49 protein-coding genes (1 of these 49 running past the window's edge) are annotated in these 57,671 nt (G+C 70.0%); 39 read left to right on the top strand and 10 right to left on the bottom strand.

The window, feature by feature from the left end; genetic code table 11:
- On the bottom strand, window positions 1-991 hold the 5' portion of the coding sequence (locus ACIRA5_RS46970) for an ABC transporter substrate-binding protein (RefSeq protein ID WP_403702768.1). 632 nt of this gene lie to the left of the window's left edge; only the first 991 of its 1,623 coding nucleotides appear in the window; it begins with the start codon at window positions 989-991; its stop codon lies off the left edge, out of view.
- Window positions 988-2,634: a CocE/NonD family hydrolase gene (locus ACIRA5_RS46965; protein ID WP_403702765.1), complete on the bottom strand. Its 1,647-nt coding sequence runs from the start codon at window positions 2,632-2,634 to the stop codon at window positions 988-990. Before ACIRA5_RS46965 ends, ACIRA5_RS46970 begins: the two co-directional genes overlap by 4 nt.
- Window positions 2,635-2,859: 225 nt before the next feature.
- On the opposite strand from ACIRA5_RS46965, the gene ACIRA5_RS46960 reads away from it, so the two are divergent.
- From ACIRA5_RS46960 to ACIRA5_RS46855, 22 genes are all read left to right on the top strand, one after another.
- Window positions 2,860-3,558, top strand: coding sequence for a TetR/AcrR family transcriptional regulator (locus tag ACIRA5_RS46960; RefSeq protein ID WP_403702762.1), 699 nt, complete (start codon window positions 2,860-2,862; stop codon window positions 3,556-3,558).
- 1,382 nt (window positions 3,559-4,940) lie between these two features.
- Window positions 4,941-6,440 (top strand): sugar transferase, encoded by a 1,500-nt coding sequence (locus ACIRA5_RS46955; protein ID WP_403702759.1) that lies wholly within the window; start codon window positions 4,941-4,943, stop codon window positions 6,438-6,440.
- 70 nt (window positions 6,441-6,510) lie between these two features.
- The gene (locus ACIRA5_RS46950) at window positions 6,511-7,827 is read left to right on the top strand and encodes a nucleotide sugar dehydrogenase (protein WP_403702756.1); all 1,317 of its coding nucleotides are present in this window, start codon (window positions 6,511-6,513) and stop codon (window positions 7,825-7,827) included.
- On the top strand, window positions 7,817-9,082 hold the full coding sequence (locus tag ACIRA5_RS46945; protein WP_403702753.1) for a glycosyltransferase family 4 protein: 1,266 nt from the start codon (window positions 7,817-7,819) through the stop codon (window positions 9,080-9,082). Before ACIRA5_RS46950 ends, ACIRA5_RS46945 begins: the two co-directional genes overlap by 11 nt.
- Window positions 9,079-10,446 carry a Wzz/FepE/Etk N-terminal domain-containing protein gene (locus ACIRA5_RS46940; protein WP_403702750.1) on the top strand — a complete coding sequence of 456 codons (1,368 nt, stop codon included), beginning with the start codon at window positions 9,079-9,081 and terminating at the stop codon, window positions 10,444-10,446. The genes ACIRA5_RS46945 and ACIRA5_RS46940 overlap by 4 nt, the downstream gene beginning before the upstream one ends.
- Window positions 10,443-11,996 (top strand): Wzz/FepE/Etk N-terminal domain-containing protein, encoded by a 1,554-nt coding sequence (locus tag ACIRA5_RS46935; RefSeq protein ID WP_403702747.1) that lies wholly within the window; start codon window positions 10,443-10,445, stop codon window positions 11,994-11,996. Before ACIRA5_RS46940 ends, ACIRA5_RS46935 begins: the two co-directional genes overlap by 4 nt.
- 2 nt (window positions 11,997-11,998) lie before the next feature.
- The gene (gene asnB, locus ACIRA5_RS46930) at window positions 11,999-13,933 is read left to right on the top strand and encodes an asparagine synthase (glutamine-hydrolyzing) (protein WP_403702744.1); all 1,935 of its coding nucleotides are present in this window, start codon (window positions 11,999-12,001) and stop codon (window positions 13,931-13,933) included.
- 15 nt (window positions 13,934-13,948) lie between these two features.
- On the top strand, window positions 13,949-16,138 hold the full coding sequence (locus ACIRA5_RS46925) for a bi-domain-containing oxidoreductase (protein WP_403702741.1): 2,190 nt from the start codon (window positions 13,949-13,951) through the stop codon (window positions 16,136-16,138).
- Window positions 16,135-18,102, top strand: a complete 1,968-nt coding sequence (locus ACIRA5_RS46920; protein WP_403702738.1) for an alginate lyase family protein — start codon at window positions 16,135-16,137, stop codon at window positions 18,100-18,102. Before ACIRA5_RS46925 ends, ACIRA5_RS46920 begins: the two co-directional genes overlap by 4 nt.
- A complete protein-coding gene (locus ACIRA5_RS46915; RefSeq protein ID WP_403702925.1) occupies window positions 18,099-19,634 on the top strand; it encodes a right-handed parallel beta-helix repeat-containing protein in 1,536 nt (511 codons plus the stop codon). Before ACIRA5_RS46920 ends, ACIRA5_RS46915 begins: the two co-directional genes overlap by 4 nt.
- Window position 19,635: 1 nt before the next feature.
- Window positions 19,636-20,961: an O-antigen ligase domain-containing protein gene (locus tag ACIRA5_RS46910; RefSeq protein ID WP_403702735.1), complete on the top strand. Its 1,326-nt coding sequence runs from the start codon at window positions 19,636-19,638 to the stop codon at window positions 20,959-20,961.
- Window positions 20,962-20,963: 2 nt separating this feature from the next.
- A complete protein-coding gene (locus tag ACIRA5_RS46905; RefSeq protein WP_403702732.1) occupies window positions 20,964-22,205 on the top strand; it encodes a glycosyltransferase family 4 protein in 1,242 nt (413 codons plus the stop codon).
- Window positions 22,202-23,455, top strand: a complete 1,254-nt coding sequence (locus ACIRA5_RS46900) for a class I SAM-dependent methyltransferase (RefSeq protein WP_403702729.1) — start codon at window positions 22,202-22,204, stop codon at window positions 23,453-23,455. The genes ACIRA5_RS46905 and ACIRA5_RS46900 overlap by 4 nt, the downstream gene beginning before the upstream one ends.
- Window positions 23,452-24,246: a sugar phosphate nucleotidyltransferase gene (locus ACIRA5_RS46895; protein ID WP_403702726.1), complete on the top strand. Its 795-nt coding sequence runs from the start codon at window positions 23,452-23,454 to the stop codon at window positions 24,244-24,246. The genes ACIRA5_RS46900 and ACIRA5_RS46895 overlap by 4 nt, the downstream gene beginning before the upstream one ends.
- On the top strand, window positions 24,243-24,890 hold the full coding sequence (locus tag ACIRA5_RS46890) for a PIG-L deacetylase family protein (RefSeq protein WP_403702723.1): 648 nt from the start codon (window positions 24,243-24,245) through the stop codon (window positions 24,888-24,890). The genes ACIRA5_RS46895 and ACIRA5_RS46890 overlap by 4 nt, the downstream gene beginning before the upstream one ends.
- A 5-nt stretch (window positions 24,891-24,895) precedes the next feature.
- A complete protein-coding gene (locus tag ACIRA5_RS46885) occupies window positions 24,896-25,921 on the top strand; it encodes an NAD-dependent epimerase/dehydratase family protein (protein ID WP_403702922.1) in 1,026 nt (341 codons plus the stop codon).
- A complete protein-coding gene (locus ACIRA5_RS46880) occupies window positions 25,918-27,192 on the top strand; it encodes a DUF4910 domain-containing protein (RefSeq protein ID WP_403702720.1) in 1,275 nt (424 codons plus the stop codon). The genes ACIRA5_RS46885 and ACIRA5_RS46880 overlap by 4 nt, the downstream gene beginning before the upstream one ends.
- Window positions 27,189-28,496, top strand: coding sequence for a hypothetical protein (locus ACIRA5_RS46875; RefSeq protein WP_403702717.1), 1,308 nt, complete (start codon window positions 27,189-27,191; stop codon window positions 28,494-28,496). The genes ACIRA5_RS46880 and ACIRA5_RS46875 overlap by 4 nt, the downstream gene beginning before the upstream one ends.
- The gene (locus ACIRA5_RS46870; protein WP_403702712.1) at window positions 28,493-29,440 is read left to right on the top strand and encodes a glycosyltransferase family 2 protein; all 948 of its coding nucleotides are present in this window, start codon (window positions 28,493-28,495) and stop codon (window positions 29,438-29,440) included. The genes ACIRA5_RS46875 and ACIRA5_RS46870 overlap by 4 nt, the downstream gene beginning before the upstream one ends.
- A complete protein-coding gene (locus ACIRA5_RS46865) occupies window positions 29,437-30,675 on the top strand; it encodes a polysaccharide pyruvyl transferase family protein (RefSeq protein WP_403702709.1) in 1,239 nt (412 codons plus the stop codon). The genes ACIRA5_RS46870 and ACIRA5_RS46865 overlap by 4 nt, the downstream gene beginning before the upstream one ends.
- Window positions 30,672-31,223, top strand: a complete 552-nt coding sequence (gene rfbC, locus ACIRA5_RS46860) for a dTDP-4-dehydrorhamnose 3,5-epimerase (RefSeq protein ID WP_403702706.1) — start codon at window positions 30,672-30,674, stop codon at window positions 31,221-31,223. Before ACIRA5_RS46865 ends, rfbC begins: the two co-directional genes overlap by 4 nt.
- 6 nt (window positions 31,224-31,229) lie before the next feature.
- Window positions 31,230-32,555, top strand: coding sequence for a glutamate-1-semialdehyde 2,1-aminomutase (locus ACIRA5_RS46855; protein ID WP_403702703.1), 1,326 nt, complete (start codon window positions 31,230-31,232; stop codon window positions 32,553-32,555).
- Window positions 32,556-32,587: 32 nt separating this feature from the next.
- Here the strand turns inward: ACIRA5_RS46855 and ACIRA5_RS46850 are convergent, their stop codons facing one another.
- Window positions 32,588-33,295: a phosphatase PAP2 family protein gene (locus ACIRA5_RS46850; protein ID WP_403702700.1), complete on the bottom strand. Its 708-nt coding sequence runs from the start codon at window positions 33,293-33,295 to the stop codon at window positions 32,588-32,590.
- An 828-nt stretch (window positions 33,296-34,123) separates the two neighbouring features.
- A complete protein-coding gene (locus tag ACIRA5_RS46845) occupies window positions 34,124-34,588 on the bottom strand; it encodes an SRPBCC family protein (RefSeq protein WP_403702697.1) in 465 nt (154 codons plus the stop codon).
- 46 nt (window positions 34,589-34,634) lie between these two features.
- On the opposite strand from ACIRA5_RS46845, the gene ACIRA5_RS46840 reads away from it, so the two are divergent.
- Window positions 34,635-35,243 (top strand): TetR/AcrR family transcriptional regulator, encoded by a 609-nt coding sequence (locus ACIRA5_RS46840; protein WP_403702694.1) that lies wholly within the window; start codon window positions 34,635-34,637, stop codon window positions 35,241-35,243.
- A 34-nt stretch (window positions 35,244-35,277) separates the two neighbouring features.
- Here the strand turns inward: ACIRA5_RS46840 and ACIRA5_RS46835 are convergent, their stop codons facing one another.
- On the bottom strand, window positions 35,278-35,730 hold the full coding sequence (locus ACIRA5_RS46835; protein ID WP_403702691.1) for a nuclear transport factor 2 family protein: 453 nt from the start codon (window positions 35,728-35,730) through the stop codon (window positions 35,278-35,280).
- 1,245 nt (window positions 35,731-36,975) lie between these two features.
- Here ACIRA5_RS46835 and ACIRA5_RS46830 point away from each other — a divergent pair.
- On the top strand, window positions 36,976-37,440 hold the full coding sequence (locus tag ACIRA5_RS46830; RefSeq protein WP_403702688.1) for a hypothetical protein: 465 nt from the start codon (window positions 36,976-36,978) through the stop codon (window positions 37,438-37,440).
- A 628-nt stretch (window positions 37,441-38,068) separates the two neighbouring features.
- Here the strand turns inward: ACIRA5_RS46830 and ACIRA5_RS46825 are convergent.
- Window positions 38,069-38,314 carry a hypothetical protein gene (locus ACIRA5_RS46825; protein ID WP_403702685.1) on the bottom strand — a complete coding sequence of 82 codons (246 nt, stop codon included), beginning with the start codon at window positions 38,312-38,314 and terminating at the stop codon, window positions 38,069-38,071.
- A 179-nt stretch (window positions 38,315-38,493) separates the two neighbouring features.
- Between ACIRA5_RS46825 and ACIRA5_RS46820 the strand changes: the two genes are divergently transcribed.
- The 3 genes from ACIRA5_RS46820 (at window position 38,494) to ACIRA5_RS46810 (ending at window position 42,748) form a co-directional block, all read left to right on the top strand.
- Window positions 38,494-40,731 carry an MMPL family transporter gene (locus ACIRA5_RS46820; protein ID WP_403702682.1) on the top strand — a complete coding sequence of 746 codons (2,238 nt, stop codon included), beginning with the start codon at window positions 38,494-38,496 and terminating at the stop codon, window positions 40,729-40,731.
- Between the two features lie 113 nt (window positions 40,732-40,844).
- Complete coding sequence (locus ACIRA5_RS46815) at window positions 40,845-42,068, top strand: sensor histidine kinase (RefSeq protein ID WP_403702679.1); 1,224 nt, start codon at window positions 40,845-40,847, stop codon at window positions 42,066-42,068.
- A complete protein-coding gene (locus ACIRA5_RS46810) occupies window positions 42,065-42,748 on the top strand; it encodes a response regulator (RefSeq protein WP_403702676.1) in 684 nt (227 codons plus the stop codon). Before ACIRA5_RS46815 ends, ACIRA5_RS46810 begins: the two co-directional genes overlap by 4 nt.
- A 255-nt stretch (window positions 42,749-43,003) precedes the next feature.
- Here ACIRA5_RS46810 and ACIRA5_RS46805 read toward each other — a convergent pair whose 3' ends face one another.
- Window positions 43,004-43,909: a helix-turn-helix domain-containing protein gene (locus ACIRA5_RS46805; RefSeq protein WP_403702673.1), complete on the bottom strand. Its 906-nt coding sequence runs from the start codon at window positions 43,907-43,909 to the stop codon at window positions 43,004-43,006.
- A 117-nt stretch (window positions 43,910-44,026) separates the two neighbouring features.
- On the opposite strand from ACIRA5_RS46805, the gene ACIRA5_RS46800 reads away from it, so the two are divergent.
- The 6 genes from ACIRA5_RS46800 to ACIRA5_RS46775 all read left to right on the top strand — a co-directional run bounded on the left by ACIRA5_RS46800 (window position 44,027) and on the right by ACIRA5_RS46775 (window position 48,864).
- Complete coding sequence (locus tag ACIRA5_RS46800; protein WP_403702671.1) at window positions 44,027-44,698, top strand: DsbA family protein; 672 nt, start codon at window positions 44,027-44,029, stop codon at window positions 44,696-44,698.
- Window positions 44,699-44,770: 72 nt separating this feature from the next.
- Window positions 44,771-45,586, top strand: a complete 816-nt coding sequence (locus tag ACIRA5_RS46795) for an MBL fold metallo-hydrolase (RefSeq protein WP_403702668.1) — start codon at window positions 44,771-44,773, stop codon at window positions 45,584-45,586.
- A gap of 3 nt (window positions 45,587-45,589) precedes the next feature.
- A complete protein-coding gene (locus tag ACIRA5_RS46790) occupies window positions 45,590-46,414 on the top strand; it encodes an aquaporin (protein WP_403702666.1) in 825 nt (274 codons plus the stop codon).
- Between the two features lie 89 nt (window positions 46,415-46,503).
- Window positions 46,504-47,640, top strand: coding sequence for an alpha/beta hydrolase fold domain-containing protein (locus ACIRA5_RS46785; protein ID WP_403702664.1), 1,137 nt, complete (start codon window positions 46,504-46,506; stop codon window positions 47,638-47,640).
- A gap of 53 nt (window positions 47,641-47,693) precedes the next feature.
- On the top strand, window positions 47,694-48,569 hold the full coding sequence (locus ACIRA5_RS46780; protein WP_403702661.1) for an arginase family protein: 876 nt from the start codon (window positions 47,694-47,696) through the stop codon (window positions 48,567-48,569).
- 127 nt (window positions 48,570-48,696) lie between these two features.
- Window positions 48,697-48,864, top strand: coding sequence for a hypothetical protein (locus ACIRA5_RS46775; RefSeq protein ID WP_403702658.1), 168 nt, complete (start codon window positions 48,697-48,699; stop codon window positions 48,862-48,864).
- A 75-nt stretch (window positions 48,865-48,939) separates the two neighbouring features.
- Here ACIRA5_RS46775 and ACIRA5_RS46770 read toward each other — a convergent pair whose 3' ends face one another.
- Both ACIRA5_RS46770 and ACIRA5_RS46765 read right to left on the bottom strand, forming a co-directional pair.
- Window positions 48,940-49,275 (bottom strand): hypothetical protein, encoded by a 336-nt coding sequence (locus tag ACIRA5_RS46770; protein WP_403702655.1) that lies wholly within the window; start codon window positions 49,273-49,275, stop codon window positions 48,940-48,942.
- Between the two features lie 448 nt (window positions 49,276-49,723).
- Window positions 49,724-50,344 (bottom strand): TetR/AcrR family transcriptional regulator, encoded by a 621-nt coding sequence (locus ACIRA5_RS46765; RefSeq protein WP_403702652.1) that lies wholly within the window; start codon window positions 50,342-50,344, stop codon window positions 49,724-49,726.
- 435 nt (window positions 50,345-50,779) lie between these two features.
- On the opposite strand from ACIRA5_RS46765, the gene ACIRA5_RS46760 reads away from it, so the two are divergent.
- The 3 genes from ACIRA5_RS46760 (at window position 50,780) to ACIRA5_RS46750 (ending at window position 54,348) form a co-directional block, all read left to right on the top strand.
- On the top strand, window positions 50,780-52,216 hold the full coding sequence (locus ACIRA5_RS46760; RefSeq protein ID WP_403702649.1) for an aldehyde dehydrogenase: 1,437 nt from the start codon (window positions 50,780-50,782) through the stop codon (window positions 52,214-52,216).
- A 91-nt stretch (window positions 52,217-52,307) separates the two neighbouring features.
- On the top strand, window positions 52,308-53,909 hold the full coding sequence (locus tag ACIRA5_RS46755; RefSeq protein WP_403702646.1) for a GMC family oxidoreductase: 1,602 nt from the start codon (window positions 52,308-52,310) through the stop codon (window positions 53,907-53,909).
- Window positions 53,910-53,925: 16 nt separating this feature from the next.
- A complete protein-coding gene (locus ACIRA5_RS46750; RefSeq protein ID WP_403702643.1) occupies window positions 53,926-54,348 on the top strand; it encodes a hypothetical protein in 423 nt (140 codons plus the stop codon).
- A 445-nt stretch (window positions 54,349-54,793) separates the two neighbouring features.
- Here ACIRA5_RS46750 and ACIRA5_RS46745 read toward each other — a convergent pair whose 3' ends face one another.
- Window positions 54,794-55,342, bottom strand: a complete 549-nt coding sequence (locus ACIRA5_RS46745) for a DUF1062 domain-containing protein (RefSeq protein ID WP_403702641.1) — start codon at window positions 55,340-55,342, stop codon at window positions 54,794-54,796.
- A 520-nt stretch (window positions 55,343-55,862) separates the two neighbouring features.
- On the opposite strand from ACIRA5_RS46745, the gene ACIRA5_RS46740 reads away from it, so the two are divergent.
- The 3 genes from ACIRA5_RS46740 to ACIRA5_RS46730 all read left to right on the top strand — a co-directional run bounded on the left by ACIRA5_RS46740 (window position 55,863) and on the right by ACIRA5_RS46730 (window position 57,521).
- Complete coding sequence (locus ACIRA5_RS46740; protein ID WP_403702638.1) at window positions 55,863-56,114, top strand: YlcI/YnfO family protein; 252 nt, start codon at window positions 55,863-55,865, stop codon at window positions 56,112-56,114.
- Window positions 56,115-56,116: 2 nt separating this feature from the next.
- Entirely contained in the window at window positions 56,117-56,488 is a 372-nt protein-coding gene (locus ACIRA5_RS46735) for a toxin Doc (RefSeq protein ID WP_403702635.1), read from the top strand.
- A gap of 346 nt (window positions 56,489-56,834) precedes the next feature.
- On the top strand, window positions 56,835-57,521 hold the full coding sequence (locus ACIRA5_RS46730; protein ID WP_403702632.1) for a hypothetical protein: 687 nt from the start codon (window positions 56,835-56,837) through the stop codon (window positions 57,519-57,521).
- The last annotated feature ends 150 nt before the right edge of the window (window positions 57,522-57,671 follow it).

Here is a 57,671-nt window from a genome sequence, read left to right as displayed (position 1 = left end):
CGGTGGTGCTCGGTGTGGCGGCGCCCCGGAAGACGGTGTCGGCCAGCTGCGTGCGGTCGACGGCCAGGGAAAGCGCGCGGCGGATGTCCGGTTCCGCGGCGATCCCTGTGTCCTGGAGCGGGGCCATCTGTACGGACTTGAGGCTGGGGCCGAAGTACAGCTGTCCGGCGACGCTCCCCTTCAGGGTGGGCAGCGCGGCGTTGGGCACGTCGAAGGCGCCGTCGATGGCGCCGCTGGCCAGCGCCTGGGTGAGCGCGGTGGTGTCCGTGACGAAGAGCAGGGTGACCTTGCGCGCGTGCGCTCGGTAACGGGCGTCCCAGTAGTGCGAGTTGGCCTTCAGCTCGATGCTCACGCCCGACTTCCACGCGGCCAGTTCGAAAGGACCCGAGCACATCAGGCCGCCGGCTGCGGTGCCGAACTTCTTGCCGGCGTGCTCGGCGTACCGGGCCTGGACGACGGTGCCGGCGGTGGTGGCGAGTTCCTTCAGGAACAGTTCGTCGGGGCGGGTGAAGCGGACGGTGACGGTGTGGGGGTCGGTCGCCTCGATGGAACGGACGTTGACGAAGAAGGAGTTGGCGATCGCGTTCGGATCCAGTTGCCGCTTGAGGCTGTGGACCACGTCGGCGGAGGTGAGCGTGGTGCCGTCCCAGAACCGTACGCCGTCGCGCAGGTGCAGCACGAGCGTGCGCGGATCGGGCCGGTCCCACGAGCGGGCCAGCGCGGGCGACGTACTGAAGTCGGGGTTCAGGCGCAGGAGGCTGTCACACAGGTTGCTGACCACCAGATACGGCGACGAGTCGCCCGCCTGCTGGTAGTCGAGGGTGGTCGGCTCCCCGGCGGGCAGGTCCCACACCAGCGAGTCGAGCCGGCCCGTCGCCGCATCGGAGGTGTCGCGCAGGGCGGCGCTGCCGAGCTCGGCGCGCGGCAGACCGGTGCAGCCGGCCAGCACGAGAGCGGCCAGCGCGAGGAACAGAGGCCGAAGCCGGCTCACGACAGGCTCGCCGCGTCGACAACGGTCAGGGACAGGTGGGAGGCGTGCTCCCCGCCGGTGAGCAGGGTCTGCACGGTCGTCTTGCCGTCGACCGCGAGCCACGGGTTCTCCTGCGTGCCCGGGTGCGGCAGATAGGTGGGGAAGTCGCTGGAGGCGATGTGCAGACGAAGGGCGTGGCCGGAGCGGAGGCGATACCCGGCGTGGGTGAGGTCGAAGGTGACCGGCGCGGGCGGGCCGCCCGGGATCAGCCGCTGACCTCGTACCAGCACATGGGCACTGCCGTCGGGGGACACGTCCAGCAGCTTGAGGAAGACATGGGCGCTCGGCCCGTCGGTGCCGACCGTCAGCACGGCCCGGACCGGGCCGGCCAGGTCCAGGGGTTCACCGACCGGATCGGTGGTGAAGGTCGGCACGTCGCTACGGCGGTGCAGGGGTGACTCGTCGACGTGGAACCGGAGCGCGGAGAAGGAGTCCTCCAGGAGACTGGGCACGAGGTCCGACGGATCGTGCACCCAGGTGACGGCCTCTTCCTGGACCGGTGCCTGTGCCCGCAGGCTCTCCGCGCCCAGATGCAGACGCAGGGTGCGGGAACCGGGAGGCGGCCAGGTGTCCGCCGTACGGTCGCCGAGATGGCCGTGGTGCCAGCGCACCCGGGGCAGCCGCTGCGCGGTGCCCTCGCCCTTGACGAACACGTCGAAGAACGCGACGAGGGGGTCCAGATAGCGCGGCAGGAGCCGCTCCACCGCCGCGTCCACGTCCGCGTGGTCGAGCTCGGGCGGTACCGGGACGTCGTCCAGGTGGTAGTTCTCGTGATCGATCGAGTCGACGTGCAGGTACTGCAGCCGGGCCCAGCCCGGGCGGGAGGCGAGCTCGGCCCAGTCGTTGATGCTCGGCTGGAGGCAGTTGTCGAACCAGCCGGCCTGGTGCAGCACCGGCAGCGGACGGCCGTCGAAGGGGTGGCCGTGCGGGAACGCGGGCAGCGCCGCCACCTCGGGAAGGAAGCTGTCCCACATGGCCGGCCGGGTGCCGATGCCGTCGGCTATCTCCTTTAGTGCCTCGATGAGGGGGCGACGGGTGAGGTCGGGCTCGAACTCGTAGACCCACCTGTCGGTCCAGTAGGCGGCGAAGTAGAGGGCGCCGAACAGCTGGGTGACGCCGTCCCGTTGCCAGTAGTCGGGGCGGATGCCGTCCGCGCCGGTGACCCTCGGGGCAATGGCCTTGAGCGCCGGGTGCCCGGCGGAGGCGGCCGCCCACTGGGTGGCGCCGTAGTACGAGTCGCCGAACATCCCGACCCGGCCGTCGGACCACTTCTGGCGGACGATCCAGTCGATCGTGTCGTGGCCGTCGTCGGCCTCGTGGACGAAGGGCATCGTCTCGCCCTCGGAGCGGAACTTGCCCCGCACGTCCTGGACGACGACCGCGTAGCCGCGCGCGGTCAGGTAGGCGGCGATGCGGTCCATGAAGACATAGCGGCTGTTCTTGTCGTAGGGCAGCCGGACCAGGGCCACGGGGAGGCGGCCGTCGTGGTCGGGCGGCAGATAGAGGTCGGTTGCCAGGCGCACCCCGTCCCGCATGGCGACCATGACCTGGGTCGCGGTGCCGGGGACGGGGGCGGGTTCGGCGCGGTGCACGGGAAGAGGCATCTCACGGCTCCGGGAGGGAAGCGGGGGTGCGGTGCGGGATACACGGGTGCGTGCGGAGGGTGGCGCCGGAGGGGGTACGTGGCGTCGACGTGGCCCTGATTGAACAGCAATGTGAACACTGTTGTCTAGGTTGTTGTCCATGTCGTTGTCTGGACTGATCACAGGGTTGTTCCCTAGGATCATCCGCAGGTATGGCACGTATGTCGGACAGCGGGAGGGAAGGCCATGGGAGCGGCAGGAACCACCGGAGGGCGACGCCGGGGGAGCACGCTCACACGGGAGCAGATCATCGAGGCGGCCGTGGAGATCAGCACCGCCGAAGGCCCGGCAGGCGTCTCCTTCCGAGCCCTGGGCGCCCGCCTCGGCGTCGTCGCCACGGCGTTGTACCGGCACTTCCGCGACAAGGACGAGTTGATGCTCGCCCTCGCCGACCAGATCTTCGTGGAGATCGGCGAGCGGTTCGCCGCCACCGGGGACTGGGCGGCCGACCTGCGTCAACTCGCCCTTCTGGGACGGGATGTGGGCCGCCGGCACGCGGTCACCCTGGCGTGGCTCGGTTACCGCAACACGGGCGGCCCGGGCGACCAGGCCGTGGCCCTGGCCACCCTCCGGCTCCTTCTGGACGCCGGCCTGACGCAGGAACAGGCCCTCTTCCACTACGAGCTCTTCACGGACACCGTGATGGGCCTGCTCACCCTCGACGCCATGCGTGAATCCCTCGACGACGACGTCCGCCGGAAGGACGACGCGGCTCTCTCGGCCCTCTACGCGGACATCGCCCGCAATGAGCCCAGGGCCTCCCGCGTACCGGCCCTCGCCATCACCCTCGACGAGGACGCGCTCTTCGCCGCCCAGATCGACCTCCACATCCAGGCGGTCCGGGCGGCGGCGCACGGCGACGCCGACACCGCGCCCTCACCATGAGGTATGCCTTCGAGCCGGTGCCCGCGTGGATGACGAGTCGGTGCCCTCGGCCCAGCCGAACGCGCTGAGCGCCTCGAGCGGGGCAGCTCCTCAAGCCGGCGCCTGAGCGGCGCTGTGCCGTTGCCTGCGCCAGTGTGCGGAGCACCGGGGAGGAGAGCGGTGGGGGCAGGGTGCGCAGGGCGCGGACCAACGCCGCCGTGGGCCAGGGGAAGTACGCCTGCGCGGGTTCCCTCTCCAGGGCCCGTACGACGTACCCGGGCAGCGCGATCCTGGCTGCTCTGGAACGGCTTGGGCAGGCCGTCGCCGATGTCGTAGTTCAGCGCCAGGATCCGTGCGATGTCCGCGACGCTCACCTGGTCCATGGACTTGTCCGGTCCTTGCCCGGCGTTGAGCAGGGCCACATCGACGGAGCCGTACTCCGTGACGGAGGCCGTGACCATGTCGGCGGCCGCCCGCGGATCGAGGGCGTCGGCAGCGATGTCCAGGCAGGCGCTGCCCGCCGCTCGTATCTCCCTCGCCACGGCGGCCAGTTCGGGGGGTGTCGCGCCGTGCGGACCAGCCGGTTGCCACCGGGGGTGAGTCGGCGTGCCACCTCGGCGTCGATGCCCGAGGAGGCGTCGACGGCGACGGCGACGGCGACGGACCGGTCGAGGTCGGCCTCGGCGTCTGCCTGTGTGAGCGGAGCGGTGAAGATCCGTTCCCACGTGCCGTCGATCGCCCACACCCGCATCCAACGCCCCGTGCTCACCGACAAGTTCGGCCAATCATGCCCTGGGCGCGGCCCGGTCGGCAGCGCCAGGACGCCTCGGGATTGCCGGTGCCGGCAGCCCGAAGAACTCCCGTCATCACAGGTCGCAGGCGCGTCTTCGTCATCAAGGCACCCGTGGGCGGTCACCGGTCCGTGGATGCGGCTTCAAATCGTGAGCACAATTTCCACACACCCCTCTCTTCAGACGGGCCCCGATGGTCTAGATTGACCGTGCTTCACATGCTGGGACACGAGGCGACAAATGATGATCTATAGGTCAAGCGTTACGGATAGCCAGCAATTGCGTCTCTGGTGCCAGATGTGGAGGTGATCAACTCGTGGGCCCGCGAAGGGGCTTTGGGTGCGGGGAGCACCTGAGGTTTTGACGGGCTTCCGCGCACCTCGAGGGTCTGGCAGGGCACGCGAGTCTGCTGCCGCCAGGGTGGGTTGTTCAACTAGCGCTGAAATAGCCGGAATGTCATGCGCGAGGGGCGGGGGCCTCCCGGGGGAAGAGCAGCGCGGCGCGGGGGGCGGGGGCTTCCCGAGTGGAGCAACTGTTCGAGGGCTGGGGCCTTCTGGGGGGAAGGGCAGTGTTGGGCGATCACGTCGAACAACTGGGGACCGGGGGGGTTCTGTGCGGCAGGGGGGAATAGTCGGCCCTTTTCCGTCGGCGCGCGAGCGTCTGGCGGACGGGGCGATCGGCCAGCCGGCGATCGAATGGGAGCAGCGGTACAGACGTACCGTGATCATCAGCGACACCGTGGCGACCGCTTGCGTGGTGGCGTCGATCGGTGACTTCTTCGGGGCCCGGGACGCGGCCAACTGGCATGAGAAATGGGGCATCCTCGCCTTCGGCACCCAGGTGCTGGTGCTGGGCGCGCTGGCGGTGAGCCGCTCGTGGTCCCCGGCCGTACTCGGTCAAGGCGCCGAGGAATTCCGCCGGTTGGGACGTTCACTGTTCACCGCGACCGTCGTGCTGGCGCTCGGCGGGATCGCTCTGACCTCGCGCAACATCAAGCTCTGGATCTTCGTCGCGATCCCTGCGATCGCGCTCGTCACCATGACGGAGCGGTATGTGCTCCGCCTCTGGCTGCACAAGCAGCGCAACGAAGGACGCTGCCTGAGACCGGTGCTCGCCGCCGGGAGCCCGGCAACCGTGCGCGACCTGATCAACCGGACCCGCAAGTTCCCGCACCTCGGCTGGCGGGTGGAGGCCGTGTGCACGACGGACGGTCGCGGGGTCGACGGCGACCAAGGCGGCCTCGACGGCGACCAGTTGGACGGAGTGCCGGTCATAGGCCAGCTGGAGGACGTCGCCAAGCACGTCCGCCACGACGGCTACCGGGTCGTCGCGGTCACGCCCGACCCGCACTGGTCACCGGACCGCCTGCAGCGCCTGGCCTGGAACCTCGAGGGCAGCGACGCCGAGATGATCGTCGCCCCCGTGCTGATGGAGGTGGCCGGCCCGCGGCTGCACGTCGACGCGGTGCTCGGGATACCGCTGCTGCGGGTCAGCATGCCGACCTTCACCGGGGGCCGCCGGGCGATCAAGGGGGTCGTCGACCGGCTGGGTGCCGCGATCCTGCTGATCGGGTTCGCGCCGCTGATGATCCTCGTCGCGCTGTTCGTGCTGATGGACAGCCGGGGCGGAGTGTTCTACCGCCAGCGCCGGGTCGGCAAGGACGGCCACGAGTTCACCATGCTCAAGTTCCGCAGCATGGTCGCCGACGCCCACCGGGCACGCGCGGAGCTGGCCGACCGCAACGAGGGCGCGGGACTGCTGTTCAAGCTCCGCCGCGATCCGCGGGTGACCCGGGTCGGCACGGTGCTGCGCCGGTACTCGATCGACGAACTCCCGCAGCTCTTCAATGTGCTCGCCGGATCCATGTCGCTCGTCGGACCCCGGCCCCCGCTGCCGGAGGAGTCCGCCGCGTACGACCCGGACATCCGAAGACGGCTGCTGGTCAAGCCCGGGCTCACCGGCCTGTGGCAGATCAGCGGGCGCAGCGACCTGCCGTGGGAGGAGGCCGTCCGCCTCGACCTCCGGTACGTGGAGGACTGGTCGCTCGCCCTCGACACAGTGATCTTGTGGAAGACCTTGCGTGCCGTGATCCACGGGCAGGGGGCCTACTGATGCGCGGGGGTCGTCCGACCGGCGCGCGGACCGCAGGCCGCAGGGGCCTGCCTGGGGGGAGGGACCGGTCATGAGAGTCAGCGTTTTCGGGCTCGGCTACGTGGGCTGTGTGTCGGCCGCGTGCCTGGCCAGCATGGGCCACGAGGTCATCGGGGTGGACGTCAACCAGGTCAAGGTCGACCTGGTCAACGACGGCAAGGCCCCGGTGGTGGAGGAACGTATCGGCGAACTCATCGCCGAGGTCGTGCGGACCGGGGCGCTGCGCGCCACCCGCGACGTCCGCGAGGCGATCGCGGACAGCGAGGTGTCGCTGATCTGCGTGGGCACCCCGTCGGAGCCCAACGGCAGCCTGTGCACCACCTACTTGGAGCGGGTCACCGAGGAGATCGGCGCCGCGCTCGCCGAGCGGGGCGGACGGCAGACCGTCGTGTTCCGCAGCACCATGCTCCCGGGCACCTGCCTGGACCTGCTGGTGCCGATTCTGGAGAAGCACGTCGGCGGCACCGCCGGCGTGGACTTCGGGGTCGCGGTCAACCCGGAGTTCCTGCGCGAGGGCACCAGCGTGAAGGACTTCTTCGACCCGCCGAAGACCGTCGTCGGCGAACTCGACCTGGCCAGCGGCGACGCGGTGGCGGCGCTCTACGACGGCCTGCCCGGCGAGGTGTTCCGGGTGCCGATCCCGACCGCCGAGGCCATCAAGTACGCCGACAACGCGTTCCACGGCCTCAAGATCGGCTTCGCGAACGAGCTGGGCGCCGTGTGCCAGGCCCTCGGCGTGGACTCGCACCAGGTGATGGACGTCTTCCTCGCCGACCGCAAGCTGAACATCAGCCCCGCCTACCTGCGCCCCGGCTTCGCCTTCGGCGGCTCCTGCCTGCCCAAGGACCTGCGCAGCCTGGTCCACGCGGCACAGCGCGCCGACGTCTCGGTGCCGATCCTCTCCCACGTGCTGGCCTCCAACTCCGACCACCTCCAGCGCGCGGTGGACCTGGTCGAGCGCACCGGCAAGCGCAGAGTGGGAATGTTCGGACTCTCCTTCAAACCCGGCACCGACGATCTCCGCGAGAGCCCGCTCGTCGAACTCGCGGAGCGGCTCTTCGGCAAGGGCTACGACCTCAAGATCTACGACGCCAACGTGAGCCTCTCCCGGCTGCTGGGCGCGAACCGCGAGTACATCGAGAGCCGCCTGCCGCATCTCGCGCAGCTCCTCGCCGACTCCGTCGACGAGGTGATCGACCACGCCGAGGTGTGCCTGGTGGGCACCAAGGACCCGACCGTACTGTCGGCACTTCCCCACACGGGCGAACCGGCGATCATCGACCTCATCCGCCTTCCCGACGCCGACAAGCGCCGGACCGAACCGGGGTACACAGGCCTTGCTTGGTAACGAGACCAGTGGCGACGGCACGAACCGTCGCGCACTGATCCTGGTGGAGAACCTGTCGGTCCCCTTCGACCGGCGGGTGTGGCAGGAGTGCACCACGCTGCGCGACGCGGGCTGGGAGGTGCACGTCATCTGCCCCCGGGGGGAGAAGCGGGACACGGAGGCGGAGGCGGTGATCGACGGGGTGCGGATCCACCGCTACCCGTTGCGCGCCGCCACCGGAGGTCCCGCCGGCTATCTGCGGGAGTACGGATCGGCGCTGTGGCACACGCTCCGGCTGGCCCGCAAGGTCGGCCCGGTCGACGTGGTGCACGCCTGCAATCCGCCCGACCTGCTGTTCCTGCCGGCCCTGTGGATGAAGCGGCGCGGCGCGCGCTTCGTCTTCGACCAGCACGACCTGGTGCCCGAGCTGTACCTCTCCCGGTTCGACCGCGGCGAGGACCTGCTCTACCGCGCCGTGTGCGCGCTGGAGCGGCGGACCTACCGGGCCGCGGACATCGTGCTCGCCACCAACGAGAGCTACAAGGACGTCGCGCTGCGCCGCGGCGGCCGTAGGCCCGAGGACGTCTTCGTGGTGCGCAGCGCGCCCGCGACCGACCGGTTCCAACCGGTGCCGCCGGAGCCGGAGTTGAAGCGCGGCAAACCCCATCTGCTCTGCTACCTCGGCGTCATGGGCCCCCAGGACGGCGTCGACTACGCCCTGCGGGCCCTGGCGAAACTACGCGACGAGGTCGGTCGCACCGACTGGTACGCGGTCTTCGTCGGCGCCGGCGACGCGTTCGACGCGATGGTCGAACTGTCCCGGCAACTCGGTCTCTCCGACCAGGTGCAGTTCACCGGACGCATCCCGGACGCCGACCTGGTGCGCTACCTGTGCACCGCCGACGTGTGCCTTTCCCCCGACCCACACAATCCGCTCAACGACGTGTCGACCATGAACAAGGTCCTGGAGTACATGGCGATGGGGCGGCCGATCGTCTCGTTCGACCTCCGGGAGGCGCGCGTCTCCGCCGGTGACGCCGCCGTCTACGCGCCCGCCAACGACGAGGCCCAGTTCGCCAAGCTCGTCGCGCTGCTCCTCGACGACCCGCAGAAGCGGGCCCGGATGGGGAAGACCGGCCAGGAGCGGATCAGCGGGCCGCTGTCCTGGGAGAACTCGCAAGCGTCACTGCTCGCCGCCTATGCCGCCGCCTGCCGGGACCAAGCCCCGGTGTCCGCGGGTGGGCCGGTCCGTACGGGGAAGAGGCCGCACCATTGAATGACGACACGATCCGCCTGGTCACGATCGGACGGATTCTCCGTCGGCGGTGGCGGCTGTTGGCCGTCCTCGCCGTAGCGGGCGCGCTCTTCGGCTACGGCACCTCGGTGCTGCTGCTTCCGCCGCGCTACACGGCAGAGGCGTCGGTGCTGCTGCCGGGCCAGTGGGAAGAGCGCGAACTGCTGACCCAGGTGGACATCGCCACCAGTTCGGCGGTGGTCGACCGCGCGGCCGCCGCCCTGAAGTGGGGCGTCGACGGCGCCGCGCTGCAGAAGGACGTGACCGCCAAGGCGGACGACGGGAACATCATCAAGGTCTCCGGTACGGCCGACACCCCGGAGCGCGCGCAGCGGCTCTCCGACCAGCTGGCCCAGCAGTTCGTCACCTTCGCCACCCGTATCGCGGGCGGCAGCACCGACCCCGCGGCGGACACGGCGACGGAGGCGCTGCGCAAGCAGGTGGCCGAGACCAACCGCCGTATCACCGACCTGGCCGACTCGGCGGATCCGGGGCAGACCGTGGAGGGCGTGCAGGCCCGCACCGAGCTGGAGGGGCTGCGCACCGGGCTGCAGGACGCCATGAAGAAGCTGGAGGAGGCCAACCCGGCGAGCGCCAAGGCCAGCATGGTCGTCATGGGGCCGGCCCCCCGGCCGACCGGTGCGGCGGCGCCGACGAGGATGCAGCTCATCGTCGCAGGGGCGCTGCTGTTCTTCGTGCTCGCGGTCGTCGGCCATCTCGCCGCCGCCCGGGTGAGCCGCCGGCTGCGCACCGAACCGGAGATCGCCGCGGCGCTCGGCTCGCCGTTCCTCGGCACCGTCGACGTGCCCGGCGAACGGCACGGCCACCGGCCCGAGAGGGACGGCTCGCGGGGACGGCTCCGCCGCCTTCTCGGCATCGACGTCCGGTGGGACGTACCAGCCCCGCAGCGGTCCGGCGACGAGGCCGAGCGGCGGATCCGCTACCGGCGGGTGTGCGCCCGCCTCCGGGACCAACTGCCCGCCCCCCGGCGGCTGCTGGTCGTCGTACCGGAAGGCGACGAGGTCGCCCGGCTGGCCGCAGGACAGCTCGTCGCCGAGGCCACCGGTGACCCCCAGCTGCGGGTCGTGGAGGTCTCGGTGGACCGGCCGATCGTGCCGGACCGCGACACCGAGTCCGGTGCCCTCGCCGTCCTCAGCGCGGGGAACTGGACCGCCGCGGAACTCGCCGGCATCGCCGAGGCGTGCGCGGACGGCGGGCACGAGCTCGTCGGCGTCGTCGTCGCCGGCACGGTCCGCACCCGACCGACGGAAACCGCCGACCGACTTTCCGACGACGCCACTTTGACGTTCGCGGTACACGGCCACGCGACAGGAGATCCAGCGTGACGACGAGCACGACTTCGGAGTCGTCGGCCGCCACCCCGCTCCTCGACCTCCAGGCGCTGGTGGTCGCGGTGCGCAGACGCCGCCGCCTGTGGGGCGCCATGGCGCTCCTCGGGATGCTGGCCGGCGCGGCCGTGGCGGTCCTGATGCCGCCGGCCCCGGCCGCCGTGACCAAGGTTCTGGTCGCGCACCAGGAGGACCAGCCGAACGACACCGGAACGCTGATCCGCACCGACGCCCAGCTGCTGGCGACCTCGCGGATCGCTGGTCAGGCCCTGAAGATCCTCAAGTCCCCAGAAAACCCGGAGGACTTGAGGAAGGACTACCGGGGCACCGGACTGACCAACAACGTCCTCGAGATCGATGTGACGGGCAAGACCGACGCGGAGGCGGTGGCCCGGGCCAAGGCACTGGCCGAGGCGTTCGTCGCGGACCACGCCAAGCGCATCAACGACATCGCCAACGCCAACGCCCAGGGGCTGCTCGATCAGCAGGCCCGGATGCAGGCGGAGCTCGCCGACGTCAACAAGACGATTGGCGGCCGGTCGCCCGCCACCGACCCCAAGGACGCGGCGAACTTGGAGTCGCTCTTCGCCCGGCGGGCCGAACTCACCTCACAGATCTCCGACTTCGGCCAGCGCGCCGAGGAGGCCCGCGTCGGCGCGCCCCAACTCGTCGCCGGCACCCAGATCGTGGACGCCCCGCGCGCCGTGCAGCACTCCCTGCCCAAGGCCCTCGTCACCGACGGCGTGGTCGGCCTCGTCCTCGGGCTCTTCCTCGGGCTCGCGCTCGCCGCGGTCGGCGTGGTCGTCACGGACCGGCCCGTGCTGCGCCGGGACATCGCGGCGAACCTCGGCGCCTCGGTCATCGCCGAACTGCCCCGCCGCTCCGGCAGGTTGTGGCAGCGGCGGCGGACCCGGGTGGCACGCGAACGCCTCACCACCACGCTGGCCCGCACCTCGCGCGGCTCGGCGGAACCGCTGTCGCTGCTGGAACTGGGCTGCGCGCGCAGCACGGCCGTGATCGCCCTCGGTCTCGCCCGGGCACTGGGCGAGGACGGTCCGGTGACCGTCGTCGACGGCCTCCCCGGCACCCAGCTCTCGGGCCGCCGGCCGAAACCGGGAGACCCCACCGTGGTCGGCGGCGAGAAGGCCGCGACCGTGTCCCCGCAGGATCAGCGGATCGGCGTCGGCTCGGTGGCACCCGGCACGGCGTGGACCGACCTCCAGTACCTCGGCACCCGCACCGTGCTCGTCGTCCGCGCCGGGCACGGCAACGCCGCCTGGCTGCACACCGTGGCCCGGCAGCTCGCGGACCAGGGCATCCCGGTGATCGGTGTCGTGCTGATCGACCCCGATCCGCGCGACCGGACCGACGGCACCCTGTGGGACGGGTTGGCCAACGCGCTGCGCGGCCGAACCGAGCGGCCGACCTGGCAGAACGGTGGGGGTACCTCCCACGCCGTTCAGGCAGTGGGGGACGGCCGGCGGCTCACCGAACGCCAGCCGATACGGGCCGCACGGGTCCCGGACAACGACCAGGAGGTGCGGTAGACGTGTGTGGCATCGCGGGCACGTACCGATGGCCGGACGGAAAGGCCGTCACCGACCGGCTCACCGACACCCTCGCCCACCGCGGCCCCGACGGCTCGGGCCGCTACGGCCACCCCCTGGGCGACGGCGAGGTGCAGCTCGGGCACCGCAGGCTGGCCATCGTCGACCTGTCCGAGACCGGCGCCCAGCCGATGGTCTCGGACGGCCTCGCCCTGACGTACAACGGCGAGCTGTACAACGCGCCCGAACTCCGCGCCGAGTTGGAGGCCACCGGGGTCCGCTTCCGCGGCACCTCCGACACCGAGGTGCTGCTGGAGGCCTGGCGGCGCTGGGGCACCGACTGCCTGCCCAGGCTGCGCGGCATGTTCGCGTTCGGCATCTTCGACGAGCGCACCGGCGACCTGGTCCTCGTCCGCGACCAGCTCGGCATCAAGCCGCTGTTCCTGCTCCGGCGCGGCGAGGGCCTGATGTTCGCCTCCGAGCTCAAGGCGCTCGCCGCCGTGACCGGCAAGTCCCTGGAGGTGGACCAGGCGGCGCTCGTGGCCTCCCTCCTCTACTACTGGGTGCCGGACTCGCGCTGCGCGTTCCGCGAGGCGGAGAAGCTGCCGCCGGGCAGCTGGCTGCGCTGCCGGCCCGACGGCCGGGTGGAGCGCGGCAGCTTCTGGAACCTGAAGGACGTCGCCGCCGAGGGCCGGGACCGCGCCCTGGCCGGTGAACGGCCGGACCTCGCCGCCATCGTCGAGGAGTCGACCCGCCGCCACCTGATCTCCGACGTACCCGTGGCAACCTTCCTCTCCGGCGGCCTCGACTCCAGCTATCTGACCGCGCTGGCGGCCCGCCACCAGCCCGGGATCTCCGCCTACACGATCGGATTCCGCGCCGAGGACGCCAAGTTCGAGGCGATGCCGGACGACCTGCGCTACGCCCGGCAGGTCGCCGAGCGGTACGGCGTCGACCTGCACGAGATCGAGATCGCCCCGAACGTGCTCGACCTGCTGCCGCAGATGACGTACAGCCTGGACGAGCCGATCGGCGACCCCGCCGCGATCAACACCTACCTGATCTGCATGGCCGCCCAGGAGGCCGGGGTCAAGGTGATGCTCTCGGGGATGGGCGCGGACGAGCTGTTCGCGGGGTACCGCAAGCACTTCGCCAACCTGCTCGCGCTGCGCTACCAGCGCGTCCCCCGACCGTTGCGGCGCGGGGTGTCCGGGGTCGTGGACCGGCTGCCGGTCGCCTCGGCCCGCCGCGGCTACCGGTCGGTGCGTTTCGCGAAGCGGTTCCTCTCCTTCGCCGATCTGCCGGAGGAGACCGCGTTCCGGCGCAGCTACACCATGTACGACCAGGACGAGCTGCTCGCCCTGCTCAACCCGGACCTGGCCGGGACGGTCGACGACGTGGTCACCGAACACACGGACGTCTACCAGGACAACGACCTCGACGACTTCGTCAACCGCATGTGCCTGACCGACTCCCGCATGTTCCTGCCGGGCCTGAACCTCACGTACACGGACCGGTCGAGCATGGCCGCCTCCACCGAGGTCCGGACGCCGTACGTCGACATCGAGGTCGTCAAGGCGGCGTTCACCGTGCCCGGCAACCGCAAGATCGTCGGACGCCAGGGCAAGGCCGTCCTCAAGGAGGCGGCCACCTCGATCCTGCCCAAGGAGATCGTGTACCGGCCCAAGGGTCTGTTCAGCGCCCCGCTGCGGGCCTGGATGAGCCGGGACCTGGCACCGCTGGTGCGCGAGGTGGTCAACGACGGCGAGCTCGTCCGGTCCGGGCTGTTGCGCCGCGACGCGCTGGCCCGGATGGTCGCCGAGGACGCCGCCGGACAGGCGGACTACTCCAAGCATCTGTGGCACGTACTGACCCTCGAGTACTGGTATCGCGACGCGACCTCTGGCTCCGTCCAGAGCACTCGGTCGACGGCTTAGGAATCAGGAGTTCTGGTGAAGCAGGTTGTACAGAACTACAAGAGCGGCGAGCTGGCGGTGCTCGACGTTCCGGTACCGGGGTGCAAGCCGGGCGGTGTGCTGGTGCGCAGCGCCTACTCGCTGATATCCACCGGGACCGAGCTCATGAAGGTCTCCGAGGCCGGCATGTCGATGCTGGGCAAGGCCCGCTCCCGGCCGGACCAGGTGGCCAAGGTCATGCAGAGCGTGGCCACCAACGGGGTGCCCGCCACCTACCGCAAGGTGATGGGCAAGCTGGACTCCTACACCCCGCTCGGCTACTCGCTGTGCGGGGTCGTCGAGCAGGTCGGCGCGGGGATCGACGACGTGAAGGTCGGCGACCTCGTGGCTTGCGCGGGCAACGAACACGCGCTGCACGCCGAGTTGAACTGGGTGCCGAAGAACCTCTACGCCCCGGTCCCCGAAGGTCTCGCGCCGCGGCACGCCGCCTTCGGCACCGTCGGCTCGATCGCGATGCAGGGCGTCCGCCAGGGCGAGCCGCAGCTCGGCGAGGTCGCCCTGGTCATCGGCCTCGGCCTGATCGGACAGCTGGTGGTGCAGCTGCTCACCGCCGCCGGAGTCCGCGTCGTCGGCGCCGACCCCGACCCGGCGCGCTGCGAACTCGCCGAGCGCCTCGGCGCAGCGGCCTGCGGCGACCCCGCCTCCGCCGCCGTGGAAGCGGCCGTCGCCGAACTCACCGACGGCCACGGCGTGGACCAGGTCTTCCTGGCTGCCGGCGGCGGCAGCAACCAGCCCGTCGAGCTGGCCGCCCGGCTCGCACGGGACCGCGGCCGGGTCGTCGACATCGGCAAGTGCCGCCTGGACCTGCCGTGGAACGCGTACTACGAGAAGGAACTCGACGTCCGCTTCTCGCGCTCCTACGGCCCCGGTCGCTACGACCCGTCGTACGAGCTGGAGGGCCGCGACTACCCGATCGGCTACGTCCGCTGGACCGAGCGCCGCAACCTCGCCTGCTTCCTCGACCTCGTCGCCCGCGGCAGCGTCGACGTGGACCCCCTGGTCTCCCACATCGCCGACTTCGACGACGCCGTCGAGACCTACCGGCGCCTGAAGGACGGCGAGTTGAAGGCCGTTGCCGTGCTGTTCCGGTATCCCGAGCAGACGGAGGAGGCGGGGGAGGCGGAGGCCCCGTCCGTGGCCGTGCCTACGGTCCGCCGCAGCGAGGGAACGTCCACCCCGGCCCGGTCCGCCAAGACTCCGGTGCGCCTCGCGTTCGTCGGCGCGGGCAACTACGCGACGTCGATGCTGCTGCCGCACCTGGCCCGGCGCGAGGGCGTCGAGCTGTCGACCGTCGTCACCACGACCGCGCTCTCCGGGGCCAACGCGCAGCGGAAGTTCGGCTTCGCCAAGGCGACCACCGACCTCGATGCCGTCCTCGGCGACAAGTCCGTGGACGCCGTGTTCGTGGTCACCCGGCACAGCTCGCACGCCGAACTGACCCGGCAGGCGCTGCTGGCCGGCAAGACCGTGTTCGTGGAGAAGCCCCTGGCCCTCACCGAGGACGAGCTGGCCGGTGTCCTCGCGACGGTGGAGGAGTCCGGCAACGACCGCCTCCAAGTGGGCTTCAACCGCCGCTTCGCACCGCTGCTGACGGAGGCCAAGGACCGGTTCGGCGCCCGGACCGGTCCGGCGAACCTCCGCTACCTCGTCAACGCGGGCAAGCTCCAGCACGGCAGCTGGTACCTCCAACAGGCCGCCGAGGGCTCGCGGTTCGCCGGCGAGGGCGGCCACTTCATCGACACGGCGAGCTGGCTCCTCGACGCCGACCCGGTCTCCGTGTACGCGACGGCCGCGCCCGGCAACGAGGACCTCCAGGTCGTCCTGGGCTACCCGGACGGCTCCACCGCCACCATCAGCTACGTCACCACCGGCGCCTCCGGCTTCCCCAAGGAGACCCTGGACCTGGTCGGGGACGGCAAGGTGCTGAAGCTCGACGACTTCGTCCGTGCCTCGGTCCACGGCCCCAAGAAGTGGGTCAGTTCGCGGCTGCCCAAGGCCCGGGACAAGGGGCAGAACGCCGAACTCGCCGCCTTCATCAAGGCCGTTCGGACCGGCGGGCCGATGCCGGTGCCGCTGGAGTCGCTGGTCGCCACCACGGCGGCCACCCTCGCCGTGCACACCGGCCTGGCCGGCGGCGCGCCGGTGACCTTGGCGAGGACGCCATGACCATGAGCGTGGGCTGGTACCTGCGCCGGCTGTCCCGGATGGGCCCGCGCGAGATCGCGGGCCGGGCGGGCGACACCGTGCGCAGACGGCGCTGGCGATCGGCGCAGCCGGACTGCCCGAGCGTCACCGGCGCCCGGTTCACCGCCGCCCTGCCTGCGGGCACGATCGCCGAGGTGGCGCCAGACGCCGTGAAACGGCTCGTCGCCGAGGCGGACCGACTGATGGCCGGACACGCCGAGTTCTTCGGCGTGGACCGCGACGACCTCACCGACCCGGACTGGTCGTACGACCCGAAGACCGGGCGCCGGGCCCCGTCGGGCTACGCCTTCGACGTGCCGTACCGCGACGAGAACGTGGCCGGGGACATCAAGCAGATCTGGGAGCCGTCCCGGCACCAGTACCTGACCGTGCTCGCCGCCGCCTACGCGGTCACCGGGGACGAGCGGTACGCCGAGCGTGTCGCCGAGCATCTGCGGTCGTGGTGGGCGGCCAACCCGCCGCTGCAAGGCGTGCACTGGATCAGCGGCATCGAACTGGGCATCCGGCTGCTGTCCTGGGTGTGGATCCGCCGGCTGCTCGACGGCTGGCAGGGTGCGGCCGAACTGTTCGAGGAGAACTCGGTCGCGCTGAACCAGATCTGGCACCACCAGCGCTGGCTGGCCGCCTTCCCCAGCCGGGGCTCCTCGGCGAACAACCACGTCATCGCCGAGACCGCCGGGCAGTTCGCCGCGGCCTGTGCCTTCAACTGGTTCCCCTCGTCGGCGCGTTGGCGCTCCGACGCGCTGCGGTCGCTGGAGCGGCAACTGCGCGCCAACACCTTCGACTCCGGCCTCAACCGCGAGCTGGCCACCGAGTACCACGGACTCGTCCTGGAACTCGGCCTGGCCGCGGTGGCCGAGGCCGATGCCGCAGGCGTGCCGGTGCCCGAGTCGCTCCGGCTGGTGCTGCTGCGGATGACCGACGCGCTCGCGGCCGTCGTGGACAACCGGCTGCGCCCGCCCCGCCAGGGGGACGCGGACGACGGCTTCGGCCTGATCCTGGACGGCGCGGGCACCGACCGCTGGGGCTCGCTCCTTGCCACCGGCGACGCCGTGTTCGGCCGGCTCGACTGGTGGCCGGAGGTGACCGGCACCGATGTGCGCACCCCGCTGCTGGCCGCGCTCATCAGGCCGTACGCGAAGGACGCAACCGCCCGCCCGGCCACCAGGCCCGCGCACTTCGCCGACGCGGGGCTCACAGTCCTGCGCGGTCCGGAGGAGATCTGGTGCCGCTGCGACGGCGGTCCGCACGGCTTCCTGTCCATCGCCGCGCACGCCCACGCCGACGCGCTGTCCGTGGAGGTCCGGCACGACGGCATCGACGTGCTCGCCGACCCGGGGACGTACTGCTACCACGGGCAGCCCGAGTGGCGGCAGTACTTCCGCTCGACCCTCGGCCACAACACCCTCCAGCTGGACGGCGGTGACCAGTCCGTCTCCGGCGGCCCGTTCCTGTGGACCCGGCATGCGCGGACCCGCGTGCTGGACGTGGACAACTCCGGGGCGGGGGTGGCCCGTTGGGCCGCCGAGCACGACGGCTACCAGGGCTCGGTGCACCGCCGCCGGGTGGAACTCACGGCCGCAAGCCAGGAGTTGACGATCGTCGACGAGGTGCGCGGCCCGCGCCGGGACGTGCGGTTGGCGTTCCACCTCGGCCCGGCGATCGCCGCGGACCTGGTGGGGCACCGCGCGGTGCTCACCTGGATCCGGGACGGCGAGGGGCGTTCCGCCGTGCTCGACCTGCCGGAGCAGTTGTCCTGGCGGGCGCACCGCGGCGAGAGCGAACCGCCGCTGGGCTGGTACTCCGCCGGATTCGGGCGCAAGGAACCCACCACCACGCTGATCGGCACCGGATTCGCCGACGGCACGGACGGCTTCACCACCGTGCTCGGGTTCCGCGGGCAGGGGGGCGCGTGGGGAACATGAGACGGCACTGGGCGACGGCGGTCGCACTGCCGGCGCTGCTCCTGCTGACGGCGACCGGCTGCGACAGCACGTCGAGCGCCCCGGCCGCGACGAAGCCGGACGCCGCGCCGTCCACGGCCACGTCCGCCGCCCGGTCCGTGGCCCGGGTGTGCGCCAACCCCGCCGCCGGACCGGCGAAGGCGCCCGCGGGCGCGGTCACCGTGGACCCCAAGGTGGTCGGCGACCTGGCGGCGAAGACCAAGAAGAGCCCCCCGAACACCACGTTCTGGCTCAAGCCGGGCACGCACACGTTGGAACATGACCGCTACGCCCAGGTCATCCCGAAGAAGGGGGACCACTACATCGGCGCGCCGGGCGCCGTGCTCGACGGCCGGAAGGTCAACCAGTACGCCTTCACCGGCAACGCCGCCGACGTCACCATCCGCTATCTCACCGTGCGGGGATTCGTCGCACCGCAGGACGAGGGCGTCGTCAACCACGACTCGGCCGACGGATGGGTCGTCGAACACTCGACGATCAAGGACAACTCCGGCGCCGGACTGATGGCCGGCGCCCGCCAGCAGGTCCGCGCCGACTGCCTGCGCGACAACGGCCAGTACGGCATGAACGCCTACAAGGGCAACGGCCCCCTCACCGGCCTGGTGGTCGAGGGCAACGAGATCGTCGGAAACAACACCGGTGACTGGGAACGGAAGCAGAAGGGCTGCGGCTGCACCGGAGGCATCAAGTTCTGGGAGGTCAACGGCGCTGAGATCAGCGGCAATTGGGTGCACGACAACCGTGGCACCGGGCTGTGGGCGGACACCAACAACAACGACTTCCGTATCGAGAACAACGTGATCGAGGCCAACGACGGTGCCGCACTGATCTACGAGACGAGCTACAACGCGGTCATCCGCAACAACACCATCCGGCGCAACAACTGGGTCGAGGGCCGCAAGGCGGCCGACAGCGGCGACAACTTCCCGTACGCGACCGTCTACTTGTCCGAGTCCGGCGGCGAACCGCGGGTCAAGGCCCGCACCCACAAGATCGAGATCTACGGGAACGTGCTGGAGGACAACTGGTCCGGGATCACCCTGTGGGAGAACGCCGACCGGTTCTGCAACAGCCCGGCCAACACCTCCTCCGGTGACTGCACCCTGCTGGTGAAGAAGACGAGCAGTTGTGTGAGACCGGCGATCGCCAAGGCGCCGCTCTATTCGGACTGCCGGTGGAAGACCCAGTGGGTGGACATCCACGACAACCGCTTCGTGTTCGACGAGTCCGTCGTCAAGTGCACGGAGATGTGCGACCGCATGGCGGTGCTGTCCAACTACGGCACCTACCCGGACTGGTCGCCGTACCACGGCGAAGGGGTGGCCGACGCCATCACCGAGAAGCAGCACAACAGTTGGCACGACAACGTCTACGTCGGGCCGTGGAAGTTCGTCGCCGAGGACCAGAGCCGGGTGCTCGACTTCGGGCAGTGGCAGACGGCGCCGTACCAGCAGGACAAGGGCAGCACCCTCGACCTGCAGGCCGGTGGTTGAGATGAGCGAGAACTCGACACGTGGACCGGACACGGTCGAAACGCTGCCCGGCGCCGAACCCCGCCCGGCCGGCACACCGAAGATCGTCGGGATCGTCTGGGGGCTGCTGGTCCTCAACACGCTCGGCTCCGCCGGGGCGAAGACCATCGTCCCGCTGCCCCGCTCCCTCATCCAGATGGTCACCATGGGCTCGCTGGTCGCCGCGTTCGGCCTGGCGCTCGTGGTCAACCAGCGGGTGCGCGTCAGGTCCAGCGCCTACGTGCTGCTGCTGACCCTGCTGCTGGTGTCGAGCGTGATCTCCAGCGCGAGCCTGGAGTCCGGGATGGGCGCGCTGTTCCGCTGCTTCCGGCTGACCCTCTTCGTCGGCACCCTGTGGCTCCTCAGCCGCTGGTGGGACGGCAGCCTCACCTTCGTCCGCTACCACATCCGGGCCTACTTCGCGGTCCTCGGCTCGGTGGCCCTCGGCCTGGTCGTCTCCCCGGGCAAAGCACTGCCCGACCTCTACGGCGGACGCCTCGTCGGCGCGCTGTGGCCGCTCACCCCGCCGCAGATCGGCCAGTACGCGGCGGTGATCATCGGGCTCACCGCGCTGCTCGTCATCGGCAGACGGACCGACCGGACCAGCGCCGTGCTGGTCATCGTGCCGTCGCTGGTGCTGCTCGCGCTGACCCACACCCGGACGGCCACGCTCGGCCTGCTGCTCGGGCTGGCGCTGGCGATCGGCTCGCTCATCCTGACCAGTGGCGCGGCCCGCCGGTTCTTCAGCTGGTCGGTGCTGATCTCCGTGGTGGCCGCGGTCGGCTTCGCCTCCGCGCTGCAGACCTGGTTCCTGCGCGGCCAGAGCCAGGAGAACTTCTCCAGTCTCACCGGCCGGGCCAAGGTCTGGAACGCCCTGCTGTCCGCGCCCCGGTCGACCTCGGAGAAGCTGTTCGGCATGGGCCTCGGCGACAAGTCGTTCGGCGGGCTGCCGATCGACAACAGCTGGCTGGCCGTCTACAACGAGCAGGGCCTGATCGGTGTCACCCTCGTCGCGGTGATCATCGTCGTGCTGGGCGGCGTCGCGCTGCTGCGCCCGCCGTCCCTGCAGCGGGCCTGCGCGATCTTCCTGATCAGCTACTGCGCGATCGCCTCGTACACCGAGGCCGGCCTCGGCGACGCCTCGCCCTATCTGCTCCATCTGGCCCTGGCCGCCTCGCTGTTGGCGGCACCGGTCCAGGCCGCTCCGCTCTCGACGCAGCCCGGGAAGCCGCTCGCGAAGCGGCTCACGAAGCCCGAAGCCCCTCGACGGCACGTCCCGCGCTGGGCCCGTGGATCGGAGGTGAACTGAGCATGCACGTCCTCGTGGTGCACAACCGCTACAACTCGGCGCAGCCGAGCGGGGAGAACAACGTCGTCGACCAGGAGGTGGAGCTGTTGCGCGCGGCCGGCCACCGGGTCGAGCTGTTCGAGCGGCGCAGCGACGACATCGGCGCCCGCTCCCTCCTCGGCAAGGTCGCGGTACCGCTCCTGGTGCCGTGGAATCCGGGGGTGCGCAAGGAGTTGGCGGCCAAGCTGCGCGCCGAGCGGCCGGACGTGGTGCACGTCCACAACGTGTTCCCGCTACTGTCGCCCGCGGTCCTCGCCGCCTGCGCCGATGCCTCAGTGCCCGCCGTCGCCACGCTGCACAACTACACGCAGGTCTGCCCGCCCGGCACACTCCAGCGGGACGGCCGACCCTGCACCGAGTGCGTCGGCTCGACGCCGCTGCCCGCCGTCCGGCACGGCTGCTACCGCAACTCCAGCCTCGCGACCGTGCCGCTCGCGGTCAGCCTCTCGGTCAACCGGCGGCGCTGGTGGACCGGCGTGGAGCGCTTCCTCTGCATCTCCGCGGCCCAGCGAGATGTTCTGGTGAGCTCGGGCATGCCGGCCGAACGCCTCGCGGTGAAGCACAACTTCGTCCCCGAACCCGGCATCCGCCGGGAGGGCGGGGGCGAGCAACTGCTCTACCTCGGCCGCCTCGCCGAGGCCAAGGGCGTACGACTGCTCATGGCCGCGTGGGACGAGGTCGCGGCGGACGGCGGCGTGGGCGTCCCGCTCGCGATCGCCGGCACCGGGCCGCTGGAGAAAGAGGTGACCGCCTGGGCGGCCGGCCGGGACGACGTGCGCTACGTCGGCCTGCTGGACCCGGCGGAGTGCCGCAAGGCCATCGCGCGGTCCGTCGCCGTGATCGCGCCCTCGACCTGGCTGGAGGCGTTCGGCCTGGTGGTCGTGGAGGCGATGGCGGCCGGTGTGCCGACCGTCGCCGCAGGCCATGGCGCGTTCGTGGAACTCGTCGAGGACGGCGTCACCGGGCTGCTGCACCAGCCGGGTGACGCTGCCTCGCTGGCGTCCGGCATCCGCCGGATCGCGACCGACCCGGACCGCAACCGGGAGATGGGTGTGGCGGCCCGGCGCCGCTACGAGCAGGGATTCAGCCCGGCCGTCGGCCTGGAGCGCCTGCTGGAGGAGTACCGCACCGCGATCGCGGGACGGTCAGCACTGGCTCGTGGTGGGGACACCCACGCGGGCAGGGGGGATGGGGACAGCACATGACACGATGCCGACTCTGCGGCTCGGAAGCGATGGCGAGCGTCGTCGACCTGGGGGCGACACCGCCGTGTGAGAGCTTTCTCGCCGCGGACCAACTGGACCTGCCGGAACCGGCGTACCCGCTGCACCTGCGGGTCTGCACCGACTGCTGGCTGGCGCAGATACCGCCGCTGATCACGCCGGAGGAGACGTTCAAGGAGTACGCGTACTTCTCCTCCTTCTCGACCTCCTGGGTGGAGCACGCGCGCACCTTCGTCGACGGCGCGGTGGACCGCCTCGGCCTCGGCCCCGACTCCTTCGTGGTCGAGGTCGCGAGCAACGACGGCTACCTGCTGCGGCACGTGGTGGACCGGGGGATCCGCTGCCTGGGCATCGAGCCCTCGGTGAACGTCGGTGCCGCGGCGCGCGAGGCGGGTGTGCCCACGTTCACGGACTTCCTGAGCCCCGACACCGGCTCCGCCGTCCGCGCCGAGCACGGCCCGGCGAACCTGGTCGTGGCCAACAACGTGTACGCGCACATCCCCGACGTGGTCGGCTTCACCCAGGGCCTGCGCGCCCTGGTCGCCGACGACGGCTGGGTCTCCATCGAGGTGCAGCACCTGCTGACCCTGATCGAGGAGAACCAGTACGACACGATCTACCACGAGCACTTCCAGTACTACACGGTCGCCTCCGCGATCCGGGCCCTCGCCAGCGGCGGACTCACCCTCGTGGACGTCGAGTTGCTGCCCACGCACGGCGGCTCCATCCGGCTGTGGTCCCGCCCGGCCGAGATCGCGAGGGAGCCCTCGCAGCGGGTGGCCGACGTACTGGCGCGCGAAAAGGCCGCCGGGCTGCAGGAGTTGGCCGGGTACACCGAGTTCTCCGCCCGGGTCGCCAAGGTGCGCCGGGATCTGCTGCGGTTCCTCATCGACGCGGCCGAGCGGGGCGAGACGGTCGTCGGCTACGGCGCCCCGGGGAAGGGCAACACCCTGCTCAACCACTGCGGCATCCGGCCCGACCTGCTCGCGTACACGGTCGACCGCAACCCGTACAAGCACGGCCGGTTCACCCCCGGCACCCGCATCCCGATCCTGCCGCCCGAGCAGATAGCCACCGACAAACCGGACTACGTCCTCGTCCTCCCGTGGAACCTGCGGGCCGAACTGGCCGAGCAGCTGTCCTACGTGCACGAGTGGGGCGGCCGACTGGTCTTCCCGATCCCGGAACTGAGCATCGTCGAGGTCGCGCAGTCGAAAGAGGTCACAGCATGAAGGTCGTCCTGTTCTGCGGCGGTTACGGGATGCGCATGCGCAACGGAACCTCCGACGACGTCCCCAAGCCCATGGCGATGGTCGGGCCCAGACCCCTGATCTGGCACGTCATGCGCTACTACGCGCACTTCGGGCACAAGGAGTTCATCCTGTGCCTCGGCTATGGCGCCCACCACATCAAGGACTTCTTCCTCAACTACGAGGAGACGGTGTCCAACGACTTCGTGCTGCACGGCGGGCAGACCGAGCTGCTCTCCACCGACATCGCCGATTGGACGATCACTTTCGCCCAGACCGGCATCGAGTCGCCCATCGGTGAGCGGCTGCGCCGGGTGCGCCACCACCTGGACGGCGACGAGATGTTCCTCGCCAACTACGCCGACGTGCTGACCGACGCCCCGCTGCCGGAGATGATCGACCGGTTCGCCGCGCGCGACGCCGGGGCGTCGATGATGGTCGTACCGCCCCAATCCTCCTTCCACTGCGTGGAGTTGGGCGAGGACGGCCTGGTCGGAGGCATCACCGCGGTGAGCGACATGCCGCTGTGGGAGAACGGCGGCTACTTCGTGCTCCGCCAGGAGGTCTTCGACCACATACCGGAGAACGGCGACCTGGTCGCCGACGGCTGCTCCCAACTCGCCAAGCGGGGACGGCTGGTGGCACACCAGCACCGCGGCTTCTGGAAGCCGACCGACACCGTGAAGGAGCGGGCCGCGCTCGACGAGGCCTACGCGCGGGGCGACCGCCCGTGGGCCGTGTGGGAGCGGGACAGCGCGGGGGTGCGTGCGTGATCAGGCTCGGAGCCGGCCGGCTCGACCGGATCGTCGTCGTGGGTGCCCACTGCGACGACATCGGCATCGGTGCGGGTGGCACCCTGCTGACGCTGTGCCAGGCCAGACCGGGCATCCGCGTCGACGCGCTGGTGCTCTCCGGCGGCGGCAGCGAGCGCGAGCAGGAGGAACAGGCCGCGCTCACCGCCTTCTGCCCGGGGGCAGACCTGCGGCTGACCGTGCACAAACTGCCGGACGGCCGCCTGCCCGCGCACTGGGAGGAGGCCAAGGCCGCCGTCGAGGAACTCCGCGCACAGACCGAGCCGGAACTGGTCCTCGCGCCGCGCACCGACGACGCCCACCAGGACCACCGCGGCCTGGCGCAGTTGATGACCACGGCGTTCCGCGACCACCTCGTGCTCGGCTACGAGATCGTCAAGTGGGACGGCGACCTCGGCCGGCCGGCGGCCTACCAGCCGCTGGAGACCGAGACCGCCGAAGAGAAGGTAAGGCTGCTGCAGGAGCACTACCCCTCGCAGCGGCACCGCCCGTGGTACGACCGGGAGGCCTTCCTCGGCCTCGCCCGGATCCGCGGTATCGAATGCCACGCGCGCTACGCCGAGGCCTTCGCCGTCACCAAACTCACGCTCAACCTGGGGGGTTGAACACCTTGCGCGTACTACTGACCGGACACCAGGGATATCTGGGCACCGTGATGGCACCCGTCCTCACCGTCGCCGGACACGAGGTCGTCGGCCTCGACTCCGGCCTGTTCGCCGACTCCGTCCTCGGCCCGCGGCCCGCCGACCCGCCGGGCGTGCGGGTGGACCTGCGCGACCTCACCGCCGAGCACGTGGCCGGGTTCGACGCTGTCATCCACCTGGCCGCGCTCTCCAACGACCCGCTCGGCTCGCTGGCGCCGGAACTCACCTACGAGATCAACCACCACGCGTCCGTACGACTGGCAAAACTGGCCCGCGACGCCGGAGTTCGGCGCTTCCTGTACGCGTCGACCTGCTCCGTCTACGGCGCCTCCGGCGGCGACGACCTCGTGACCGAGGACGCCCCGCTGCGCCCGGTGACGCCGTACGCCGAGTCGAAGGTGCGGGTCGAGGACGACGTGCACGCGCTGGCCGACGACGACTTCACGCCGGTGTTCATGCGCAACGCCACCGCCTTCGGCTTCTCGCCCCGGCTGCGCGCCGACATCGTGCTGAACAACCTGGTGGGCCACGCGCTGCTCTCCGGCGAGGTGCTGGTCCTCTCCGACGGCACCCCCTGGCGCCCGCTGGTGCACGCCGCCGACATCGCCCGCGCCTTCACGGCCGCGCTCACCGCGCCGCGCGAGGCGGTCCACGACCGGGCCTTCAACATCGGCAGCGAGATCAACAACGTCACCGTCGCAGAGATCGCCGAGCAGGTCGCCGAGGCGGTGTCCGGCGCGAAGGTGGTGATCACCGGCGAGAACGGCGCCGACCCGCGCTCGTACCGGGTGGACTTCTCCCGCTTCCGCACCGCCATCCCCGACTTCGACTGCGAGTGGACGGTGAAGCAGGGCGCGCTCGAACTCGCCGACGCCTACCGGAAGTTCGACCTGACCCGGGAGGACTTCGAACAGCGCTTCACCCGTCTCGCCGTGCTCAAGGCGGCCTCCGACGCCGGCACCGTCGACGACACCCTGCGGTGGCGCCGATGACAGCGGTCGGCGAGGAGATGCACGCACTGGTGGAGCGGCTGTACCCGCTCTGCCGGAGCATCACCGGCGACGGGGTGCGCGCCACCCTGGACATCGTCGGCGAGTACGTCCCGTTGCAGGTGCACGAGGTGCCGACCGGGACGCAGGTGCTCGACTGGACGGTTCCGCAGGAGTGGAACATCCGGGACGCGTACATCGCCGACAGCTCGGGTCGGCGGGTCGTCGACTTCGCCGAGTCCAGCCTGCACGTGCTCGGCTACAGCGTGCCGGTGTCGCGGACCATGCCGCTCTCCGAGCTGCGCGCACACCTGCACACGCTGCCGGACCACCCGAACTGGGTGCCGTACCGCACGAGTTACTACAAGCCGGACTGGGGATTCTGCCTGGCCCAGGAGACTCTGGACGCGCTGCCCGACGGCGAGTACGAGGTGCGCGTCGACTCCACCCTGGCGGACGGCCACCTCACCTACGCCGAGCACGTGGTCCCCGGGCAGGTGGCCGACGAGGTCATCGTCTCCTGCCACGTCTGCCATCCGTCGCTGGCCAACGACAACCTGGCCGGCATCGCGGTCGCGACCTTCCTGGCCCGCGCGCTGGCGGAGCAAACGCCGTACTACACCTACCGGTTCATCTACGCCCCCGGCACCATCGGGGCGATCACCTGGCTGGCCCGCAACGCGGAGCGGATCGACCGGGTCAAGCACGGGCTCGTCCTTGCCTGCGCCGGAGACACGGGCCAACTGACTTACAAACAGAGCAGGCGCGGCAATGCGGAGATCGACCGCGTGCTGCAACACGTACTGACCGCGTCCGAACGACCGCACCACATCAACGAGTTCACGCCGTACGGCTACGACGAGCGGCAGTACTGCTCACCCGGGTTCAACCTCGGCGTGGGCTCGCTCAGCCGGACCCCGTACGCCGGGTACCCCGAGTACCACACCTCGGCGGACAACCCGGACTTCGTCTCCCCGGAGGCGATGGCCGACACCCTCGCCGTCTGCCGCGAGGCGTTCGCCGTTCTCGACCGCAACCGGCGGTACCTCAACCTCAGCCCTTACGGCGAACCGCAGTTGGGCCGACGCGGGTTGTACGACGCGCTCGGCGGCCGCAGCGACACCAAGCAGGCGCAGATGGCCATGCTGTGGGTGCTCAACCTCTCCGACGGCGAGCACAGTCTGCTGGACGTCGCCGAGCGGTCCGGGCTGCCGTTCGACAGCGTCGCCGGAGCGGCCGACGCCCTGCACGAGGCCGGACTGATCAAGACATGACACCGATGACCACCGACGGGGAGAATCCTCAGACGACGGCGAGACCCGCCCGGTCCGCCAAGCGGGCCCTCGTCGGCCGGCTCTCCTGGGGACTGGCCGACCAGGCGGCCTCCAGCATCAGCAACTTCGCGGTGGGCATCTACGTGGCCCGCTCCCTGGGGGTGACCGCGTTCGGCGTGTTCAGCCTCGCCTGGGTGACCTACGGCGTGGTGCTCAACGTCTCCCGCGGCCTGGCCACCGACCCGCTCGTGGTCCGCTTCAGCGGAGTGCCCCAGGCGTCGTGGCGCGGGGCGGTGGCCCGCTCGACGGGCACCGCGCTCGGCGTCGGCACGGCCCTCGGAGTGCTGTGCCTGGCGGCCGGACTCGGCCTCGGCGGCCGGGTCGGGCCCGCCTTCGCCGCCCTCGGCCTCATGATGCCGGGGCTGCTGCTCCAGGACGCCTGGCGGTTCTCGTTCTTCGCCGCCGGAGACGGGCGGAAGGCGTTCGTCAACGACATCGTGTGGGGCATCGCGCTCGTCCCGGCCATGGTGGTGGCGGCCCATGTCGACACCGTGGCCGCCTTCGTGCTCGCCTGGGGTGCGTCCGCCACGGTCGCGGCGGGATACGGCTGCGCCCAGTCCGGCATCCGGCCCCGGCCGGCCCAGGCCCGCGGCTGGCTGCGCGAACAGCGCGACCTCGGCTACCGGTACCTGGTCGAGAACGTCAGCCTCAGCGGCGCGAGCCAACTGCGGGCGTACGGCCTCGGCGTGATCGTCGGAGTGAGCGCGGTGGGCGCGGTGCGCGGCGCCGAACTCCTCCTCGGCCCCTTCCTCGCCGTACTCATGGGGCTCTCCCTGGTCACCGTCCCGGAGGCGGCCCGCGTGCTGCGGCAGGCCCCGCACCGACTGGGCAGGTTCTGCCTCTACCTCGGCGGGGGACAGGCCACCGGAGCCCTGCTCTGGGGCTCGGCGCTGCTGCTGATGCCGGGCAGGCTCGGAAAGCTGGCGCTCGGCGACGTCTGGCACTCCTCCTCGCACCTCATCGTGCAGATCACCCTCAGCGTCGCGGGGGCGGGCCTCGGCACCGGCGCGGCGGCCGGACTGCGCGCGCTCGGCGCGGCCCGGCGCAGCCTGCGCTGCCAACTGTTCGCCTCCGCCTGCTACGTCGGCGGCGGACTCGGCGGAGCGGCCCTCGGCGGTACGGCGGGCTCGGCCTGGGGCGTCGCCGCCGCGACCATCAGCGGCTCGGCCGTGTGGTGGCTGCAACTGCGCTCCGCCCTGCGCGAGCGCCACCGCGAACCCATCCCCGAAGTGAGGACCTCATGACCGACCGACCGAGGCTGAGCATCGGCCTGCCCGTGTACAACGGCGAGGAGTACCTGGCCGAGTCGTTCGACGCCCTCCTCGGCCAGACCTACGAGGACTTCGAACTGGTCGTCTCCGACAACGCCTCGACCGACGGCACCGAGACCATCTGCCGCAAGTACGCCGCGCAGGACTCCCGCATCCGGTACCACCGCCTGCCCCGCAACATCGGCGCCACTCCGAACCACAACCTCGTGTTCACCGAGTCCCGCGGCGAGTTGTTCAAGTGGGCCTCGCACGACGACCTCTACGGCCGCGACCTGCTGACGCGCTGCATAGAAGCACTGGACGAGCGGCCGGACGTCATCCTCGCGCACACCGACCAGGCGGTCATCGACGGCGAAGGCCAGGTGACGGTGCCCTACGACTACACGCTCGCCACCGGCTCGCCGCACGCCCCGGAGCGCTTCCGCAGTCTGCTGTTCGAACCGGGTGGCGACGACTTCTACGGAGTGATCCGGGCCGACGTGCTGCGTCGGGTGAAACCGATGGACAGCTACCACCACGCGGACCGCACGTACGTCGCCGAGATCACCCTGCACGGACGCTTCCACCAGGTGCCGGAACTGCTCTACTTCCGCCGCGACCACCCCACCCGCGCCGAACGGGCCAACCCCTCCAAGCGCGCCCGCTGCGTCAACCTCGACCCGCGCCGGGCGGGCGCGCTGCACCCGACGCCCCGGCTGCTCGCCGAGTACATCTGGGGCTTCGCCTCCGCGATCCGGCGGGCACCGCTGTCCCCGGCCGACCGGCGTGCCTGCTACCGCCACCTGGCCTCCTGGATGACCAGCCGGGTCCGCCCGGGTGCCGGCGAGCGCGTCGAGGACCGCGCCCCGGTCGACCCCGCCCAGCTCACGGTCTCCGTGGACGCCCTGGTCGCCGGCCGCGAGGGGAGGCACGCATGACGTCCGCGGACTCAACTCCCGTACGGGTCGGGGTGTTCGGCCTGCTCGGCTCCGGCAACCTCGGCAACGACGGGTCGCTCGAAGCCGTCCTCGGGTACCTGCGCGCCGAGCATCCGGAGGCGGCCGTGGACGCGCTGTGCGGCGGGCCCGAGGCCGTGACGGCCCGGTTCGGGATTCCCGCCACGCGCCTGCACTGGAACCGCGCGGAGTACCGGACCGCGTCACGTGTGGGCGCGATCGCGTCGAAGGGGCTCGGCAAACTCGTCGACGTCTTCCGCACCGCCGCCTGGGTGCGCCGGCACGACGTCGTGATCGTGCCCGGCATGGGTGTCCTGGAGGCCACCCTGCCGCTGCGGCCCTGGGGCTTCCCGTACTCCCTGTTCCTGCTCTCCGCGAGCGGCCGGTTGCTCGGCACCCGGGTCGCGCTGGTCAGCGTCGGCGCCGCCGAGATCCGCAACCGGCCCACCCGCGCCCTGGTGCGCTGGTCAGGCCGCCTGGCCGCCTACCGGTCCTACCGGGACGCTCAATCCCGGGACGCCATGCGGGCGATGGGCGTGGACACCGCGCGCGACGAGGTCTACCCGGACCTCGCCTTCTCCCTGTCTGCACCGCCCGCGAACGCGCCCTCGGACGCGCCGGGCACGGTCTGCGTCGGCGTCATGGACTTCCACGGCGGCAACGACGACCGCGCCCGGGCCGACGAGATCTACCAGCGGTATCTCGACGGCACGATCCGGTTCGTTCGCACGCTGGTCGAGGAGGGTCGGCCGGTCCGGCTGCTCACCGGCGACCAGTGCGACGCCTCCGTGGTCGCCGCGATCCTCGACGCGGTCGACTCACCACTGGTCACCGCCGCCGAACCGGCCTCCCTGGCCGACCTGATGACGGAGATGGCGGCCGCCGACACCGTGGTGGCGGTCCGGTACCACAACCTGATCTGCGCGCTGAAGACCGGCACACCGGTGCTCGCCCTCAGCTATGCGGCCAAGAGCGACGCGCTCATGGACCGGATGGGCCTCGGCGCGTACTGCCACCCGGCCCGCGAAGTCGACGCAGACCGGTTGCTGGAGCAATTCCGGGCGTTGGAGAAGCGATCGCCCGAGCTGCGACAGACGCTCGCCGAGCGGAACCAGGACGCCACCCGCCAACTCGACCGCCAGTTCGCCGCCTTGACCGCGGCCCTGTTCCCGGCGACCGACCGCACCCACGCCCACGCTCGGCAGGAGTCTCCATGAAAGCGACCGAAGTCCCGGAGATAGCAGGCGCGTTCCTGTTCGAGCCGACGCCGTACGCCGACGAACGCGGCTTCTTCTGCCGCACCTTCGACGCCGACGTGGTCCGCTCGGTGGGCCTCGACCCCCACGCCTTCGTCCAGGACAGCGTGTCCCGCTCGGTCCGGGGCGTGGTGCGCGGTCTGCACCTGCGATCCGGCGCCGGCGAGGCCAAGTTGGTGCGGTGCTCGTACGGGAAGATCTTCGACGTCGTCGTGGACCTGCGGCCGGATTCTCCGACTTACCGCCGTTGGGTTTCCTTTGAACTCACAGGAGAATCACAACCAACTCTTTACATTCCCGCGGGATGCGCGCACGGTTTTCAGGCAGTGACCGACACCGCCGACACCTCGTACCGCATCGACCGCCCGCACGATCCGGCCGAGGACGTGACCATCGCCCACGACGACCCGGAACTGGCCATTCCCTGGCCGCTGCCGGTTGCACTGATGTCCCAGCGGGACCGAGAGGCGCCGAGTCTCGCCGAGGTCCTGAAGCACAAAGAAAGCTGAGGTCCCGTGGACACCGAAGAGTTCCACCTGCCCCTGTCGCGGACAGCCAACGAGCGGCTGCACGCCATGATCCCCGGGGGCGCTCACACCTATGCCAAGGGCGACGACCAGTACCCGGAGAACCTGGCCCCGGTCATCAGCCATGGCAGCGGTGCCCACGTGTGGGACGTCGACGGCAATCGCTACATCGAGTACGGCTCGGGCCTGCGGTCGGTCAGCCTCGGCCACGCCCACCCGCGCGTGGTCGAGGCGGTGCGGCGGGAACTCGACCGCGGCAGCAACTTCGTCCGGCCGTCCATCGTGGAGGTCGAGGCCGCGGAACGCTTCCTGGCCACGGTGCCGACGGCCGAGATGGTGAAGTTCGCGAAGAACGGCTCCGACGCCACCACCGCGGCGATACGGCTCGCCCGCGCCGTCACCGGGCGCCCGCGGGTGGCCATCTGCGGGGACCACCCGTTCTTCTCCGTGGACGACTGGTTCATCGGCACCACGCCGATGTCGGCGGGCATCCCGGCGGCGACCACGGACCTCACCGTGGCGTTCCCCTACGGGGACCTGGCCGCCGCGGAGGATCTGCTCACCCGGTACCAGGACGAGGTCGCCTGTCTGATCCTCGAACCCGCCACCCACACCGAGCCGCCGCCCGGGTACCTCGCCGGCCTGCGCGAGCTGGCCGACCGGTACGGCTGCGTACTGATCTTCGACGAGATGATCACCGGCTTCCGCTGGTCCGAGGCGGGCGCCCAGGGCCTGTACGGCGTCGTCCCCGACCTCTCCACGTTCGGCAAGGCGCTCGGCAACGGACTCGCCGTCTCCGCGCTGGCCGGGCGCCGCGACCTGATGGAGTGGGGCGGGCTGCGGCACTCCGGCGACCGGGTGTTCCTGCTGTCCACCACGCACGGTGCGGAAACGCATTCCCTGGCAGCGGCCATGGCCGTGCAGGCCACCTACGTCGAGGAGGGCGTCACCGCGCGGCTGCACGCCCTCGGCGAACGGCTGGCGGCCGGTGTCCGCGAGGCGGCGGCCGGCATGGGCGTCGGCGAGCACGTCGTCGTCCGGGGCCGGGCCAGCAATCTGGTCTTCGCCACCCTTGACGAGAACGGGCAGCCGTCTCAGGAGTACCGCACCCTGTTCCTGCGCCAGCTCCTCGCGGGCGGCGTGCTGGCCCCGTCCTTCGTGGTGAGCAGCGCACTGGAGGACGCGGACATCGACCGCACCGTCGACGTGGTGGCCCAGGCATGCGCGGTGTACCGGAAGGCGCTGGACGCCGCCGACCCCACCCCCTGGCTCGCCGGGCGACCGGTGAAGCCCGTGTTCCGCCGCTCGGTGTGACGAGACGACACGTGACGTGACGTGACCTGGCGTCAGCGACGCTCCCGCGGACCGGCGTCGGCCGTTCGGTCGCCCAGTCGGTCGGCCGTTCGGTCGCCCAGCCGGTCGGCCGTCCGGTCGACCAGCCACGCGGTCGCCGGTATCACCACCAGCGCGGTGCACCAGCCGCCGAGGACATCGGTCGGGTAATGCGCGCCCAGGGCGACCTGCGCCCAGCCCATGGCAGCGCCGGCGACCAGCGCCGCGGCGAACACGAGTGAGGTGCCGGCCGTCCTGCCGAGGCCGAGCCGGCCGGTCGCGAGCAGCGCCACCACGAGGGCGAGCGCGGTGAAGAAGGCGGTGTGCCCGCTCGGGTAGGACAGGTTCTCGTCGCCGTGGATGGTACGTCCCACCAGGTGTTTGAGCAGCGTCGCCGTCCCCACGGTGATGCCGACGCCGGCAACGACGAGCACGGCTGCGCGAGGACGCCGAAGCAGCAGGCAGCCCGTCACGATGGCCACGATCAGCGTCGCCGATCCGGCGGGCTCCCCCAAGAAGTCCATGGCCAGAGCGACTTGCCGCCACGGCGACCGCACACCGTCCACCGCCGTCTGGATCCACATGTCCACGCCGCCGGGCTCGCTGTGGCCGGCATACAGGACCCCGAGCGCGACGACCACCAGCGCGGCGAGGGCCGCAATCAGCCCGAGCCACACGCGCAGCGATGGGGGCAGCACCGCGGGCGCCGGCCGGCCGGTCACACGCCCACCGCGTCCGGTCGACCTGCGGTGGTGACCTTCTTGTCCACCGTCCGCAGCGTCGGGCGTGGCGGGATTACGTCGCCGCCCGGCCGGCGCCGCGGGACCGCAACAGGACGCTGGCCGCGGCCCACGACGGCGGGGCGCTGTTTCCGGACGACTCCGACGACCGTAAGTCCAGGTACGCCACGGCCTGTGTGTCCCGTCAAGTCCTCGGCTCCCGGACCGAGCAAGGTTCCAAACCCGTCAAGCACGAACTGGGCTGGGGCGACTTCCACTTCCGCTCCGGCCAGGCGATCCAACGCGAGCCCCCCGTCGTGTCCGACCCACGCTTCTGCGATCACAACTGCCCCGCGGACACCCGCTCCTGGCCTCCACGACTCCGCGGGAGCCGTAAGTCTTTGCAGCCCCGAACTCACCGGCCTGGCCTTCACCCTGCCCAAGGGCATCAGGATCAGCCTCTATTTGTCAGCCTAACCAACAATCCGGTCGCGGCAAACCGCCGTCGGACAGTCGCGAAGTGTGAGCCGCACCCCTGTCTCGTAGTGTCCCTGAAGGCATGACTCCGAGGCTCAGGTTCGCCATGGCCTCCGGCATTTGACCGAAACTGGCTACCTACCTCTCTACGAGGTAGATCTCACTGAACTCGTCAATGCCGAGGAAGTGCCCTCTGACGTCGATCCCGGGTCCGTAGACGTTCACATACAACCCTCCCACCACGCAGCTCCCCCCGATCGAGGGCCGATCAGTTCAGTACTCACGGCTCACCGTCGTTGGTCCGCCAAGGGCCCCGGGTGCTGCGTCGGGCAGAAGAACCGACATGTACCGACGTCAGGATCCGGCAGCGGACACATGGCGAGCCAACTCGGTGGCCAGGCGTTGCATGACCGTGCGGTTGGCGCGTCGTATCCTGGCCCGGACGACGGGTGTCAGCAGACGGTCGGCGAGCGGGACGCGCGACCAGGCGTACGTGAACGTCACGTGACTCCCGCCGGTCTGCAGCGGTTCGATGGTGTAGGTGCCCTGGGCCAGGCGTCGGCCGGCCGCGCTGATGTTCCGTTCGACGATGCGTCGCGGCGGGTCGGCCTCGACGACCTCGATGGTGACGTCGGTCTTCATGCCGCCCAGCGCCGCGGTGACCGTGGCGCACGATCCGATGCCCTGGCCGGGGCCGCTGTAGCGCCATCCGGTCAGGTAGTGGTTGGTGAATCGCTCATGGTGAGCCATGACATCGAGGAAGTCGTAGACCTGCTCGGGCGTCTGCGGTACGTCGATCGACACGCTGACAGACTTCATGTACCACACGGTACACAGGGCATGTACCAATTGGTACACTCGTGACGTGACGAATACGGACGGCCCACATCCTGAGGGCGGGGCAGCGCCCGGCACGGACGCGGGTCGGCGCGCTGAATTGGTGAACGCGGCCGTCGATTACGTCGCGGCACACGGCATCGCGGACCTGAGCCTGCGTGGCCTGGGCGCCGCGATCGGCGTCAGTCACCGCATGCTGATCCACTATTTCGGCTCCAAGGAACACCTGTTCGTCGAGATCGTCCGGACGTCGGAGCAGCGCCAGCGTGATGTGCTGTCCCGGCTCCGCCTGGAACCCGGTCTCTCGCCCGCGGATGCTGCGCGGCTCCTCTGGCAGCAGCTGACGGACCCTCGACTGGCCGGTCAGGAGCGGCTCTTCTTCGAGATCTACGGGCACGCGCTGCGGGGCCGCCTCGAGGCTGCCCCGCTCCTCGAAGGGCTCGTGAACGACTGGCTGGAGCCGCTCGTGGCCGCCGAGGTCGCCTCAGGGGTGGACCCTGCCGTGGCCCGGAACCGCGCCAGGCTGGGACTCGCCACCGTCCGCGGTCTGCTGCTCGACCTGCTCGCCACTGGTGACCGCGATGGCGTCAACGCGGCGATGGAGGACTTCCTCCAGCTGTACTACGGCTCGAAGTGACGGAGCCGCCGCTCAGGCCGGGCGGCAGGGCTGGTCACGCATCCTCAGCCGGGTGGGGCGGTGAGCCCGCCAGTGGCGAGGCGTCTTCGTACCGGACCTCGTAGACACGCTCGGCGAACTTCCAACCGTCGCCGGTGCGCTGGTAACGGTCATGGTAGATGGCGTAGTTCAGCCCTCCGCGGCCGTCGCGGCCACGCCCGACTTCTGACATATACGCGCGGCCCGACGCGGTGTCGCCGTCAAGCTGGATCACGCCCGGGTGCGTATTCTGCACAAGAAAGTCCACGACATCCGGCACCCGCCTGCCCCAGGCGCGGATCGGCTCCTGCCCTTCGAGTTCAACGGGGATGTTGGGCATACGCCATACGCCGTCCGGTGTGAACAGCAAAGCGATGCGGTCGTAGTCGCGCATCATCACCGCGTCGGTGAACTCACCGCGCAGCGCCTCGATCTCGACGCGATCCGCGATGGCCTGAAAGTCACTCATCGGTTTCCTCCTCATCGCTTTGAACTCGGTGCACGATGTTCGTCTCAGCAGTACGACGACAAGGCCCTCCGGAATGTGACACGTCCCCGCTCAGAGCGCACCGCAATGAGGATCCGCCGACACGAATGGCACGAACGGCACGAACAGCACGAACGGCACGACACGCGTCGGCTGGTCCAGAGCCAGGCTTCGGCGACCGCGCTCGGCATGTGCCTGCTCGCATGATGCATACCGAGGCGCGGGAGCGAAGAAGTTGGCGGGCGGCAGCGGGGCGCCCAGGCCGGAGTCCCGTGCAGGGAGCGGTCCCGTGCAGGGAACGGGAGTAGAGACGCAGCATCGGTTGTGGCTGGTTGGTCTGGACTGGGCCATCTCGCGGCGCATGCTCATCAGCGCCGTGCTGGCCGTGTCGTACCGGAGTCTGATCCCCGCTCTGGGCATCGGCATGGGCAACGCGGGCTGCTTTGCCGGGGGACTTCGGGCATGGGTCAGACTCTCGTCATGAGTACCAAGCGACGCCGACTCGGCACGGGCCCGACCGCCAGCAGCAGCACCCCGTCCGTGGAGGAGTCCCCACGGCTTCTGCCCGTCGAACGAGTTGACCTCGGGGGACTCCTGAACGCTCCCGAGCAGAGCGATCCGGAGCTGACGCGGTCGCGCCGTCGGCCCCTTCGCCCTCCTGCGGTGGGGGACTGACCGGCAGCCGCCTCGGACTCCTTGATCCACGCCTACGAGTTGAGGCGCCGATGGGAATACGTGGTGGGCGAGCAGCACCCGCCCGTCCGGGGTGCTCACGGCGTACGCCGGGGCTGCGCTGCTGGTGTGCTTGAGCAGCCCACCATCTCGGCCATGGCCCTCTCGCCCGCAGGTCGGCGGCCCGCACCTCGTGTACCAGCCCTGGAAGCCATGAACAGGCGCAGGCCGCCGGGACACGGGCGCGTCGGCTGCCGCCGGTGCGGTGCCTGACGCATCCGTACGGCCGCGATGCGAGGTGGCAGGCCTGGGGCTGAGCATTTGTTCTTGAAGCCAGAACGACCGTGCTCTGGGGAGGAGTTCCGGCGCAGGGGCCAACGCGCGGAGGAGCACTGTTGGCAAGAATCAGCCGCGCGTGCGCCCGCACACTGACCGAGTTGGCTTCCGTCCCATCCCTGCGGGGGGTTTAGCCAAGGGAGCGGATCAGGCGCTTCCGCAACCGCATAGCCTACTTTCCGTAGTCGCTTGGCTACTTTGAGTGGAAGGAAGTTTGGGATGCGTCCCAAGTCTGCGGGCCGGCTGGCGGTCCTTGCCTCAACAGTCCTGGTGCTGGTCGGCGGGGTGAGCGTCGGCGCGGCACAGGCTCAGGTGCCCGGTGGGCCCATCACGTACTCGATCGTGTTCTCCAACCCCCGGGAGAGCGACGACAACGACCTGCCCGAGCCCTACGGTGAAGTCGTGGTGAGGGCCCCGTGGGGCCAGCAGACCGCCTTGTGGGAACACCCGGACCGGGACATCAACACCCCCACCCTGCCCCGCTATCCGCTGTTCGGCGGTGCCGAACACCGGTTCGTCCCGCACCCCGTCACCGAGGTGTGCGCCTTCGTGGGCGAGGACGACACCGGCATCAACGACGACGACGTCCTCGCCGACGGCTGCGTGCCCTACACGGGCCCCGGCGAATACACCATCAGCGCCGAAGGCGGATCCGTGACCGTCACCGTGTACAACTTCGGCTGACGTTCCAGCACACCGATGCTCTGGTGCCCCGGGGAGACGTGTCTACCCCGGGGCACCAGGCCAGTCGGGGGACGAATCCGGCCGACGGCGGTGAGGTCGTGCGCCTGACTCGGGGCGGCAGGGTCACGAAGCCCGGCTCGCTCTTTGGCCTGCTCACGGTCGTGACCGCTGGAAGTGGACGCGCACGGCCGAAGCCATCGGCCCCCGGTTTGGCAGTCCGCCCTGGTCGGCCCAATAGAGGGGACAGCGCACCCTGACCATCTCGCCGACCACGCGAGACCGAAGAACACCTCTTGCTTCGCTATCGCGTGGGAGAAGGTGTCGGCGCAGGGCCACTCCTTGGTGCATCTGCGGATCGCCCACTGCGCCGCGCAGGTACGCGAGAGCCTGCACGCGCTCGACCGCGTCCTCGGGGAGGGTGCAGGGCCGTCGGCTCAGCCTCTGTGCGGGCGCCTGGGATCTGCACCCGCCCTGCCGCGTAACGGTGCGTGCGGCCGTTACGGCATGCAGGACCGTTTCGGTGCGCTCCACGACCTCGCGCACCCGCTGCTGAAGGGCTGTGGGATGCCGCCATGTTCATCTCCCAGGTGATATCCGACAGGTGATCACCGTTAACGCTTACGAGGGTTTACCGGTCATTGGGGGTCGGGACGGGCGGCGCCGACAGTCGGCGGGCGGCAAACACGGACTCCAGTGCGGCCCTGCGCCGTCGGGACGGCCACCCAGTCGTGTCCGTCTCGGACAGCCGCAACGGATCGAACGCGACGAAGTGGGCTGGCCACTCCGCCGCCCGGGCCGCCCCGGCACCGCGCCGGGCAAACCGGTTCTGCAACCGCTCGAACGCGAGGCGGCCCGCGGCGTCCCATACGACCAACTCACCGTTTATGTGAGCTACCAGGGCTGTCTCATGCCAGGCCGTCTACTGCTGCTGCAGTAGGAACCGGTGCGGTTGCAGTAGAGACGAAGTACCCGCAGGAGCAGGAAGACCGGGCCGGTGCCGTCGGGCGAGGCTTGGCAGGTTCGTTCCGGCATTGATCTGGGGTGTTTCTGCTGATGGCAGCTTTGTTGTACCGGCTGGGCCGGGGGGCCTTCCACCGCCGGTGGCTCGTGGTGTTGTTGTGGCTGGCGGTGCTGGCGGGAGTGGTGGCCGCGGCGAGCCGGGCTCCGGCGGCGCCGCCCGACGACGACACCATCCCCGGGACCGAGTTGCAGCAGGCGAACGACCTGCTGGCGCGGGACTTCCACGCCAATCCTGACGGAGCGAGCGCGCAGTTGGTGTTCGTGGCTCCGGACGGGCGCAAGGTCACGGCCTCGGCGTACGAGAAGGCGATCGGTGAGGCCGTGGAGGTGGCGGCCGGCTCCTCGCAGGTGGTCGGCGCGAGCGATCCGTTCGAGGAGCACACGGTGAGCGCCGACGGCTCCACGGCTCTGGCGACGGTCAACTACAAGTCCGTCGCGGACGACCTCACCACAGGGACGAAGAACGCGCTGCAGGATGCCGCTGAGCGGGGCAGGGCGGCCGGTCTGACGGTGGAGGTCGGCGGCAACGCGCTGCACGCCAGTCCTTCGGACAGCGGCGTGGCGGTGAGTGTGGCGGTGGCCGCGCTCGTGCTGGTGCTGACGTTCGGGTCGCTGGTGGCGGCCGGGCTTCCGCTGCTGACGGCGGCGGTCGGTGTCGGGCTCAGCCTCGCGTCGATCATGACTCTGGGCAGCGTGCTCGGCCTGTCCGGTTCGACGCAGTCGCTGGGTCTGATGCTGGGGCTCGCGGTGGGTATCGACTATGGCCTGTTCATCGTTTCCCGCTACGGCGAGGAACGGGCCAGGGGCCACGAGCCGCGGGAAGCCGCCGGGCGGGCCGCGGGAACGGCGGGGTCCGCGGTGGTGTTTGCCGGCCTCACCGTGATCATCGCTCTGGCGGGGCTGGCGGTGGTCGGGATTCCGTCGGTGACGAAGATGGGACTGGCTGCCGCCGCCACGGTGGCGGTCGCCGTCGTCGTGGCACTGACCGTTACTCCGGCGCTGCTCGGCTTCTGGCCCCGGGCGGTCCTGCCGCGCGCGGTCCGTCGCCGCACGCCCCGGCCGGTCAGGGCGTCCAGGGCGAATCTGGGCAGCCGGTGGGCCGCATTCGTCATGCGCCGTCCGCTGGCGGTCCTGCTGGTCTCCGTCGTCGGCCTGGGAGTCCTGGCCGTGCCCGCCGCCAGTCTGAAGCTGGGCGAGGCGGGCAACGCGATCCTACCGACGGCGGACACCCAGAGGCGGGCCTACGACGACATCAGCCGCGCGTTCGGGCCCGGATACAACGGGCAACTCACCCTCGTCGTCACCGCCGAGGACGCCGCCGATCCGAAGGCCGCCACAGCCGCGGTCGCGAAGAGGATCAGCGCGCTGCCCGGGGTCGTCTCCGTCTCGCCGCCCCAGTTCGATGCCGAGGGTGACACGGCTGTGATCAGCGCGATCCCGGCTGCCGCGCCGGACTCCCAGCAGACTACCGAGCTGGTCAAAGCGATCCGCGACCATCGCGACGCGATAGCGCGGGAGACCGGCGCCGGTTATCTCGTCACCGGTCTGACCTCGGCCAACATCGACATCGCGCAGAAGGTCAGCGGCGCGCTGCTGCCCTACGTGCTGGCCGTCGTCGGCCTCGCCTTCCTGCTGCTGCTGGTCGTCTTTCGATCCGTGCTGGTTCCGCTGAAGGCTACCCTCGGATTCGTCTTGTCCCTGCTCGCGGGGCTGGGCATGCTCGTCGCCGTCTTCCAGTGGGGGTGGCTCGGCGGTCTGCTCGGGGTCAACGCCACCGGGCCGATCCAGTCGATGATGCCGATCTTCCTCGCCGGCATCTCCTTCGGCCTGGCCATGGACTACGAGGTGTTCCTTGTCTCCCGCATCCGGGAGGCACACACCCGTGGCGAGGACCCCCGCCAGGCCGTCGTCTCCGGCTTCCGGCAGAGCGCCCGCGTCGTGGTCGCCGCAGCTCTGATCATGATCGCCGTCTTCGCCGGGTTCATCAGCAGCAGCGACGCGATGATGAAGATGATCGGCTTCGGCCTGGCCGCGACGGTCCTCCTGGACGCCTTCGTGGTCCGCATGACCATGGTGCCCGCCGTCCTCGCCCTCCTCGGCCCCCGCGCCTGGTGGCTGCCCGCCCGTTGGGAGCGCGTCCTTCCCCACGTCGACATAGAGGGGGAGGCTCTGGCGCGGGACACCGCGGCGCTCGACGTCGCGAGCACACCCACGTCCGTCGAGGACGCGGAAACGCACCCCCTGCGCACCAGTTCATCTCCCCGCGCCTGAACCGGCGGGAGGCCCCGCGAGCCGCCCGAGACACATCTCACCGGCGGATCTCGGGGGCCTTCGGCCCGGATATCGGTAAGCATGGGGACCACATCCTCTCCTGGAGAAACACCGTGGCCCTGACCTGGAAGCTGGAGCGGCACACCGACCGGCACCCGCACATCGCCGACGCCATGATCGCGCTGGCGCTGTTCGGCTGCGCCGTCTTCGGCTCCAAGATCAGTACCGCGGGCACCCCTTACCCCCGCCACGAATGGCCGGCCCAGCTCGTCGCCGGCATCGCCTGCCTCGCGATCCTGGCCTGCCGCCGCGCCCCGCGCACCGTCACCGTCGTGACCGCCAGCTGCGCGATCGCCACCACGGTCCTGGGCTACCTGCTCACGCCGCTGACCCTGGCACCCGCCATGGTCGCCCTGTACTGGCTGGCCGCCCTGACCGAGCAGCGCACCGCACGCCTTTACGGAGGAGTCACCACGGTCGCCGTCATCGTCAGCGGCCTGCTCTACCTTCCCCCCGGGACCTCTCCCGCGCTGGAGATCACCGGCCCGTTCCTCTGGCTGATGCTCCCTCTCGTCATCGGCAGCAGGGTCAGGCTGCGCCGCGCCTACGTCGAATCCGTTCAGGCCCGTGCCGAGCACGCGGAGCACACCCGCGAGGAGGAAGCCCGGCTGCGGGTCGCCGAAGAGCGCATGCGCATCGCCCGCGAACTCCACGACGTCGTCGCCCACCACATGGCCGTCGCCAATGCCCAGGCCGGCACCGCCGCCCACCTCGCCCCGACCCAGCCCGAGCAGGCGCAGCGGATCCTGTCCGACCTGACCCGCACCACGTCCTCCGCCTTGTACGAACTCACCGCCGTGGTCGGACTCCTGCGCCAGGCCGACGACGCGGACGCCGACATGCTGGAACCCGCCCCCGGCCTGGACCAGCTCCCCACCATGATCGCCACCTATCGCGGCGCCGGCCTCGACGTCACCCTCACCACCGAAGGCACCCCCAAGCCCCTGTCCCCGGGCGTGGACCTGACCGCGTACCGGATCATTCAGGAAGCCCTTACCAACATCACCAAACACGCCCCGGGCACCACGGCCCGCGTGGCCCTGGCCCACACGGGCAATCGGATCGTCATCACGATCACCGACAACGGCGCCACCGCGGCCGCCCTCGCCCACAAGCCGGAGACCGGCCCCAATGGCTACGGGATCATCGGTATGCGCGAGCGCGCCCACGCCGTCGGAGGCGACCTACGCGCGGGCCCCCGCCCCGGAGGCGGCTTCCGCGTCACTACAGCCCTGCCGCTGCAGCCCCACACCTTGAACGAACAGGCCCCCTGTTGAGCATCCGCGTCCTCCTCGCCGACGACCAAGCCCTGCTCCGGGGCACCTTCCGCCTGCTCATCGACTCCTGCCCCGACCTCGAAGTCGTCGCCGAAGCCGCCAACGGCGACGAAGCCGTCGCCCTTACCCGCACCCACCACCCCGACGTCGTCGTCATGGACATCCGCATGCCTGGATCAGACGGCCTCACCGCCACCGCCACCATCTGCGCCGACCCCGACCTCGCCAGCACCCGCATCCTCGTCCTCACCACCTTCGAAACCAACGAGCACGTAGCCCGAGCTCTAAGCGCCGGAGCCAGCGGTTTCCTTGGCAAGTACGTCACCACCGACACCCTTCTAGCAGGCATCCGCACCATCGCCGCGGGCGACGCCCTCCTATCCCCGGGCGCCACCCGCGCCCTCATCACCCGCTTCCTCGCCACCACCCAACCAGGCACCGTGCACGTGTCCCCGGAACGTCTGCACAACCTCACAGCCCGCGAACGCGAGATCACCGCCCTCGCCGCCCTCGGCAAGTCCAACCACGACATCGCCGAACAACTCGTCGTCAGCGTCCTCACCGTCCGCAGCCACGTCCAGCACGCCATGACCAAACTCGGCGCCCGCGACCGCGCACAACTCGTCGCCCTCGCTTACCAAAGCGGGCTTGTCCAAGTCATCCACCCTGAAAACCGGTAGGAAGACCAGGCACTTGAGTGCAATGGGGAGTCGTTTCACTGCGTCAGGGAAGACCAATGTCAGCGAAAGCGCGGTCGAGCGCGTCCGTTGATTTCTCCGGGATGGTTGGGCCACAAGGCGACCCGACGCAAGCCCGTGGACAGGCTCGCGGAAGAATGTCAGCGGCTTCACCGTCTCCGCGGCACGCGTTCACTGCCGCCTTCGGAACCACGCGCCGCGTGACCTGGGAGTCCATGAAAGTGGGCTCCGGCCGGCTCAGCCTTGTGTGCCGCGGATCGTGCCGCGGAAGCCGAGGGGGCTTTTGCTGGTGTGCCGGTGGAAGAACTTGCTGAAGTTGGTGGCGCTGGAGAAGCCGAGCTGGGCGGCGATCCGGGCGGCGGACTGGTCGCTGTGGGCGAGCAGCCGTCTGGCCTCCAGCAGGACGCGGCGGTCGATGAACTCCTTGGCGGTGACTCCGTCGGCGGCGAGCGTGGCGCGGGAGAGCGTGCGGGCCGAGTAGCCGAGGGCGTGGGCGTAGTCCTCGACGCGGCGGAGGCGGGTGAAGTCGCGGTCCACCGCGGCACGGAACCGTACATACGGCTCGCCCGGGTCGGTGGCCGGGCTGCCCGGGGCCTGGATGTGGGCGGCGCGCAGGACCAGCGCGCCGAGCAACTGGCGCAGGATGAGCACGTGCGCCTCCAGCGGGACGCGGCCCAGGGCGTGGAACTCGTGCTCCAGGTGGGCGGACGCGATCTCCAGGGCTGCGCGGTCCTCGCCGACCGGTGTGAGGAGCGGCGGTGCGTGCCGTTCGTCCAGGCGGGCCGCGACGACGGTGGCCGGGTCGAGGAAGTCGCGCTCGAAGAGGATCAGGGTGCCCTCGGCGTGCTCGAGGTCGCCCCACTGCTGCACCTGGCCGGGACGCACCCACAGCCAGGCTCCCGGTTCGAGGGTGTAGCCGGTGAAGTCGACCGTGTGCCGCAGCCGGCCTTCGGACAGCGTGATCAGGTGGTGGAAGTCCGGGCGCTGGGGAAGCGAGATCCGCCCCTTGCCGAGCCGGACCGGGGCGCGCTCGCGCAAGACCGCCAGGGAGAGCACCTCCACCCCGGCCGGTGTCCCCACGGGAGCAGCGAAACCGACATCGGGGATGCGCTTTTCTGCTCGCTGTCCAGTTCTGACCATCATCAGTCGCCAGCGTATCCGGGTCGCGCCGGATTGCGCTCCTACGTTTCTGGTGTGGCCGCGGCGCACCACCGCAGCGGCCGCTGACAGACCAGAGCCTAGGAGAGGACGACGTACCCCATGAAGACCCAGCTTGTGAAGCAGGACCACACCGCCGGCCGCGCACGGCTGACCTACGCCTTCGACGCCTACTGTGGCTGGTGCTACGGCTTCGGCCCGGCCCTGCACGACTTCGCCGCCGCCAACGCCGACCGGATCGAGCTGCGGGTGCTGTCCGGCGGCCTGTTCACCGGCTCGCGCGCCCTGCCGCTGGCGGCCTTCCCGCACATCCCCGGCGCCAACGAGCGCATCGCCCAGCTGACCGGAGTCACCTTCGGCTCCGGCTACCGCCGGGCGCTGGCCGAGGGCACCGCCGTGATGGACTCCGCCGACGCCGCCAGGGGCCTGGTCGCGCTGCGCAGCCAGCCGGGCGCGAACGCCCTCGAAGCCGGCGCGGCCATGCAGCGCGCCTGGTACGTCGACGGCCGCAGCCTCTCCGACGTACAGGTCTACCGGGACATCGCCGCCGAGCTGGGCCTGGATCCGGACGCGGTGGCCGCGGCCTACGGCTCGCCTGCCGCGCGCGCCGAGGCGGAGGCCGACCTCCACCAGGTGCGCCGCCTGGGCGTCGACAGCTACCCGACCCTCCTGCTGCACACCGCACACGGCACCGACCGCATGAGCGGCCCCGTCGCCTCGGCCGACGCCCTCACCCGTGCTCTGGACCAGCACCTGGCCGCCACCGCCGCCTGAACCCCTTCCGCACCCCGCCCTCGAGGCGAACACCCACCCCTTTGCGAAGCCCCCCTTTGAAAGGCAGAGCCCATGTCCACCACCACGCTGGCGTACACCGTTCACACCGCCGGTGACACCGGCCTGCACAAGTCGTCCGTCCTGATCACCGGAGAGCGCGAAGCACTGCTGGTCGACGGCCAGTTCACGCTCGCCGAGCAGCACCGGGTCCTGGCCGACATCATCGACAGCGGCAAGGAGCTGACCACCGTCGTCGTCACCACCTCCGACCCGGACTACTACTTCGGCCTGGAAGTGATCCGCCAGGCGTTCCCGGACGCCCGGATCGTCGCCACCGCCACCACCGTGGAGCGGATCAAGGCCAGCTGGGAAGGCAAGCTGCACACCTGGGCGCACCTGGGCAGGAACCTCCCGACCGAGGTGGTCGTCCCGGAGGTGCTGGAGGGGGACCGCGTCAGCATCGAGGGGCACGACTTCGAGCTCCGCGGCGGGCACCCGGACCTGGTATGGCGCACCGAGTACCTGTGGCAGCCCGAGGACCGCGCGGTTGTCGGCGGGGTGCTGCTCTTCGCCGGCCTGCACGTGTGGACCGCCGACACCGCCACCTCACGCGAGCGTGCCGCCTGGGCCGAGACGCTCGCCGAGATGGAGCAGCTCGACCCGCGCTACGTCGTCGCCGGCCACCGCTCCGCCGACTCCGCCACCGACGCCTCGGTGATCGCCGACACCCGCGCCTACCTGGCCGAGTTCGAGCAGGAGCTGGCCGCCGGCGGCAACAGCGCCGAGGCGCTGAAGGCGGCGATGCTCACGCGCCACCCGGACCTGGGCCTGCTGGTGGCCCTGGACCTGGGCACCAAAGTCGCCACCGGCGAGATGACGTGGGGCTGACCGATGCTCACCGGCACCCGTGCCCCCGCCCCGCGGGCACCCGGTACGGTCTCCGGCGGCGGCGTTGTCGTCGCCGGACGGCCCGCTTCCCCAGGCGCCAAGACCGTCCGGGCCGCTGCCGCGGTGGAATTCGCTCTCACCGGCAGTGTGCTGTTCGTCCTGGTCACGGCCGTCCGCTGGGTGATGGCCTCACCGTTCAGCCGGTTCCTGCCTGAAGCGCACCACCAGCTCGCAGCCGTAGCCGTGATCGTCGGGGCGGCGCTCGCGTGGGCACTGTCCTCCCGCTGGGGGCGGTACTCCGGCGGGCACCTCAACCCGGCCGTCACCCTCGCCCTGTGGCTGACCGGCGCGTTCCCCGGCCGGAACGTCCTGCCCTACATCGCCGCCCAGTTGACCGGATCCGTCGTGGGGGCGGGCCTGGCCCGCCTCCTCTGGGGCCCGGTCGTCGCGGACCGCATGGCCTACGCCGCCGTCCAGCCCACGCCCGCCTGGTCGGACGCCGCTCAGTTCACCACCGAGGACGCGGCCACCGCCGCGATCATCACCGTGGCGTTCCTCCTGATGTCCCACCCCGCATGGGCGAAGTGGATCCCGCTCGCTCTGCCGACCGCCACGGCCGCGGTCATCGTCGCCCTCGGCCCGCTCACCGGCGGATCCGCCAACCCTGCCCGCCAGTTCGACCCCGCCCTCTGGGCCGACAAGCCCGCCCACCTGTGGGCCTACCTCCTGGTACCGCTCGCCGGGGCGGCCCTCACCGCCCTGGCTGCCCGGTGCCGTTCCCGCCGCTCTGGGCAGCCCCGGCCCGCGTCGCCGCTTCGAGCAGGATGACGCCCTCGTGTGACCAGGTCACCCCACGCCAGTACCGCCTCGCCATATCCACACCGCAATAAGCATTCAGACATCGCCTGGAGAATCGCATGCCGTCCAATCCGGTGACCTCTTCGACCGCAGCCCAGCCGGGACGACTGGGCAATCCCGCCCTGACCCCTCGAACAGACCCGCGCATCGACCCACGGCTCTTGAAGGCGCTCGCGGACTTCGGGTTCGACGGCCTCCTCGAGGTTCCGGCCGTGACGCGGGCCGACGGGCTCGAGCGTGTCGTCGAGTCGGTCGCCGACTCTCACGCCGCCTTCTGCACCTTCTACGAAGCCCTCCCCAACGATCTGCCCGGCGACGACGACGTCACCGTGACGACCCGGACCACCACGGTGCGCGGCATCGACGGCAACGACATCGGCCTGAAGATCTACCGCCCCGAGTCGGGGGACGAGGTCCTGCCGGGCGTGCTGTACCTCCACGGCGGCGCCATGGCGATCCTCGACACACACAGCAAGGTCCACGACCGCTGGTGCCGCGACATCGCCGCCCAAGGGGCCGTGGTGATCCTCGTCGACTTCCGCAACGCCTACACGTCCGAGGGGCTCAACCCGTTCCCCGCAGGTCTCAACGACTGTTACAGCGCGCTGCTCTGGGCCGACGAGCACCGCGCCGAACTCGGCATCTCCAAGATCGTCCTGCACGGCGAGTCCGGCGGCGCGAACCTGTCGCTCGCGACCACGATCAAAGCCCGACGGGAAGGCCGCCTGGACGCGATCGACGGGGTGTACGTGGCAGTCCCCTACATCAGCGGCGGCTACGCCTGGGACACCGAGCGCAAGCTCAAGGAGCTTCCCTCCCTCGTCGAGAACGACGGCTACTTCATGAACTGCCAGGCCATGGACCTGTTCGGCACGGTCTACGACCCCGACGGCGAACACACGGAGAACCCGCTCTCCTGGCCGTACTTCGTCGACAGCAGCGAACTCGTCGGCATGCCCGCGCACGTCATCGCGGTCGACGAACTGGACCCGTTCCGCGATGAGGGCATCGCCTACTACCGCAAGCTCCTTGCGGCCGGCGTGCCCGCCCACGGACGCGTGAACCTCGGCATCGTCCATGGCGCCGCGAGCATCTTCCGCCAGGCAATCCCGGACGTTTACCACTCGACGATCCGCGACATCCATCGCTTCGCCTCAACGGTCCGGTCCCGGCACGAGCGCCTTACGTCGGCATGAAGAACAAGCACCCGCAAAACCGAACTGCTTGATTGGGAAAGGAAAGAAACCCCATGCCCGACTCCACCCTCCGTCTCATCTGGCCGCAGTGGCAGGGCGCCGGCACCTGGAGCGTCGAGACGTTCGCCCCCGAGTTCCCACTCGACGTCGCCCGCCGCGGCTACGCGCTGGGGGCCAAGGTCCTCGAAGCGGTGCTGCCGCCCCACGACGGCCCCACCGCCACAGTCCCGGTGACGATGAGCGACGAGGGACTGGAGGAACGCGACGGCGTCGAGGCCAAGGCCGTAGTCGTCCGGCAGCTCCACGCCGCCCTCAAGATCATCGAAGAGCAGGCCCCGGCCCGCATCACCACCCTGGGCGGAGAGTGCTCGGTGAGCGTCGCCCCGTTCTCCGAGCTGGCCCGCCGTTACGGCGACGACCTGGCGGTCATCTGGACCGACTCGCACCCCGACATCGGCACCCCCGTCAGCGAGTACAAGGGCTACCACGCGATGGCCCTGGCCACGCTCACCGGTCACGGCGACCCCGACATCCAAGATGTCCTCCCGGCCACGATCTCCCCGGACAAGGTGGCCCTGGTCGGCCTGCACTCGTGGACCGAGGACGACTTCCCCAACGTCGCCGAATGGGGCATCACCAGCTTCAGCCCCGACGACCTGCGCACCAGCACCCAGCCGCTCCTCGACTGGCTGGCGTCCACCGGCTGCTCCCGCGTCGCCATCCACTTCGACGTGGACGCGGTCGACAGCAACGAGGTGGTCCTCGGCCTCGGCATCGAACCCGACGGCCTCACCGGCACCGAGGTCAACCGCATCGTCTCCGATGTCAAGGGCACCTCCGACGTCGTGGGCCTGACCATCGCCGAATACCTCCCCCGCCAACTCATGCACCTGCTGAGCATCATGGACCGCTTCCCGCTGATCCCGTGACATCCGAGGAGCACCGGCATCGATATACATGCCGGGACGAGGACGCGCTCATACCCTCCACTGTCAACGACAGGCGGGGCGCGAGGAGTCGCCTGGGGAGAAGAACTCCCCGCAGGGGATCACCTGGATGGAGGTCGGCGGTACCAAGAAGGACATGCGCTCATGGCTCGGCGACGGGGCCTGCGACTTGCCCCTGAGGTACAACGGCGAACGCCCTGGTGTGTACGCCGTGGCCGTCGCCACGGACCAGGGCGAGGCGGTCATCCGACGCACCGCCGTTACCCAGCCGGAGTAGTGCGCCAAGGGTGTGGCCGGTCGGCGCAGGGCCGCACCCTCCCGTCTTTCGGCCCGCTGCCGCGTAGTTGTCCCGTCACATGGTGGCCGCGGCGGGCCGCTCATCCTGGTGAGGCACGTCCTCGTCCGGGCCGACACCCTTCGCCGGACACCGGGTGTGCGACAGGGCGAAGACGCCGTAGCAGAGCAGGGCAAGGCCCGAGAGCGCGGGCGGGAGCCATGTGCCGCTCCGCGGCGTCTCCGCGAAGAGCCTGACGCCGAGGAAGAAACTGACCGTGGCATCTCCCAGTGTGAGGGCCGGCTGGGACGCGATCAACGGCCCTCCTCGCATCGCGTATCCCAGCAGGAAGACGGAGAGCGACCCGACGGCCGCGAAGCCGTACGTCTGCCAGGCCAGGAAGAACGCGGGCACCCCTTCCTTGGTCGAGGTGTTCTGCCGGTCCGGCCCCCTGTGAAGCGGGGGTCGGCGGCGGATCGGTGCGAGCGCCGGCCGCATGCTGGTGGGCGCGGACGATGGGGGAGTCGACCGAGACGACCCAGTCGATGTCATCCGCGGCGTCGGCCTGGGCTTGGACCTGCTGGAGCAGGGGTGTGGGCACGGCTCCGGCCGTTCCTGCCCATCAGCAACAGGCGTTCTGGCAGGTGGCGGGACCCGCGATAGCCCCGGTCCCGGCATTCTGCTCGAATTGAGTGGTCGGCTTTCAGCACCCCTCCGTTTACGGCAGGGAGCAGTTACCTGATGCGGCAAGCAGCACGCCGACCAGCGATGGTCGCCCACAGACGTACGTTGGCCACAACACCCTGCGTAGTCTCGGTACCTGCCGCTACCCCTCCTCCGATCTCCTCGACCGGTACATGCTCTACGGGACCGACGGGGTGCCGCCGGGCATGCTGGTGATGGCCTCGAAGAGGAGAAGGCCTTGATCCACCAGCTCCTCCCTCGAGATGTCCAGAACCCCGTTGAACCAGCTCAGCAGCATCTCGCTGACCGCACCCACGACGGCCACGGACATGGTGGCTGTGTCGATCCGGGGATCGTGAAGCCCTTCCCTCAGGAGGGAGTCCACGAGGCCGCTCATACGCTGCAGGCCCAGACGTCGTTCGCGCGCCGTGAGGGGACCGGCACCCAGGGATTCCGCGAGTTTGACGCGCCCTTTTCTCGGGTCTTGCAGAGGAAGCCCGACGATGACGTCGATCATGTTTCGAGCCCGGTCGCGCAGCGGCTGGTCTGTGCCGATCGCCTCGGCGCATCGGGTGATCTGTTCCTCGTAGATGTCTCTCATGAGCGCTGCCATGAGGTCGTCGAGGGATGAGAAGCTCTCCGTGAAGTACCTGTCCTTCACTCCGGCGTGGCGGAGTACCGCACTGATCGACGTGTGCGCGTATCCCTGGCTGGAGAAAAGTTCGAGACCGCTTTCCATGAGGCGTCGACGGCGGAGCGAAGTGCGCTGTTCCGCCGTTGCTCCGCCATAGGTCCTCATGATGTGCCACCTCTCCTTGAGGCGTCCTGCTCATGGTGCGTTGCCGCGCACCGGGGCCCGGTCTGCGGACCTCGATGCCCACTGGCATCGCGTGAGGTTGAGAGCCGTCGGTCGGGCCTTCCCTCATCGGGCGGCGACCAAAGTTTTCTGCCCATATTCTACCCATCTGGTGACGCATTACCCCAGATGGGTGTAACGTCGCATTTATTCAGTCGTGAACCGTGAAAGCGCTCCTCGCGAGGCAGGTACCAGCCGCAGGGGGCGTCGCAGATGTGGCCCACCCGCAGGTTCGACGCGCCGGGCTACGGACTAAGGAAGTCACGACCGGTAGCGGCCCGTGTACTGCGCTGAGCGCCCTCGTGCCCGCTGGTCATCCACCTATCGAACACCACGGCGTGCCGTGGTCCCACGGCCATGCCGAGGGGAGAGTTCACCATGAATCCCCACCATCTGTTCATCGGCGGACGCTGGGTACACGCGTCCGGCGATCGCGTCATCAACGCCGTATCCGCGAGTACCGGCGATCAGCTCGGTGCTGTGCCGGACGGTTCCCGGGACGACATCGACCGGGCGGTCAGGGCCGCTCGTGCCGCATTCGACGCACCGACCGGCTGGGCCTCCTGGGGCACCGAACGTCGCGCGTCCGCCATGATCCGTCTCGCAGATGCGCTCGATGCCAGGAAGGGGGCGACGTCCGCCGCCGTCAGCGCACAGAACGGCATGCCGATCACTGTCGCCCGGTCCTTCGAAGGTGTGGTGCCGTCAGCACTGCTGCGCTATTACGCGGGTCTGGCCGACAGCATGCCGTGCGAGGAGATGCGTACCGGACTGCCCCGTGGCACCACTCTGGTCCGCCGGGAGCCCGCAGGCGTCGTAGCCGCCATCATGACCTGGAACTTCCCTCAGACCATCGCCTTCTTCAAGATGGCCCCGGCTCTGGCGGCCGGTTGCGTGCTCGTCCTCAAGCCGGCGCCGGAGACGGTCCTCGACTCGGTGCTGCTGGCGGAGGCGGTCCAGGAAGCGGGCATCCCCGACGGCGTGATCAACATCGTTCCGGGCGGCCGCGACACCGGCGCGTATCTGGTCTCCCATCCTGACATCGACAAGGTGTCGTTCACCGGATCCACCAGAGCGGGGCGTCAAGTGGCTGCCGCATGCGCCGAGTTGCTGCGGCCGGTGACCCTGGAACTGGGAGGCAAGTCCGCCGCCGTCGTTCTCGACGACGCCGACCTCGGCGCGAACCCTGAGCAGTTCTTCATGGCCAGTCTGCTGAACAACGGTCAGACCTGTTACGCGAGTACCAGGATCCTGGCCTCCCGCAGCAGGTATCGGGAAGTGGTCGAGTTCTGTACGGCGATGGCCCGTGACGCCGTCGTGGGTGACTCACTCGACCCCGACACCCAGATCGGCCCGCTCGTCAGCCAGCGCCAGCGCGAACGTGTGCTGGGTTACATCAAGACCGGCCTCAACGAAGGGGCTCGGCTCACCACCGGAGGAGGCCGGCCGCCCGGCCTCGATCGAGGCTGGTTCGTCGAACCCACCGTATTCGCCGACGTCGACAACTCATCGACCATCGCGCAGGAAGAGATCTTCGGCCCGGTCCTCACGATCACCTCCTACGACGGCGAGGACGAGGCAGTGCGCCTGGCGAACGAGTCGGCATACGGCCTCGCCGGCACCGTCTGGACCACGGACTTGGACCACGGTGCCCAGGTGGCCCGCCGTTTCCGGACCGGCACCGTCGGGCTCAACGGCTATCTGCCCGACCTCACCTCCCCCTATGGAGGCAGGAAGGCCAGCGGGCTCGGCAGCGAACTGGGGCCCGAAGGGCTTCATGCATACCAGCAAGTCCAGTCGATCTACCACCCCTGATGCAACTACCACCCCTGATGCGACGGCCGGCATGCGTCGCCCGGCTCGGCCGAGTCCAGGCGACGACCATCCGGCGGGCGAGGGAGCCAGCATGACTTCCACCGGAACCGAAGGATTCGACTACATCATCGTGGGCGCCGGCAGCGCCGGTTGTGTGCTCGGGGACCGCCTGAGCCGCGACGACCGCGTCCGAGTGCTGCTCCTCGAAGCGGGCGGCCCCGATACCGACGAACTCATCCACATCCCAGCCGCGCTCGGAATGCTCTTCGGATCGCATACCGACTGGAGCTATCGGACGGTTGAACAGCCCCAGCCGGGCCGCACCTTCTCCTGGCCCCGGGGCAAGACACTGGGCGGGTCGTCATCCACCAACGTCATGATCTACACCCGGGGCAACCGGCACGACTACGACGGCTGGCGTGACGAGTACGGTGCGAAAGGCTGGGGCTACGACGACGTCCTGCCGTATTTCGTGAAGTCCGAGTCGAACCGCCGCCTTGGCGAGCCCTACCACGGTGCGGACGGACCCCTGCACGTAGAGGACCGCGTCTACACCCATGAACTCTCACGGTCCTGGCTGGACGCCGCCGTGGAATGGGGACTCGACCACAACGACGACTTCGCGGGTGCGTCCCCGGTCGGCGCCGGCCTGTACCAGGTGACATGCCATCACGGGCGACGATGGTCCGCGGCCGACGCCTATCTGCGCCCGGCCCTTGCCCGACCCAACCTCACGGTACGCACCGGCGCCCTGGCAACAAAGATCACACTCGAGGGATCACGCGCGGTCGGCGTCACCTATCTCCGGGACGGACAGGAGCGGGTGGCCCACGCCGACCGGGAGATCCTGCTCTGCGGCGGATCCATCAACTCGCCCCAGTTGCTGCTCCTGTCGGGCATAGGCGATCCCGGCGAGCTGCACGACGTGGGGATAGACGTCCGCGTCCCCCTGCCCGGGGTCGGACACAACCTGCAAGACCATCTGATGACTCCCGTCGCGTGGGAGACCCGGAACGCGACTGACATCATCCGGGACCTGCTCACCCCGGACAACCTCGAACGGTGGCGCGCCCACGGCGACGGGCCCTTCGCCTCCAACTACGGCGAGGTCGGCGCGTTCCTCAACGTCACGGACGGCACCAGCCGTCCTGACGTCCAGTTGGTGGGAGGGGCCACGGCGCTCATTCACAGCGGTGAGGAAGTACCTGACCGGCCGGTGTTCACGATGAACTGCTATCCCATGAACCCGCGGACTCGCGGCACCGTCCGTCTCGCGTCAGCTGATCCGCAGGCCCCACCGTTGATCGATCCCCGGTACTGCGACGTACCCGCGGACATGTCGGTCATGGTCGCCGGACTCAGAGCGGTCATGGGCATCGCCCACCGCGCACCGTTCGCCGCACACCTGGCGCGAGCGTACCTGCCGGCCAGTGACGACCTGGACTGTCTGGACGGCATGGACGACGCGGCTCTCGAAGAGCACGTCCGCAGGTGGAGTGCCACGGCCTATCACCCGGTGGGCACCTGCGCCATGGGAACCGGTGACGACTCCGTCGTCAATTCGGACCTGGAGGTCTACGGAGTCGAGCGACTCCGTGTCGTCGACGCCTCCATCATGCCGACTGTCATCAGCGGAAACACCAACGCACCCACCATCATGATCGCCGAAAAGGCGGCCGAGCGGATCGGGTAGCAGCGTCGCCGTCAAAGTGGCGAACCACACCGGGTGGCCGGAGCCCAAGCATCTGATCAAGGGCCTCCAGCGGACGGTGTATCAGGCCAAGGCATCCGGACCGCCGTCCATCGTCGTGACCGGCGCCTGCCGGGGAGAGAACGCTGATCTCTACGTGGCGGTCGAGGCCGCCGCGAGCCAAGGGCTGCTCGTTGTTGTTCCTGACCGTGGCGGTGACGGTGGCGAGAACATGGACGCGCTCGAGTCCTCGCCGCCCGCAGGCGCCTCCAGCGCGTTCACCGTCGCAGCCTCCACCCTCACGTACGAGCGCGCCCACGTCGTCATGCGCATAAGGCTCCGTCTCTCGCCGCAGCCTGCTCGGGTGGGGCTGTGCCCCCGGATGCAGAGGCCGATCGGGGCCCATGTGCGATTTCACCCACCACGGATAATCCCGCCTTGACCGAGCCGCCCCCGAATTCCCGACGGCGCCGACGAGTGCATCAGAGGTGGCTTCCTACGCCGGTGCGGGCGTGCAGCAGCGGTGCCGGCCCGGGCTCTGCTGCAGCGGTTCAAGTGCTCTCCAACGCCGCTGATTGGCGACGGCAGGGGGGCCACTACCAGTTCAACGTCCAGGCAAGCGGCCCCGGTCAGGGCCTGCGCCCCTCGTGGGACCGGATGCCGTCGAGGACGAAGAGGGACACTCGCGGTGGAAGCTCCGACTCAGGTGTTCCACTGGTGGGTCGTCAGGAACACCACCCGGCCCGTGCGAGAAACGACTGCCATCCGATGCCATCCGACGGGGACGACGTCCTGCCCCCGAAACAGTTCCCAACGCCCCGAGGCACCTGTGAGCCAGGACCTGTCCGGCGGATCTTGCCGGACAGGCCCGTGGTCCCGAGGAGGGCTCAGCGCTTGAGCGTGAAGGTGAAGTCGCCGGAGAGCTTGCCGCTCAGCCGGACTGCCGAAACGAGCTTCCCCTCGGTGATCAGTCGCTCGACCTCGGCCCGCGAAAGACCGCACCCTTCAGTGATCAGCAGCACCGGTCGGACAGGGATCCGCGCCGCAAAGCGGACCGAGACGTCGATCACCTCGCGGTCCAGGTGATCCGATCCGCCGGTGTCGAGGCGCCAGGCGTTGTCCCAGTCGAGGGCGATGCGATTACGGCGCCGCACGACCGGATCCTGGAGCAACTCGGCTGCCAGACCAGGGTCGTTGTCGTGCAGCCGGTCCAGCAGCTCAGGTCGTACGGAGCGCACATTCACCCGCTCCAGGACCGTGAGCTTCGCCGTTTCCCCGCAACCGGTACAGAGTACGAGGAGCCAGGCGTCGAGGAGCTTGTGGTGTGCGTTGACGCGAAATTTACCGTTTGCCTGGAATCGCTCGGACGTGCACGTGTGGCAACGGCGGAGAACGAGGGGCAGGCGGGTGGGCATGACAACCCAGTTTTCGAGCACAGAAGTACACCGGTTTCAGTGAGAAGTCCGCAGCAAAATGCAGCGCGGCGCAACAAGCGCGACGCGCGACGAATCAGCACTCGGGAGGTCTCACACGGTGTACAACGGGACGTCCTTGCCTAGGCGACTTGGTTCGACAGCACGGTAATGGCGCACAGGGGGCTGCTCCACTGGTTTTCGAGCGCCTCACCACCAGGTGGCCAGCTGCGCGAGGCGCTGTTGAGTTGAACCTCGTCTGCCTCAAATCGTGGCCGTACGAGTGGTGGGACGCGCCGTGCCCGGAAAGGGGCCACCCACACCGTCCAGGCCGACAACGGCGACCGGTGCTCGGTGTGGACGGTCACGCGATGACCGCGCGCCTCGAGATCACCGACAGGCAAGTCCTGCTCGGTATCCACCGACCTGAGCCGCTGATCAGTTGTGTCGTCGGCGCCTCGGCCCGAGGTGGGAAGGCGCCTCGATCGGGTTCGGTTTCGTCGCACCCATCCCCGTGCTGTACGCCTTGCTGTACGGTCGGAACATGTCGAAGTCAGTGACAATCCGAGTCCCCGAAGAGCTCCACGCACAGCTGCAGGAGCGGGCCGAGGCCGAGGGCACCACGGTCACCGCGCTCATCACCGAGGCCGCGCACAACGCGGTCCGCGATCCCCGCCTGGACAGGGCCGCCGACGTCTTCCGTGCGTTCGTCGCGGACAACGCGGCCGCGTTCGACGCGGCGTTTCCCGACGATGCTCCTGCCCGGCTGGACGCCTCTGGACGGACTGCTGCCTGACCATGGAGCTTCATATCGACATCCGCTGGCTGCTGGAGCGCCAGTCGGAAGTGCTGCCCAAGAACCCCTCGGTCCACGACTTCTCCAACCTCGTGGCCGCAGTCGCGCGCCACCGGGTCAACACCCCCCAGGTCGGCGTCGTCGTCGACAACGCCTGGCGGGCGGCGGCCCTGATGCATGCGATCATCCGGCTGCGCCCCCTCCCGGCCCGCAATGCCTTGTACGGTGCCGCGATCGTCACGGCGTACATGGGCGCCGCGGGCGAGGCTGTGGACCCGCCGTACGGTGCGCTGATCGACCTCGCCCGCGACATAGACGCCGGCCGCGCCGACGGGTACGACGCAGCCGACCGCATCCGCTCCTGGCGGATCTGAACTCACCCCATATGCAGCGCCTGGTGCAGCGCGGTGTCCTGCATGGTGCGGTTCTCGGTGTCGGAGAGTGACGGCACTCGGGGCCGTCGGCCGGCAGGCACAAGGGCGCTGCACCCGGCCAGGCAGTGCCGCCGGGGAGGACCACGACTACGGTCCGTACGACCAGTAGGCGAGCAGCATGAGCCAAGGGCGGTCGTCCCCTCGGGGGTGACGGCCCTTTGTGTTGTTCGGGTGTCCTTTCGAGTGATCACCCCGTTTCCCTGGCGGGTCCGATCAGCGCCCGCCCTCGGGTGTGCCACGTTGAGGCCCAGCCCAGCCGGACCGAGGGGAGCGGAGGACTGACGCCATGACGTCTGCGATCACCCGAAGCCTTGCCGTGACAGCGATGATCGCCGCGCTGGCTACGACAACGGGGTGCAAGGACGAGGGCGGGCAGCCGAAACCTCAGCCGACGGGGACCACCGCGACAGATTCCGTACAGAGCACTGCGTCCGACGGGGGCCGCGAGCTGGGCAGAGTCGACGTCGACGACGGCTCGGACGAAGGACGTACAGTGCCGGCGATCCACGTCCCGACCGCGAACGTGGGCGACCCGGCCGGCGGCAGGGTGGACTTCGTCAACACCGGCCATGTGCCGACGACGTTGCGGCACTTCGCCGCCACCGCCGATACCGGTAAGATCTCGATCACCGAGAACGGCTGCGAGAACGTCGAGCTGCAGCCCGGCGAGAATTGCCAGGTCGCGCTCTCGCACACCGCTGAGAAGTCGGGATGGTTCAGTGGGACTCTGACGGCCGTGACCTCCCAAGGAAGGACGCTCACCGTGCCCCTCTCCGGGGAGGCGGTGGGAGCGTCCAAGTCGACGACGGCCACGACCGAGGAGCCGACCAGCGAGCCCGCCTCGCCCACTGCCACCGGCACGGAGTCGACGCCGACTCCCGACGTCACGGACACACCGACACCAACACCAACACCAACACCAACACCAACGCCGACACCAACGCCGACACCAACCGGGAGCGGAGTCTCCTGACGCGTCGGGCGCTTTGCCGGGCGTTGGCCGGTGACGCACGGCCTGGGCGACACCCCTAGTAGGACTCCGTTAGGTCTTTCTGTCGGCCGTGTTCAGCGGCATGCTGAGTGTGTGGACGCACATGAAGTGAACCGTGCTCGGGCGCAGTTG

The organism is Streptomyces sp. NPDC096311 (genome assembly GCF_044763085.1).
Classification (GTDB): Bacteria; Actinomycetota; Actinomycetes; order Streptomycetales; family Streptomycetaceae; genus Streptomyces.
The sequence above is the reverse complement of the archived record's forward strand: the minus strand, read 5'-3'. Positions and strand labels throughout refer to the sequence as shown.

Excerpts from the sequence above, each read along its gene's own strand:
- ACIRA5_RS46805 (WP_403702673.1), bottom strand. The coding sequence starts at position 43,909 with ATGATGGTCAGAACTGGACAGCGAGCAGAAAAGCGCATCCCCGATGTC.
- ACIRA5_RS46740 (WP_403702638.1), top strand. The coding sequence starts at position 55,863 with ATGTCGAAGTCAGTGACAATCCGAGTCCCCGAAGAGCTCCACGCACAG.
- ACIRA5_RS46910 (WP_403702735.1), top strand. The coding sequence starts at position 19,636 with ATGAGCGAGAACTCGACACGTGGACCGGACACGGTCGAAACGCTGCCC.
- ACIRA5_RS46755 (WP_403702646.1), top strand. The coding sequence starts at position 52,308 with ATGACTTCCACCGGAACCGAAGGATTCGACTACATCATCGTGGGCGCC.
- ACIRA5_RS46760 (WP_403702649.1), top strand. The coding sequence starts at position 50,780 with ATGAATCCCCACCATCTGTTCATCGGCGGACGCTGGGTACACGCGTCC.
- ACIRA5_RS46785 (WP_403702664.1), top strand. The coding sequence starts at position 46,504 with ATGCCGTCCAATCCGGTGACCTCTTCGACCGCAGCCCAGCCGGGACGA.
- ACIRA5_RS46780 (WP_403702661.1), top strand. The coding sequence starts at position 47,694 with ATGCCCGACTCCACCCTCCGTCTCATCTGGCCGCAGTGGCAGGGCGCC.
- ACIRA5_RS46920 (WP_403702738.1), top strand. The coding sequence starts at position 16,135 with ATGACCATGAGCGTGGGCTGGTACCTGCGCCGGCTGTCCCGGATGGGC.
- ACIRA5_RS46865 (WP_403702709.1), top strand. The coding sequence starts at position 29,437 with ATGACGTCCGCGGACTCAACTCCCGTACGGGTCGGGGTGTTCGGCCTG.
- rfbC (WP_403702706.1), top strand. The coding sequence starts at position 30,672 with ATGAAAGCGACCGAAGTCCCGGAGATAGCAGGCGCGTTCCTGTTCGAG.
- ACIRA5_RS46800 (WP_403702671.1), top strand. The coding sequence starts at position 44,027 with ATGAAGACCCAGCTTGTGAAGCAGGACCACACCGCCGGCCGCGCACGG.
- ACIRA5_RS46870 (WP_403702712.1), top strand. The coding sequence starts at position 28,493 with ATGACCGACCGACCGAGGCTGAGCATCGGCCTGCCCGTGTACAACGGC.
- ACIRA5_RS46895 (WP_403702726.1), top strand. The coding sequence starts at position 23,452 with ATGAAGGTCGTCCTGTTCTGCGGCGGTTACGGGATGCGCATGCGCAAC.
- ACIRA5_RS46875 (WP_403702717.1), top strand. The coding sequence starts at position 27,189 with ATGACACCGATGACCACCGACGGGGAGAATCCTCAGACGACGGCGAGA.
- ACIRA5_RS46905 (WP_403702732.1), top strand. The coding sequence starts at position 20,964 with ATGCACGTCCTCGTGGTGCACAACCGCTACAACTCGGCGCAGCCGAGC.
- ACIRA5_RS46900 (WP_403702729.1), top strand. The coding sequence starts at position 22,202 with ATGACACGATGCCGACTCTGCGGCTCGGAAGCGATGGCGAGCGTCGTC.
- ACIRA5_RS46960 (WP_403702762.1), top strand. The coding sequence starts at position 2,860 with ATGGGAGCGGCAGGAACCACCGGAGGGCGACGCCGGGGGAGCACGCTC.
- ACIRA5_RS46765 (WP_403702652.1), bottom strand. The coding sequence starts at position 50,344 with ATGAGGACCTATGGCGGAGCAACGGCGGAACAGCGCACTTCGCTCCGC.
- ACIRA5_RS46820 (WP_403702682.1), top strand. The coding sequence starts at position 38,494 with ATGGCAGCTTTGTTGTACCGGCTGGGCCGGGGGGCCTTCCACCGCCGG.
- ACIRA5_RS46790 (WP_403702666.1), top strand. The coding sequence starts at position 45,590 with ATGCTCACCGGCACCCGTGCCCCCGCCCCGCGGGCACCCGGTACGGTC.
- ACIRA5_RS46965 (WP_403702765.1), bottom strand. The coding sequence starts at position 2,634 with ATGCCTCTTCCCGTGCACCGCGCCGAACCCGCCCCCGTCCCCGGCACC.
- ACIRA5_RS46730 (WP_403702632.1), top strand. The coding sequence starts at position 56,835 with ATGACGTCTGCGATCACCCGAAGCCTTGCCGTGACAGCGATGATCGCC.
- ACIRA5_RS46795 (WP_403702668.1), top strand. The coding sequence starts at position 44,771 with ATGTCCACCACCACGCTGGCGTACACCGTTCACACCGCCGGTGACACC.
- ACIRA5_RS46775 (WP_403702658.1), top strand. The coding sequence starts at position 48,697 with ATGGAGGTCGGCGGTACCAAGAAGGACATGCGCTCATGGCTCGGCGAC.
- ACIRA5_RS46880 (WP_403702720.1), top strand. The coding sequence starts at position 25,918 with ATGACAGCGGTCGGCGAGGAGATGCACGCACTGGTGGAGCGGCTGTAC.
- ACIRA5_RS46735 (WP_403702635.1), top strand. The coding sequence starts at position 56,117 with ATGGAGCTTCATATCGACATCCGCTGGCTGCTGGAGCGCCAGTCGGAA.
- ACIRA5_RS46845 (WP_403702697.1), bottom strand. The coding sequence starts at position 34,588 with ATGAAGTCTGTCAGCGTGTCGATCGACGTACCGCAGACGCCCGAGCAG.
- ACIRA5_RS46835 (WP_403702691.1), bottom strand. The coding sequence starts at position 35,730 with ATGAGTGACTTTCAGGCCATCGCGGATCGCGTCGAGATCGAGGCGCTG.
- ACIRA5_RS46915 (WP_403702925.1), top strand. The coding sequence starts at position 18,099 with ATGAGACGGCACTGGGCGACGGCGGTCGCACTGCCGGCGCTGCTCCTG.
- ACIRA5_RS46830 (WP_403702688.1), top strand. The coding sequence starts at position 36,976 with ATGCGTCCCAAGTCTGCGGGCCGGCTGGCGGTCCTTGCCTCAACAGTC.
- ACIRA5_RS46950 (WP_403702756.1), top strand. The coding sequence starts at position 6,511 with ATGAGAGTCAGCGTTTTCGGGCTCGGCTACGTGGGCTGTGTGTCGGCC.